The sequence below is a fragment of the Candidatus Dormiibacterota bacterium genome (assembly GCA_035532835.1).
Lineage (GTDB): Bacteria > Vulcanimicrobiota > Vulcanimicrobiia > Vulcanimicrobiales > Vulcanimicrobiaceae > DAHUXY01.
Genome location: DATKQG010000053.1, coordinates 1 through 57,671 on the forward strand (window position 1 = coordinate 1; position 57,671 = coordinate 57,671).

At 63.4% G+C, this 57,671-nt stretch carries 49 protein-coding genes (1 of these 49 running past the window's edge); 30 read left to right on the plus strand and 19 right to left on the minus strand.

Annotated features, from left to right (window positions below; genetic code table 11):
• Positions 1-466, plus strand: a 466-nt coding sequence (locus VMW12_06845; GenBank protein ID HUZ49441.1) for a GNAT family N-acetyltransferase, incomplete at its 5' end; no start/stop codon positions are given.
• A 2-nt stretch (positions 467-468) separates the two neighbouring features.
• On the opposite strand, the gene VMW12_06850 is transcribed toward VMW12_06845, so the two are convergent.
• On the minus strand, positions 469-2,007 hold the full coding sequence (locus VMW12_06850; GenBank protein ID HUZ49442.1) for a DHA2 family efflux MFS transporter permease subunit: 1,539 nt from the start codon (positions 2,005-2,007) through the stop codon (positions 469-471).
• A gap of 106 nt (positions 2,008-2,113) precedes the next feature.
• Between VMW12_06850 and VMW12_06855 the strand changes: the two genes are divergently transcribed.
• The 6 genes from VMW12_06855 to VMW12_06880 all read left to right on the plus strand — a co-directional run bounded on the left by VMW12_06855 (position 2,114) and on the right by VMW12_06880 (position 13,293).
• Positions 2,114-3,103: a zinc-binding dehydrogenase gene (locus VMW12_06855; GenBank protein HUZ49443.1), complete on the plus strand. Its 990-nt coding sequence runs from the start codon at positions 2,114-2,116 to the stop codon at positions 3,101-3,103.
• 69 nt (positions 3,104-3,172) lie between these two features.
• The gene (locus tag VMW12_06860; protein HUZ49444.1) at positions 3,173-3,376 is read left to right on the plus strand and encodes a hypothetical protein; all 204 of its coding nucleotides are present in this window, start codon (positions 3,173-3,175) and stop codon (positions 3,374-3,376) included.
• A 110-nt stretch (positions 3,377-3,486) separates the two neighbouring features.
• Positions 3,487-6,468 carry a hypothetical protein gene (locus VMW12_06865; GenBank protein HUZ49445.1) on the plus strand — a complete coding sequence of 994 codons (2,982 nt, stop codon included), beginning with the start codon at positions 3,487-3,489 and terminating at the stop codon, positions 6,466-6,468.
• A 288-nt stretch (positions 6,469-6,756) separates the two neighbouring features.
• A complete protein-coding gene (gene rpoB, locus VMW12_06870) occupies positions 6,757-10,515 on the plus strand; it encodes a DNA-directed RNA polymerase subunit beta (GenBank protein ID HUZ49446.1) in 3,759 nt (1,252 codons plus the stop codon).
• Between the two features lie 79 nt (positions 10,516-10,594).
• Positions 10,595-11,044, plus strand: a complete 450-nt coding sequence (locus VMW12_06875; protein ID HUZ49447.1) for a GNAT family N-acetyltransferase — start codon at positions 10,595-10,597, stop codon at positions 11,042-11,044.
• 68 nt (positions 11,045-11,112) lie between these two features.
• Positions 11,113-13,293: an EAL domain-containing protein gene (locus tag VMW12_06880; GenBank protein HUZ49448.1), complete on the plus strand. Its 2,181-nt coding sequence runs from the start codon at positions 11,113-11,115 to the stop codon at positions 13,291-13,293.
• Here the strand turns inward: VMW12_06880 and VMW12_06885 are convergent.
• The 3 genes from VMW12_06885 to VMW12_06895 all read right to left on the minus strand — a co-directional run bounded on the left by VMW12_06885 (position 13,290) and on the right by VMW12_06895 (position 16,382).
• On the minus strand, positions 13,290-13,661 hold the full coding sequence (locus VMW12_06885) for a hypothetical protein (GenBank protein HUZ49449.1): 372 nt from the start codon (positions 13,659-13,661) through the stop codon (positions 13,290-13,292). The two genes, VMW12_06880 and VMW12_06885, sit on opposite strands and share 4 nt — an antisense overlap.
• Positions 13,661-14,128 (minus strand): hypothetical protein, encoded by a 468-nt coding sequence (locus VMW12_06890; protein ID HUZ49450.1) that lies wholly within the window; start codon positions 14,126-14,128, stop codon positions 13,661-13,663. The genes VMW12_06885 and VMW12_06890 overlap by 1 nt, the downstream gene beginning before the upstream one ends.
• Positions 14,129-14,213: 85 nt before the next feature.
• The gene (locus VMW12_06895; GenBank protein ID HUZ49451.1) at positions 14,214-16,382 is read right to left on the minus strand and encodes a TonB-dependent receptor; all 2,169 of its coding nucleotides are present in this window, start codon (positions 16,380-16,382) and stop codon (positions 14,214-14,216) included.
• A 145-nt stretch (positions 16,383-16,527) separates the two neighbouring features.
• Here VMW12_06895 and VMW12_06900 point away from each other — a divergent pair, with 145 nt between their 5' ends.
• A complete protein-coding gene (locus VMW12_06900) occupies positions 16,528-17,454 on the plus strand; it encodes an NAD(P)-dependent oxidoreductase (protein HUZ49452.1) in 927 nt (308 codons plus the stop codon).
• Positions 17,451-18,242 (plus strand): alpha/beta hydrolase, encoded by a 792-nt coding sequence (locus VMW12_06905; GenBank protein ID HUZ49453.1) that lies wholly within the window; start codon positions 17,451-17,453, stop codon positions 18,240-18,242. Before VMW12_06900 ends, VMW12_06905 begins: the two co-directional genes overlap by 4 nt.
• 3 nt (positions 18,243-18,245) lie before the next feature.
• On the opposite strand, the gene VMW12_06910 is transcribed toward VMW12_06905, so the two are convergent.
• A complete protein-coding gene (locus VMW12_06910; protein ID HUZ49454.1) occupies positions 18,246-18,764 on the minus strand; it encodes an NAD(P)-binding domain-containing protein in 519 nt (172 codons plus the stop codon).
• Between the two features lie 272 nt (positions 18,765-19,036).
• Between VMW12_06910 and rpoC the strand changes: the two genes are divergently transcribed.
• Together rpoC and VMW12_06920 are read left to right on the plus strand one after the other, a co-directional pair.
• Complete coding sequence (rpoC, locus tag VMW12_06915; protein ID HUZ49455.1) at positions 19,037-22,831, plus strand: DNA-directed RNA polymerase subunit beta'; 3,795 nt, start codon at positions 19,037-19,039, stop codon at positions 22,829-22,831.
• Between the two features lie 136 nt (positions 22,832-22,967).
• Positions 22,968-23,489 (plus strand): hypothetical protein, encoded by a 522-nt coding sequence (locus VMW12_06920; GenBank protein HUZ49456.1) that lies wholly within the window; start codon positions 22,968-22,970, stop codon positions 23,487-23,489.
• Between the two features lie 4 nt (positions 23,490-23,493).
• Here the strand turns inward: VMW12_06920 and VMW12_06925 are convergent, their stop codons facing one another.
• The gene (locus VMW12_06925; protein HUZ49457.1) at positions 23,494-23,910 is read right to left on the minus strand and encodes a response regulator transcription factor; all 417 of its coding nucleotides are present in this window, start codon (positions 23,908-23,910) and stop codon (positions 23,494-23,496) included.
• A gap of 132 nt (positions 23,911-24,042) precedes the next feature.
• On the opposite strand from VMW12_06925, the gene VMW12_06930 reads away from it, so the two are divergent.
• The 9 genes from VMW12_06930 to VMW12_06970 all read left to right on the plus strand — a co-directional run bounded on the left by VMW12_06930 (position 24,043) and on the right by VMW12_06970 (position 37,891).
• Positions 24,043-26,895 carry a BTAD domain-containing putative transcriptional regulator gene (locus VMW12_06930; protein ID HUZ49458.1) on the plus strand — a complete coding sequence of 951 codons (2,853 nt, stop codon included), beginning with the start codon at positions 24,043-24,045 and terminating at the stop codon, positions 26,893-26,895.
• 6 nt (positions 26,896-26,901) lie between these two features.
• Positions 26,902-27,510, plus strand: a complete 609-nt coding sequence (locus VMW12_06935; protein HUZ49459.1) for a hypothetical protein — start codon at positions 26,902-26,904, stop codon at positions 27,508-27,510.
• Positions 27,511-27,549: 39 nt separating this feature from the next.
• Positions 27,550-27,882 carry an antibiotic biosynthesis monooxygenase gene (locus VMW12_06940; GenBank protein ID HUZ49460.1) on the plus strand — a complete coding sequence of 111 codons (333 nt, stop codon included), beginning with the start codon at positions 27,550-27,552 and terminating at the stop codon, positions 27,880-27,882.
• A gap of 109 nt (positions 27,883-27,991) precedes the next feature.
• Entirely contained in the window at positions 27,992-30,523 is a 2,532-nt protein-coding gene (locus VMW12_06945; protein HUZ49461.1) for a LuxR C-terminal-related transcriptional regulator, read from the plus strand.
• 226 nt (positions 30,524-30,749) lie between these two features.
• On the plus strand, positions 30,750-31,739 hold the full coding sequence (locus tag VMW12_06950; GenBank protein HUZ49462.1) for an HD-GYP domain-containing protein: 990 nt from the start codon (positions 30,750-30,752) through the stop codon (positions 31,737-31,739).
• A 124-nt stretch (positions 31,740-31,863) separates the two neighbouring features.
• Entirely contained in the window at positions 31,864-32,319 is a 456-nt protein-coding gene (locus VMW12_06955; protein ID HUZ49463.1) for a hypothetical protein, read from the plus strand.
• 48 nt (positions 32,320-32,367) lie between these two features.
• The gene (locus VMW12_06960) at positions 32,368-33,060 is read left to right on the plus strand and encodes a response regulator transcription factor (protein HUZ49464.1); all 693 of its coding nucleotides are present in this window, start codon (positions 32,368-32,370) and stop codon (positions 33,058-33,060) included.
• Positions 33,057-34,460: a HAMP domain-containing sensor histidine kinase gene (locus VMW12_06965; GenBank protein HUZ49465.1), complete on the plus strand. Its 1,404-nt coding sequence runs from the start codon at positions 33,057-33,059 to the stop codon at positions 34,458-34,460. Before VMW12_06960 ends, VMW12_06965 begins: the two co-directional genes overlap by 4 nt.
• A gap of 26 nt (positions 34,461-34,486) precedes the next feature.
• The gene (locus VMW12_06970) at positions 34,487-37,891 is read left to right on the plus strand and encodes a TonB-dependent receptor (GenBank protein HUZ49466.1); all 3,405 of its coding nucleotides are present in this window, start codon (positions 34,487-34,489) and stop codon (positions 37,889-37,891) included.
• Here the strand turns inward: VMW12_06970 and VMW12_06975 are convergent.
• Positions 37,803-38,414: a DNA-3-methyladenine glycosylase I gene (locus VMW12_06975; protein ID HUZ49467.1), complete on the minus strand. Its 612-nt coding sequence runs from the start codon at positions 38,412-38,414 to the stop codon at positions 37,803-37,805. The genes VMW12_06970 and VMW12_06975 overlap by 89 nt on opposite strands.
• Positions 38,392-39,570, minus strand: a complete 1,179-nt coding sequence (locus tag VMW12_06980; protein ID HUZ49468.1) for a M20 family metallopeptidase — start codon at positions 39,568-39,570, stop codon at positions 38,392-38,394. Before VMW12_06980 ends, VMW12_06975 begins: the two co-directional genes overlap by 23 nt.
• A 103-nt stretch (positions 39,571-39,673) precedes the next feature.
• Here VMW12_06980 and VMW12_06985 point away from each other — a divergent pair, with 103 nt between their 5' ends.
• Positions 39,674-40,108 carry an Mpo1-like protein gene (locus tag VMW12_06985; GenBank protein HUZ49469.1) on the plus strand — a complete coding sequence of 145 codons (435 nt, stop codon included), beginning with the start codon at positions 39,674-39,676 and terminating at the stop codon, positions 40,106-40,108.
• 13 nt (positions 40,109-40,121) lie between these two features.
• Positions 40,122-40,403 carry a zinc-ribbon domain containing protein gene (locus VMW12_06990; GenBank protein ID HUZ49470.1) on the plus strand — a complete coding sequence of 94 codons (282 nt, stop codon included), beginning with the start codon at positions 40,122-40,124 and terminating at the stop codon, positions 40,401-40,403.
• Positions 40,404-40,591: 188 nt separating this feature from the next.
• Here the strand turns inward: VMW12_06990 and VMW12_06995 are convergent, their stop codons facing one another.
• Both VMW12_06995 and VMW12_07000 read right to left on the minus strand, forming a co-directional pair.
• Positions 40,592-42,028 (minus strand): sodium:solute symporter family protein, encoded by a 1,437-nt coding sequence (locus tag VMW12_06995; GenBank protein ID HUZ49471.1) that lies wholly within the window; start codon positions 42,026-42,028, stop codon positions 40,592-40,594.
• Positions 42,025-42,219 (minus strand): DUF3311 domain-containing protein, encoded by a 195-nt coding sequence (locus VMW12_07000; GenBank protein ID HUZ49472.1) that lies wholly within the window; start codon positions 42,217-42,219, stop codon positions 42,025-42,027. The genes VMW12_06995 and VMW12_07000 overlap by 4 nt, the downstream gene beginning before the upstream one ends.
• A gap of 112 nt (positions 42,220-42,331) precedes the next feature.
• Here VMW12_07000 and VMW12_07005 point away from each other — a divergent pair, with 112 nt between their 5' ends.
• From VMW12_07005 to VMW12_07015, 3 genes are read left to right on the plus strand one after another with little or no spacing between them, the layout of a single operon-like run.
• Positions 42,332-42,991: a class I SAM-dependent methyltransferase gene (locus VMW12_07005; GenBank protein HUZ49473.1), complete on the plus strand. Its 660-nt coding sequence runs from the start codon at positions 42,332-42,334 to the stop codon at positions 42,989-42,991.
• A gap of 28 nt (positions 42,992-43,019) precedes the next feature.
• Positions 43,020-45,287 (plus strand): bifunctional salicylyl-CoA 5-hydroxylase/oxidoreductase, encoded by a 2,268-nt coding sequence (locus VMW12_07010; GenBank protein ID HUZ49474.1) that lies wholly within the window; start codon positions 43,020-43,022, stop codon positions 45,285-45,287.
• A complete protein-coding gene (locus VMW12_07015) occupies positions 45,277-46,017 on the plus strand; it encodes an SDR family oxidoreductase (protein HUZ49475.1) in 741 nt (246 codons plus the stop codon). Before VMW12_07010 ends, VMW12_07015 begins: the two co-directional genes overlap by 11 nt.
• A gap of 2 nt (positions 46,018-46,019) precedes the next feature.
• On the opposite strand, the gene VMW12_07020 is transcribed toward VMW12_07015, so the two are convergent.
• Entirely contained in the window at positions 46,020-47,528 is a 1,509-nt protein-coding gene (locus VMW12_07020; GenBank protein HUZ49476.1) for a glycosyltransferase family 39 protein, read from the minus strand.
• Positions 47,525-48,565 carry a hypothetical protein gene (locus VMW12_07025; protein ID HUZ49477.1) on the minus strand — a complete coding sequence of 347 codons (1,041 nt, stop codon included), beginning with the start codon at positions 48,563-48,565 and terminating at the stop codon, positions 47,525-47,527. Before VMW12_07025 ends, VMW12_07020 begins: the two co-directional genes overlap by 4 nt.
• Positions 48,566-48,620: 55 nt before the next feature.
• Here VMW12_07025 and VMW12_07030 point away from each other — a divergent pair, with 55 nt between their 5' ends.
• Genes VMW12_07030 through VMW12_07045 form a run of 4 tightly spaced genes read left to right on the plus strand, consistent with a single transcriptional unit; the run spans position 48,621 to position 52,625 of the window.
• The gene (locus VMW12_07030; GenBank protein ID HUZ49478.1) at positions 48,621-49,046 is read left to right on the plus strand and encodes a hypothetical protein; all 426 of its coding nucleotides are present in this window, start codon (positions 48,621-48,623) and stop codon (positions 49,044-49,046) included.
• Positions 49,047-49,062: 16 nt separating this feature from the next.
• Positions 49,063-49,851: an enoyl-CoA hydratase family protein gene (locus VMW12_07035; protein HUZ49479.1), complete on the plus strand. Its 789-nt coding sequence runs from the start codon at positions 49,063-49,065 to the stop codon at positions 49,849-49,851.
• The gene (locus VMW12_07040; GenBank protein HUZ49480.1) at positions 49,848-50,981 is read left to right on the plus strand and encodes an acyl-CoA dehydrogenase family protein; all 1,134 of its coding nucleotides are present in this window, start codon (positions 49,848-49,850) and stop codon (positions 50,979-50,981) included. The genes VMW12_07035 and VMW12_07040 overlap by 4 nt, the downstream gene beginning before the upstream one ends.
• The gene (locus VMW12_07045) at positions 50,982-52,625 is read left to right on the plus strand and encodes an AMP-binding protein (protein HUZ49481.1); all 1,644 of its coding nucleotides are present in this window, start codon (positions 50,982-50,984) and stop codon (positions 52,623-52,625) included.
• On the opposite strand, the gene VMW12_07050 is transcribed toward VMW12_07045, so the two are convergent.
• From VMW12_07050 to VMW12_07065, 4 genes are read right to left on the minus strand one after another with little or no spacing between them, the layout of a single operon-like run.
• A complete protein-coding gene (locus tag VMW12_07050; protein ID HUZ49482.1) occupies positions 52,617-53,009 on the minus strand; it encodes a RidA family protein in 393 nt (130 codons plus the stop codon). The genes VMW12_07045 and VMW12_07050 overlap by 9 nt on opposite strands.
• Positions 53,006-54,448, minus strand: coding sequence for a sodium:solute symporter (locus tag VMW12_07055; GenBank protein ID HUZ49483.1), 1,443 nt, complete (start codon positions 54,446-54,448; stop codon positions 53,006-53,008). Before VMW12_07055 ends, VMW12_07050 begins: the two co-directional genes overlap by 4 nt.
• A gap of 43 nt (positions 54,449-54,491) precedes the next feature.
• Positions 54,492-54,686 (minus strand): DUF3311 domain-containing protein, encoded by a 195-nt coding sequence (locus VMW12_07060; GenBank protein HUZ49484.1) that lies wholly within the window; start codon positions 54,684-54,686, stop codon positions 54,492-54,494.
• 13 nt (positions 54,687-54,699) lie between these two features.
• Positions 54,700-55,740, minus strand: a complete 1,041-nt coding sequence (locus tag VMW12_07065) for a DMT family transporter (protein HUZ49485.1) — start codon at positions 55,738-55,740, stop codon at positions 54,700-54,702.
• A 21-nt stretch (positions 55,741-55,761) separates the two neighbouring features.
• Here VMW12_07065 and VMW12_07070 point away from each other — a divergent pair, with 21 nt between their 5' ends.
• Positions 55,762-56,430, plus strand: a complete 669-nt coding sequence (locus VMW12_07070) for an alpha/beta fold hydrolase (GenBank protein HUZ49486.1) — start codon at positions 55,762-55,764, stop codon at positions 56,428-56,430.
• 6 nt (positions 56,431-56,436) lie between these two features.
• Here the strand turns inward: VMW12_07070 and VMW12_07075 are convergent, their stop codons facing one another.
• The 3 genes in view from VMW12_07075 to VMW12_07085 are tightly spaced (at most 28 nt apart) and all read right to left on the minus strand, a layout consistent with a single transcriptional unit that may run on beyond the window.
• Positions 56,437-57,135, minus strand: coding sequence for a hypothetical protein (locus tag VMW12_07075; protein HUZ49487.1), 699 nt, complete (start codon positions 57,133-57,135; stop codon positions 56,437-56,439).
• Positions 57,136-57,138: 3 nt separating this feature from the next.
• Positions 57,139-57,582, minus strand: a complete 444-nt coding sequence (locus VMW12_07080; protein ID HUZ49488.1) for a hypothetical protein — start codon at positions 57,580-57,582, stop codon at positions 57,139-57,141.
• Positions 57,583-57,610: 28 nt separating this feature from the next.
• Positions 57,611-57,671, minus strand: the end of a protein-coding gene (locus VMW12_07085; GenBank protein ID HUZ49489.1) for an acyltransferase. 1,064 nt of this gene lie beyond the right edge of the window; only the last 61 of its 1,125 coding nucleotides appear in the window; the start codon falls outside the window, past its right edge — the gene reads right to left on this strand; it ends in the stop codon at positions 57,611-57,613.

The following is a 57,671-nucleotide window of genomic DNA, read 5'->3' on the forward strand; positions in this document are numbered from 1 at the left end:
CCGTGCGAAGCCTGGGCCGATGAGCGTTCGGGTTGAGTTGTTTGACATTCGGGACGCGAACCGCATGCGCGAAGCGATGACGATTCGTTTTGCCGTCTTCGTGGACGAACAAGGCGTGCCGGAGAACGAAGAAATCGACGCACACGATCGTACCGATGCCGCCGCGTTGCACGCGTTGGCGTACGACGGCACGCTGCCGGTGGCCACCGGACGCTTCTTTCTGCGTCAGGACCGGGCCGCGCAGATCGGGCGCATGGCGGTGATGCCCGACGCTCGCGGGAGCGGCGTGGGGCGGATGGTACTGGACGCCCTCATGGCCGAGGCGCGTGGGCGCGGCATCGCGCGCGCCGTACTCTTCGCCCAAACCCACGCTCTCGCGTTCTACGAGCGCGCGGGATTCACGGCCTACGGCGAGCCGTTTCTCGATGCGGGCATCGCGCACGTCGCGATGGAGCGGGCGCTCTAACGCTATTCGGCCATCATTGCGGCTGCCGCGGCTGCGGCCGCCGCCTCGCGCTTGGGCGAACGCATGAAGAGCACGAGCGGAATCGCGATCAGGAAGACGACTGCGCAGAACTGGAACAGGTAGTTGTAGGCAATCATGGTGGCTTGTTGCGCCACGAGTTGCGTGAGCGTAGCGATCGAAACGCCGTGCGTCTGCGTCACGCCGGAGGCGAGTTCGTTCCATGCGATCGCCGTATGCCGTTCGAGAAGCGTCGTGAGAATCGCGATGCCGAAACTTCCGCCGAGTTGACGGACGAGCGAATAGATGCCGGTCGCGTTCGCCATCTCCGCCATCGGAATGACGCCGAGCGAAACCGTGGAGAGCGGTACGAACAGGAACCCGAGCCCAAGCCCTTGGACCACGCGCGGCCAGAAGATGTTCCAGTAATCGGCTTGCGTCGTTAGGCCGCCGAGCCACCACGTCGAGAGCGCGAACATCAGGAAACCGAACGCGATCAGCGCTCGCGGGTCCATGCGGTTGACGAGCCTCCCGGCAACCAGCATGCTGATCGCCGTCGCTCCAGCGCCCGGCATCAGCGCCAGCCCCGTATCGAACGCGGTGAACCCAAGCGTCTCCTGCATGAAGAGCGGCAGAATCAGCGCGGTTCCGTAGAGCCCAAATCCGCTGATGACGCCCAGAATGTTTCCGATCGTGTACGAAAGATATCGAAAGACCCGCAGGTCGACCAGCGGTTCCTTATCGCGCAGAACCTTCAACACGAAGATGGTGAGCGTGATGACCGACGTGATCGTGAGGATCGTGATGGTTGAAGAATTGAACCAGTCGTCGTGCTGGCCTCGTTCCAGCACGTATTGCAGCGATGCCAGGCCCGCAGTCATGAGCCCGAGCCCGGTCCAATCGATGCCGCTCTTGGGCTTTTCGATGTACGACGGATTCGGAATGAAAGCGAGCGTCATCACGACCGCGAGAATCCCGATCGGTACGTTGATGAAGAAGATCAGCGGCCAGCTCGCGTTGTCGACGAGGTAGCCGCCGAGCGTCGGACCGACCGCCGGCCCGACCATCGCGCCTAAGCCGAAGATCGCCATGGCGGCGCCGCGCTTCGCCGCCGGATACGTCTCGAAAAGAATCGCCTGCGCCGTCGGTTGGAGCGCACCGCCGCCGAAGCCTTGCAGCACGCGATAGAAGACGAGTTGCCAAATACTCGTGGCGGTCCCGCACAGCAACGAAGCGATCGTGAAAATCGCCAGGGATGCAGCATAGAAGCGCTTGCGCCCAAGGTACGCCGTGAGCCACCCGTTGAGCGGCATGACGATGACGTTCGCGAGGATGTAGCCGGTTGCAACCCAGGAGACTTCGTCGGTCGATGCGCCAAGATTGCCCGCGATCGTGCCGAGCGCAACGTTCACGATGGTCGTATCGATAATCGCCATGATGACGCCGAGCATCACCGTGATGGTAATGAGCATCTCGCGCGTGGAGCCGGGCGCCGCCGCATTCGTCGAACGGCGTGCCGAGGAGTCGTTTAAGGCTGCCTGCATTTTCGATTATTTAACCGGCTAACTATCTACGCGGTTGCACCCAAAATGCCTGTCGCTCCGCCGATGCGCAGAAGTTGTCCGCAGTGCAGGCTGGTGCACTCCAGGCGTGCAATCGCCGCACGAGATGCAAGCATTACGATACGACCGCATCGGCGAGCCGGCCGAGGTTCTCTCCGCAGTCGAGGTACCGAAACCCGAGCCCGGCGCGGGCGAAGTGCGCCTGCGCGTGGTGCGCTCGCCGATCCACAACCACGACCTCTCGACGATTCGTGGAACCTACGGCGTGAAACCGCCGCTCCCGGCGACCGGCGGGACCGAGGCTTTGGGTCGCGTCGACGCGGTGGGCGCCGGCGTGACGTTGCCGATCGGCGCGCGCGTCTCCGCCATGGTCCAAGGAGCGTGGGCGGAGTACCTGATCGCGCCGGCGTCGCAATGCGTGCCGATGCCCGAAGCGCTCGACGACGACGTCGCATCGCAGTTGATGGCCATGCCGCTCTCCGCGTTGATACTGCTCGACGATTTGCGCGTCGAACCGGGGGCGTGGATCGTGCAGAACGCGGCGAACGGAGCCGTCGGGCGCATCCTCATGCGGTTGGCGCAGGCGCGCGGTATCAACGTTATCAATCTCGTGCGCCGGGAGAGCTCGGCCGATGCGTTACGGGCCTTCGGTGCCAAGCACGTCGTGGTAACCGAGGGGAATGACTGGGCCGCCGAGGTTCGGGCCATCGCCGGCGACCAGCCGGTCGCGCGCGTGATCGATTCGGTGACGGGGCCGCAGTCGATCGAGCTTCAGCGGATTCTTGGGCGGCGCGGCGAGTATGTCATATTCGGTGGCCTTGCCGCTGCCGCGATGCGATTGGATCCGGGCTTGATGATCTTCAACGAAACCGTGGTGCGCGGATTCTGGATGACGGCCTGGATGTCGCGCGCCTCGCAGCAAGAGCGCGCCGCGGCCGTACAGCAGATCTTTAGCCTCGCCCTTACGAACAATTTACCGTTGCCGGTGAGCGCGGTCTTTTCGCTCTCGGACGGCAAGGCCGCAGTGCTTGCAGCCGAGCAGCCGGGGCGTCCCGGGAAGGTTTTATTCGCGCCATAAGGCGGCGACGCCGCCGGCTACCTATGGTATGATCCGGGCACATTTTTCAACGATACCCCTGAGGACACCATGGGCGGCCTAGGCAATCATCCATCCCACCCTTACGCGATTCAGACCTTCGCATTCTTTGCGTCCCTGTTGATCCCGGGGAGCGCCTTTGCGTTGCTGTTCGGCGCTTGGTGGGAAGCGCGCCGGCGCAAGCGGCCGCGCAAGGCCGGTACGGCCGTCCCCGCGAGCGCCATCGGGTCTCGCTTCCTCACCCAGGGCGACTAACACCCGCGGCGCAACGCGCGCGGCTTTCCCATCGGCGCGAGGTATTTCCGATATCTCCGCCGATATCGATGCAACAGTTCGCTTGCTATTGTTATGTGGAAAGAGACGATGTGAACGGTTGCCGTCGAGTTTTTGCGGTCGCACTGCTGCTTTTGGCCTTTGGCGTTACGAAAGCGGGTGGTTCCGCGCAGACGCTTTCGGATGCGACGTTCTCGTCTCTGCATTTTCGCAACATCGGTCCGCTCTCCGGACGCATCGATACCGTTAGCGGCGTCGTCGGCGATCCTACGGTGTACTATGCCGGCGGTTTAGGGGGCCTCTTTAAATCCGCCGACGGAGGCGTCACGTGGAACTCCGTCTTCAACGGCAAACCGGTCAGTTCGATCGGCGCGGTCGCCGTCGCCCCATCGGACGCGAACGTCGTGTACGTCGGCACCGGCGAATCGAATCTTCGCAACGATGTGGCGTTTGGTGACGGCGTCTGGCGCAGCGGCGACGCGGGCAAGACGTGGTCGCATGCCGGGCTAGCGAATACCGGTCACATCGGCGCGATTGCGGTGGACCCGCATAATCCCAACCGCGCGTTCGTCGCCGCGCTCGGTAACGTGTACAAGCCGAGCGAAGATCGCGGTGTCTATCGCACGCTCGACGGCGGTAAGACCTGGACGAAGGTGCTCTACACCGACGATCGCACCGGCGCGTCGAGTATCGCGATCGATCCCACCGATCCGAACGTCATCTTCGCGGGTATGTGGGAAGGCTGGCGCAATCCGTATCATCTGAATAGCGGCGGCCCGAGCGACGGCATCTACGAATCGACCGACGGCGGCGATCATTGGACGCGCCTGCAAGGGCACGGACTGCCGGCTTCGGTGATGGGGCGAATCGCAATTGCCTTTGCACCCAGCGATCCGCAACGCGTCTACGCATTGATCGAATCGTCGCAAGGAACGCTCTGGCGCAGCGACGACCGCGGCCTGACGTGGAAGATGGTCAACGCTTCGCACGGGATCGATCAGCGCCCGTTCTACTTCACGTCGCTCGCCGTCGACCCGAAGAATAAAGAACGCGTCTATTTTATGTCGGTGCAGATGTGGCGCAGCACCGACGGCGGCATCAAGGCGAGCAAGCTCAAGCGCACCCGCGGCGGTGATTACCACCAACTGTGGATCGATCCCACGAATGCCTCTCGCATGATTGCGGCCAATGACGGGGGCGCCGAAGTGAGCTACGACGCGGGTACGACGTGGCTCAACGCTTCGATGGCGGTAGCGCAGTCGTACCACGTCGACACCGACGATCGCATCCCGTACACGATCTGTTCCGAAGATCAGGATTCGGGCAGCGCATGCGGCCCGAGTAATAGTCTCACAAGCGGCGGAATATCGCCCGATGCGTTTTTCGGTGCGGGTGGCGGCGAGAGCGGATGGATCGTCATCGATCGAGCCGACCCAAATCTGATTTACGGCGATGGATACCAGGGGTCGGTAACCCAATACGACCGTCGTACCACGCAATCGCGCGCGATCGACGTGTGGCCCGAAGATGCCATGGGCTGGCCTGCTGCGCCGCTCAAATATCGCTTCCAGTGGACCTCGCCGCTGGCGATGTCGCCACAGCATCCGCATCGGCTCTATATGGGCGCCGACCGGATCTTCCAAACCGACGACGGCGGCGCTACGTGGCACGCCATCAGCCCGGATCTGACGCGCAACGACCGCGCGCGCCAGGGCATCTCCGGCACGCCGATCACGCCGGATAACACCAGCGTCGAATACTACGATGTCGTGTTCTCGATCGCGCCGTCGCCGCTGCGCGACGGAACGATTTGGGCGGGAACCGACGACGGCCGGGTCTGGCTCACGCGCGACGGCGGCGGGAACTGGAAAAACGTTACCCCGGCCGCCCTCAACGACGCTCCGGGTGCGCGGTGGTTGCGAGTCGACTATGTCGCGCCTTCGCCGTTCGCAGCGGGCACCGCTTATCTCGTGGCGGACGGTCACAAGTGGGGGGATCGCGCGCCGCACCTGTTCGTGACGCGCGACGACGGCCGCACGTGGAGCAGCATCGTGTCCAATCTTCCGACCGATGCATACGCGCGCATGATCCGTCCCGATCCGATTCGTCGCGGCCTCCTCTACGTCGGTACCGAAACGGGCCTCTACTACTCGCTCGACGACGGCGCGCATTGGAGCGCGTTCGCCAATCATCTCCCGGTCGTGCCCGTTTACGACTTCACGGTTCAGAAGCGGTTCGACGACTTGGTCGTCGGCACGCACGGGCGCGGGATCTGGATTCTCGACGATCTTCACCCGTTGCAGGAGCTCGACGCAAAGGTACTCGCGCAGCCGTTGCACCTCTTCACGCTGCGAACCGCCTACCGATATCACCTCCACGGCGCTTACTCCGTCTCGCAATTTACCGGAAGCAATCCGCCGTACGGTGCCGATATCAACTTTTCGTTGAAGACGATGCCGGCTAAAGGTACTTCGGTGCGAGTCCAGGTTCTCGACGGCGCGCGCGTCATTCGCACGATCGCGGTCAAGAAGCCGCGCGCCGGCGTCAATCGCGTGTGGTGGAATCTGCGTTACGACGCCATCAAGCCGGTGAAAGGCTTCGTGCCGTGGGCGAAGGGCGGCTTCGACGGCCCCCGCGTCCTCCCCGGTACCTACACGGTGCGCGTTACCAGCGGGGCGGCCTCGGCGAGTGGCCCGCTTCGCGTTGCGATGGACCCGCGCGTCCACGTAAGCATGCAAGCGCTACGCGAACAGCAGGCATTCTTGCTGCGCGTACGCGCCGACTTGAGCCGGATGACGGTTTCCATCGACCGCTTGGGTGCCGTTAAGGCCAAAGGCGGGCCGAAGGCAGCCAAAGCAGACGCCTTGTTGCATCGCCTGTACAACCCGGAAGTCACCCAGGCGGAGGACGCCCTTCGATACCCCGAGCAGGTCTACGGGCAGCTCAGCTTCCTGGCTTCCTCGGTAGCGTCCGCGGATGCCGCGCCAACCCAAGCGGAGACCCAGGTTCTCCACGTCCTGGAAGGACAGGCCAACGCCCTCATGGTGGAAGCCGATGCGCTGATGCATCCTTGACGCTCGGCGGCGGGTGGTGTTAGACTACTCTCCTATGCCCTGCGGCGAATAGCCACACTATAAGAAGAAGGGCGAGTCGTGACCGGCCAGCCGGGTCGCGCTCGTTCTCTTTTCGTGCGTTTACGGCTCATGGGCAAAGCGCGCTTCCCCTCCACCAAGGTTTGAGAGATATAAAGAATGGCGAAAACGACGGCTCCGAAGTCCCCTGCGAAGAGCTCCGCAGGTGCGAAGGGCAAGTCGAAACGCGCGGCCGCTCCGAGTGCATCGAACGGTTCGTCGGCAATGAACATGTTCCCGATGCCGACCGGCGCGTTTACGATCGAGCAACCGCCGGATCCGGGCCCCAAGCGAAGTCGGTATACGTTCGCGAAGATTTCCGACGTGCTCGAGGTCCCCAACCTCATCGAGTTGCAAAAAGCCAGTTTCGATTGGTTTAAGAACGACGGCCTGGGCGATGCCTTTGCGTCGATCTCACCCATCAAGGATTTTACCGGCAACCTGATCCTCGAGTTCGGCGAGCACTCGCTCGGCGAACCCAAGTATTCGATTGAAGAGTGCCGCGAGCGCGACATGACGTACAGCGCGCCGCTGCGCGTGCGCGTCCGCCTCATCACCGCCGAATCCGGCGAGATCAAAGGCATTCCGGACCAGGAAATCTTCATGGGCGATTTCCCGCTGATGACGGACAAAGGGACGTTCATGATCAACGGCGCGGAGCGCGTGATCGTGAGCCAGCTGGTCCGCTCGCCGGGCGTCTATTACAGCCAGGATTCCGACACCAACTCGCGCCCGACGTACAACGCGACGATCATTCCGAACCGCGGCGCGTGGATCGAGTTCGAGACCGACAACGGCACCAAGAACGACGAAACCGAAGGCACGATCGGCGTACGCATCGACAAAAATCGCAAGATTTACGTCTCGACGTTCATCCGCGCCCTTTCGCGCCCGGATCTCGGCTACGATTGGGAGAGCGACGAAGCGATCCTGGCGCTCTTCGACGGGTCGCCCTTGGTCCAGAACTCCATCGATAAAGACAAGGACATCAAAACCCGCGAGGACGCGCTCAAGGAGATCTACAAAAAGCTGCGTCCGGGAGAGCCCGAGAACGCCGAAAACGCAGAGAAGCTGCTCGAATCGCTCTTCTTCGACGAGAAGCGGTACGATTTGGCCGGCGTCGGGCGTTATAAGCTCAATGGCAAGTTCCACTACCGGATGGAGAATCCGGATGTGGACGAGCGCTTAAACCAGCCCACGATTGCCATCAACGAATACCACGGGCTCGAAGAGCCGACGATCGCCACGCGTTGCCTGATGCGCAGCGACATGATCGCGGTGATTCGCCGGCTGATCAAAGTCGCCACCGGCGTCATCGCTAAGGACGACATCGATCACCTCGGCAACCGTCGCGTGCGGTCGGTCGGCGAACTGCTCCAGAATCAGTTCCGCGTCGGCCTGTTGCGCTTGGAGCGCGTCGTTCGCGAGCGCATGACGGTGCAAGACATCGAAACGGTCACGCCGCAGGCGCTGATCAACATCCGCCCGGTCGTCGCCGCGATCAAAGAGTTCTTTGGCTCCTCGCAACTCTCGCAGTTCATGGACCAAACCAACTCTCTGGCCGAGCTCACCCACAAACGCCGGCTCTCGGCGCTTGGACCGGGTGGTCTTTCGCGCGAACGCGCCGGCTTCGAAGTCCGCGACGTGCATCACTCGCACTACGGACGCATCTGCCCGATCGAGACGCCGGAAGGCCCGAACATCGGGCTGATCGGCTCGCTCGCGACCTTCGGGCGCGTCAATCGCTTCGGCTTCATCGAGACGCCGTACCGCGTGGTAGAGAACGGCATCGTCACCGACGAGATCGTGTATCTCACGGCGGATCGGGAAGACGAATACATCATCGCTCAGGCGAACACGCCGCTCGATCCCAAGGGAAAGATCGAGTCGGATTCGGTCGTCTGTCGTTACGCCGAAGAGTACATCGAGGAACCTGCAGCGCGCGTTCAGTTAATGGACGTGTCGCCCAAGCAGATCGTCTCGATCGCGACGGCGCTCATTCCGTTCCTCGAGCATGACGACGCAAACCGTGCCCTCATGGGTGCGAACATGCAGCGTCAGGCCGTGCCGCTGCTTCGGCCCGATGCGCCGATCGTCGGTACCGGGATGGAGTATCGTGCGGCAAAGGACTCAGGTTCGCTCATCGTCTCCGACGTCGCGGGCGTGGTCACCAACGTGGATGCAAAGGGCATCACGCTCAAGATCGAAGACGGTACCGAAAGGCACTTCGATCTGCTCAAGTTCGTGCGCAGCAACGCCGGCACGTGCATCAACCAGCGCCCGATCGTCGCCTTGGGCGAAAAGATCGCCGCCGGCCAGGTGCTCGCCGACGGACCGTCGTCGCAAGACGGCGAGCTGGCCCTCGGCCAGAACGTGCTCGTCGCGTTCATGCCGTGGGAAGGGTACAATTACGAAGACGCGATCTTGATCAGCGAACGCATGGTCAAAGAAGATCGCTTCACCTCGATTCACATCGAGGAGTACGAGTGCGAAGCGCGCGATACGAAGCTCGGGCCCGAAGAGATCACGCGCGATATCCCCAACGTCGGCGAAGATGCGCTCAAGGATCTCGACGAGCGCGGCATCATTCGCATCGGTGCGGAAGTGCGTCCGGAAGACATCCTGGTCGGTAAGGTAACGCCGAAAGGCGAGACCGAGCTTACCGCCGAGGAACGTCTCCTGCGCGCCATCTTCGGCGAGAAGTCGCGTGAAGTTCGCGACACCTCGCTCAAAGTACCGCACGGCGAAAAAGGCAAGATCATCGACGTCAAGGTGTTCTCGCGCGAAAACGGCGACGAACTCTCGCCGGGCGTGAACCATCTGGTACGCGTCTACGTCGCGCAGAAACGCAAGATTCTGCAGGGCGATAAGATGGCCGGGCGCCACGGTAACAAGGGCGTAATCGCCAAGGTCCTGCCCGAAGAAGATATGCCGTACATGGAAGACGGCTCGCCCGTGGATATCGTGCTCAATCCGCTCGGCGTCCCCTCGCGTATGAACCTCGGTCAGATCATGGAAACGCATCTCGGTTGGGCCGCTCGCATGCTTGGGCTGCAAGTCGCAACCCCGGTCTTCGACGGCGCGCACTCCGAAGATATCGCCGAGTGGCTGCAAGACGCCGGATTACCGTCCGACGGCAAAACGTGGCTGCGCGACGGTCGCACGGGCGATCGTTTCAGCCGCCCGATCACGGTCGGCATGATCTACATGCTCAAGCTCGCGCATTTGGTCGACGACAAGATCCACGCGCGTTCTACGGGCCCGTACTCGATGATCACGCAGCAACCGCTCGGTGGTAAGGCCCAATTCGGCGGCCAGCGCTTCGGCGAAATGGAAGTCTGGGCGCTCGAAGCCTACGGTGCGGCGTACACGCTACAGGAACTCTTGACCGTGAAATCCGACGATGTCGTCGGACGCGTCAAGACGTACGAAGCCATCGTGAAGGGCGAGAACGTCATGGAACCCGGCGTTCCGGAATCGTTCAAGGTCCTCATCAAGGAGCTGCAGTCGCTAGCGCTCGACGTCAAGGTGCTCACCGAGAATCGCGAAGAGGTCGACATCAAGATCTCCGACGACGATATGGGCGAGCGCGAGCGCCAGGAGATCGGTCTGCTCATGGGTGACGACCAGCCGGTCGTCTCGCAAACGGCGGTCGCCGCCAGCGAGGCAGTTGCCGAAGCCGTCGCCGAGGGCGCGTTGGAAGGCGCCATCGCGGAGCCCGAAGAGGAAGAGGAAGAGGAAGAGATCGACGACAGCAAGCCGCTGGACGCGATCGCTCCGCTCCCCACGGCCCCTCCGGTGCGCGAACTCGAAACCGACGAAGTGTTCGAAGTAGAAAAAGACGCTGCCGAGGACGACGTTCCTGAAGGCGTCCAAGGCTACGAACTCGAGGAAGAAGAGGACGAGGTCTACGAAGCCGACCGCGACACGTTCGAGGAAGACGAAGAGACGCCGTTCAACGAAGGCAACACGACCGAAGAAGACTTCTAGTCTTCCCAGAGCGGATGCAAATGCAAAAAGGTCCGGCGATTTCGCCGGACCTTTTGCGTTGCTGCAAGAAGTCGCGCGCATGGAGATTCGTCTTGCGCATGCCCAAGATCGATCGGCGATCCTGGCCCTCACCGGTCGCTTTGCCGAGTTCGAGTTGCCTTCGTGGCGAACGCCAGACGAGGTCAATGCGGGGACGCGACGCCAAGTCGAGCGGGCACTCGCTCAAGTCTCGGATAGGTCGCAAGTTTTGGTCGCTACCGAAGCCGGGCGAGTCGTCGGCTTTGCATGGATGCTCGTGATTCAGGATTTCTATCGCGGTACCGATATGGCGAAGCTCTCGGAGATCGCGGTCGCCGAAGATGGACGCGGGATCGGCTCGGCGCTCATCGCTGCGGCGGAGGAGTGGGCGCGCGAGCGTGGCCTGGGCATGCTCGTGCTCAACGTGATGAATGGGAATCTCCGCGCTCGCCGTCTATACGAACGCTCCGGTTTTGCGGCGGAGTATAGCATGATGGCAAAGCCGCTATAGGCCAAAGAGCGTCATAAAGGCTCATACGCCTCGGCAGGCGCGCAGCCTACGGTAGTGAAGAAGAAAGGGTGCTCGGATTGCGGGAACCCGGTGCGATTCATCCGCGAAAGACGGCCATCTATGTGGCGGTTTTTCTGTTATTGTGGCCGCTGGCCAACTACCTGGCCTGGCATACGGCCCTCGTTCCGGGCATCGGATCCTGGTCGATCGACGCCGCGCTCGACGTATTGCTTTTTCTCATGCTTGGCTGGCGATGGTCGCCGCTGATTGCGGTTGCGATAGCTCTGCGAATCGCGATAGGGAACGCGCCGGGTATCTCGCTAGCCGGTCAGATCGTAGAGCCGGCGATCGCCGGAGCCGGTTACGGTATAGCCACGTGTTGGTTGCTCCAGCGCATGCGCGTTCGGTTTCCGCTCGCAAGCCTGCGCGAAGTGGCCCTGTTCAGCGGGTTGCTCGTCCTAGCGGCACCCATCGTGATCAATCTCGTCGAAATGCTCGTCGCGGTCGCTTTTCACGACCTCACGTGGGAACGTGCGTTGATTCATTACGTGCGGTTCTTCTCAGGCGACGCCGTCGCGATCATCGTCATCGTGCCCGCCGTTACCGCCTTCGCGGACTGGAATGCCATGCGGACGTCGCTGTTGACGCGGCGCCCCCACGCGGGGCGCGAGCTCGTGCTCGCATCGATTACGACGGCGATCGTGGTGTGCGCCGCCTTTGTGATTCGTCCCGTTGTGGGAACCCCCGCACTAGAACTCGCCTTCGTGCCGCTGGCGGTCTTAGCGATCCGGTTCGGCATGGGCGGAGCGATCGTGGGCATCGTCGTCACCGATATATCCTCGACGGTGCTGCACTTTGCGTTTAATACGACGAACCTGGATAACACCGAATATCAGATGTTCTTGCTCGCGTCCGCGCTGATGTCGCTCTTATTGGGGGCGGTATCTGCGGAGCGCGACGCGTTGACGGTACGTTTAGAGCGGCGCGCGTTCGTGGACGAACTCACGGGCCTCCCGAATCGCGAGCCGCTGATCGAATGGATCGAGCGGCATTCGGACGCTTCGCTCATCCTGGTCATTCTCGATATCGACGATATGCGGCTGCTGAACGAGGGAGTGGGCCGCGTCAACGCCGACCGCGTGCTTGCAGACCTTGCCGTCCGGTTGCGCACGGGACTGCCGACGTCGTACTACGTAGCGCGATTGAGCGCCGACGAGTTCGCGGTCGCACTGGTGGACGATCGTAGCCCCCACGCGCTGCTGGCCGAGCTACGCGGATTCTTCGAGGCGCCGTTCGATGTCGAGGGATCGCGCATCTTCGTCTCGGCCTCGATCGGAGCGGTTCGCATGGTGCGATTTAGCTCTGCCGACGACGTGCTACGCAAGGCCGATCTGGCACTGCACCATGCGAAACGCACGCCTACTCGCGGCGTCGTTTACTCTCCGGAATTACAGGCCGGCGCCGCACCTTCACTCGTCGGCGAACTGCATCGCGCGGTCGAGCGCGACGAGTTCGTGCTGTTTTTCCAACCGATTTTTGCCTACGACAAAGAAGCGCAGTTTTGGCGCGTGGCCGGAGCCGAGGCGCTCCTGCGGTGGGCTCATCCCGAACGTGGCATCGTCACGCCGGACAGTTTCATCGACATGCTCGAGCGGTTGGCGATTAGCGAACGTGTGGGCTGGAACGTCGTGGATCGGAGCCTCGCTCAGGCGGCGATATGGCGCGCGACTGTCCCGGACTTCAAAGTGTGGGTCAATCTTTTTGGAAGACAAGCCGTCGACCGGGATTGTTCCCGGCGCATCGGCGAGGCCATTTTGCGCGCCGGCCTTCCGAGCGACGTGCTCGTCGTCGAAATCTCGGAGCGACTCGTTGCCAGTGACGAACGCGAGGTTGCGGCGCTCGTGCAATCCTTGCGGCGCATCGGGGTGATGACCGCGATCGACGACTTCGGTACCGGCGGATCGACGTTTGGGCGCGTCAGCGACGTCCCGGCCGAAATTCTGAAAATCGATCGGACCTTCGTCAACCGCAGCGAGGTCGACGCCAAGGCAAAAGCGGTGGCTACCACGATCGTTCGATTGGCCTCGGAACTCGGTATGACCGTCCTTGCCGAAGGCGTCGAGAACGCCATGCAAGTCGAGGCGATGCTCGACATCGGCTGCTACTTGGCCCAGGGCTATGCCCTGGGCCATCCGCTTCCGGCCGATCTGTTTACTCGGACGGTACTCGACGTGAGCATCGCGATCTAGCTGCCCGCGAAGACGCGGTACGCTCCAAGCTTTCCATCACTATCGACCCGGACCACGACGTTTAGGCTACCCTTATCGAAGTTCGCGCGGTAGGTGTATTCGTTCTTCGCCGGATCGCCGGCGACGTACGTGAGCCCTTTGTAGGCGCCGAGCGCGTGCATTTTATCCGAGAGCATCCCGACTTCGCCGCGCGAGACCTGGGATTGGAGCGGCCCATCGAGTTGGGCGGCCACGCTCTGCGCGTCGTTATTGTAGACGTCCTTCGTCACGCTATCCGCCGCGCGTGCGGCGGTGCCGGAAGCCGCCATCGCGCCGCACGCCGGGAGCGCCGCCAATAAGGCGACCGAGAGCCAGCGGCGCAGCGACATTAGATCGTTCCCCATCCGTACGACGTCATGGCGACTTGCCGGACGCCGCGACCCTTGGGATTGGGTACCTGCGAGACGCGCGTGTCCGCGAAGGAGCGATGGACGTTGAGTGCGGCGAGTTGATGGCGTTGTTGGCCGATCACCTCGTGCTGGTAGGCGATCTCTTTCTTGAGTTCGCCGTTAACCGCGACTTCTTGGTCGTATGCGTGCTGCTCCTGACTGTATGCCGCATAGGCGTTGTTACGCTGTTGCGAAAGAGCCGCTTGCTGACGGTCGTACTGCGCGTACTTTTCGTGGACTTTCCGATTATGTTGAATGATGAGGTAGGTTGCGGCCGCGCCCCCTAGCAAAAGGATGTTTCTCGTACTGGCCGCTCCGTTAGCGCTTGCCGGCTGGACCGGAGCCACGACCGCGAGAACGGCGAACAGTAGCGCTCCGGCCATCGAGCGTCGAACGATCTTGAGCATAGAAAACTTCCTCCTAGGTTGAATCATCTCTCGGGGCTTTCCCGATCCAGGCTGCAACGAAACGTGCGCTTGCGAAATGCGTGCGTTAGCGGCAACGATCGGAACGACGTGCCGGTTGCTTGGCCGAGAGCGGAATTTCAAGGCCGATCGATGCGATCGCCGGCATCGCGTAACGGTCGATGCTCGAGAGGTAGTGGGCGCCGGTGATGTTTTGAATGCCGGCGACCAAGCGCATGCCCCGGGCCAGCGGAACGATGGCGTGCGCGCCGGCGACGATAGCCGTGCCCAATGGTTGCGCGTTGAGGTCGTCGGCAAATGTCTGGCCGATGTACGCGATGGAAAGGCCCGCGCGGACGGCTCCGATCGTGTCTTCGGCGCCGAGCGTGGCGTCGATCGCGGGGACGTATTGTAGACGCTTCCCCACGATCGCCGCATCGCCGCCGGTCACCCGCGCGAATTGATCGGTCACCGAACCGGTCAAACGGGCGCACGCTCCGGCGTTCTGCTCGTATGCGAGGGTCAAGCCGTCGGTTTGGGTGCGAGCGACGTTGCTGCGAAGCTGATGGGTCGGGTCGATCGTTCGAAACATGATCGCATCGCCGACTAGCGTCTGGGTGTAATCCAGGGAGACGTGTCGCGCCGTCTCGAGGTAATCCAGGCCGATCGAGCGCGATGCGCTACGTTCGGGAACCAACGACGGATTCGGTTCGTAGGCGACGCTACCGATCTGATATCCGCGCACGAGTTCGTTGAGGAACGGCGCGCGAAAACCGGTACCGATCGATGCCCGTAGGGCAAGATGCGATCCGAGGTCGTAGCGCGCCGCCAAACGGGGTGATATCGCGCGATCGATGCGCGGTGGAGCTGCGATACTGCCGCCGCCTCCGGCCGTGCTTCCGTTGGAGAAACCAACCTCGTCGGCGCGCGCGCCGGCGACGAACTCGGTGCGCGAGAATCGCAGCGTTTGTTGCAGCGCGATTCCGGCGAGTTGTTGATTTCCGCTGCCGCCGCTCTGGAACGCGCCGTTGGCTCCAAATTGGAGGCTGTCGCCGTACACGCTCCGCAGATCGGCGCGCGCCTCGAATGTCGATGCGGCACGATCGACCGTCCAGGCAATCGACGCCCCGCGCTCGGATGTCGGCACGTCTTGCGTGTATCGCAGCGTGCCGGGCTTTTGTGGAAAGACGTCCGCGCGATTCGTAATGCCGGTGTTGCGGACGTAACCGTTGACGTCGACGAGTGAATGGGGCCGTGGTATCCGCAGGCGCAGATGCTCTTGCGAGAGATGCCGCTCAAAATCGTAATTCGGGCGCCCTTCTTGCTGATAATCGTATGCGCCGCGGTAATCGGCATCGACGATCTCTCCACCGCTGGGACGGTAGCGAAGCCGTACCGATTCCATAGCGGCGCGCGCTTGGGCCGGGCTATCGATGGGGCTCGCGTACGCCGGTGGAAGGTCGGCATAGGAGAGTCGATCGCTCTCCAGCGCGACCGATGCGGCCAGGCGAGAGCCGACGTGCGTGCCCGCGCGGACGTAGGCGTGCGCGAAGGCATGCGATCCGCCCGCAAGGCCGATCAGCGCCTCGTTCGGCGATTGCGGGTTTGGGGGAGCGTAGGTTTCGATCTGCATCACGCCGCCGATCGCTCCCGCGCCGTAGAGCGCCGACCCTGCGCCGCGAAGCAACTCGACGCGCGTGATGTCGCTCACCGGATAGGCGGCCCAGTCGATTTGTCCGCCGAAACCGTCTTGAGCCGGAATGCCGTCGGCTAGTACGAGCCCACGATCCGAGCCTGCGCCGCCGAACGAAACGCGGAGTTGGCCGTAATTGGTAAATGCGCTGTTGCTGCGATCGCGGTCGAAGCCCGGCAACGCGCGCAGCAACTCATCGGAGAAGAGGGCCGGCGAATTGACGATCGCCGTGCGATCGAGCACCGAAGCGGCGACCGGCAGCCGGTGGAGCGATTCGCTCGAGCCGGTCGCAACGGAGACTTTTCCGATTACCGGGGGCGTACACGAGAGCGTGACATGCACTGCGGCCCCGATCGCTCGATCGAGGCTCAACGGGCGGCAATCAGGGGCCGAAACGACCACACGCGCGATCGCGCCGGGAACGACGACGATGCCGTTGCGATCGCTCCGGCGTTCCAGCGTTGTACCGGAAACGGTGGTCGCCACAACCCGCGCATCGTCGATCGGCGATCCGTCGATGCTGCTGGTGACGTACAGCGTGGATGAGAGCACGAGCGGGAGCATGAAGGCTACTGTACGGCAGAGCGTGCCTCAATGCATCGTCGAATCCCGTTCGGGACGGGTTATGGACGGGGACGCCCGAAAACGCTCCGTCGCTCGACGCGGCGCGCGGCCGCGTCAATGTAAACGCCAGCCAGGAGACGCAGATATGACCACGTTGCCCCGAATCGGTATCGTTGGGACCGGACGCATGGGCGCCGGCATCGCCAAACGGCTCCACGATGTCGGCTACCCGATCGCAGCCCTCTACGACATCCACGCGGACACCGCTTGCGAAACGGCGCGGGAGACCGGCGGCGAAGTGACCGCCTCGCTCGCCCGCGTCACGGAACTCAGCGATGTCGTCATCACGGTCGTGACCGACGATGCGGCTATGCGCGCTATTTTCGCGACCGCGGGAGATTCGCTGTTGCAAGGCGCGGCCGGGCGGATCTTCATCAACACCGCTACCGTGACGCCGGCCGTCCATGTCGAAGTCGAACGATTGGCCGAAGAGCGGGGCGGCCGTTCGCTCGAAGCCTGTATGGCGAGTTCGATTCCCCAAGCGCGCGAGGGCTCGCTGTATTTGATGGTTGGAGGCCACAAGGACGTGTTCGAGTCGGCTCGGCCGGTGCTGGAGAAGATGAGTGCCTCGCTGCGCTATGTTGGCGAGGCCGGGAAAGCCGCGCAACTCAAAGCGCTGGTGAATATGGTGATGAACGTCAATACGGCGGGACTCGCCGAGGGGCTAGGCCTAGCCGACGCTCTCGGTCTAGACTTAGATGTCGTGCGCGAAGTGTTCTCGCAGACCGGCGCAAACTCACGCGTGCTGGAGACCGATGGCCTGGATATGCAGAACCGGGATCACGAAGTGTTTTTCTCGGCCGACCACGCGGCGAAAGATTCCGGCATCGCGCTCGCGTTGGCACGCGACGTCGATCTGCGATTGCCGGTCGCCGCCGCCGCGCTGGGACAGTTCGAACTCATGAAGCAGTTGGGACTTGGCGGCCTCGATAAATCCGGCGTGTCGGAACTGACGTTTGCCAAGCGTCACGGGCAGGATGCCCGCGACGCGGCGAAAGGTTCGAGAACGTGAGCGAACTACCCGTACGCTTCGAAGACGGAGCGGAGACCATCCTCGAACGTTGGGGCACGTCCGGCCCGGTGATGCTGCTCGTGCACGGCATGACCAGTTCGCGCAAGGGCTGGGAGCGCTTGGCGCAGGCGTTCTCGGATCGTTACCGCGTCTTCGCATACGATCAACGCGGCCATGGGGACGCCGCATCGGTCCACCGCCCCATGGCGCTCTCGCGCGGCGTGCGCGACCTGGCGGAGATCGCAGGCGGTCTCGCCGAGCCGATCGACGTCGTGGTAGGGCACTCGTGGGGAGGTGCGGTCGCAATTCTCGGTGCTCCGCCGATCGGCGCACGGTGTGTCGTGGCGATCGACCCGATGCTCAATCAAGCGCCGGACGTGTGGTACGCCGAATACCTCGCCGAGCTCGACGATGTTTTTGCGTTGCAGGGCGACGAGCGGGAGCAGCGCGTACGCTCGGAGTATCCGGGCCATCCGCTCGACGTCGAAGGCAAGGTCCATGCGATGCGCTCGATGAGCGCGGCGCCCATCGCGGGGTTGCAGCGTGAGAATCCGATCGGCGATTGGCCCTTACCGGCGGCGCTTGCCGCTTACGACCGCCCGCTACTGTTAGCGATGGCCGATCCCGGCAAATCGATCGTCGACGCCGCTACGCTGGCGCGCGTGCGGGCGATGGTTCCGCCGGCGGTTGAGATCGTCACCTTCACCGGAGCCGGACACAGCCTCCACCGTACCGATTTCGAAGCCTTCGAGCGTGAGATGCGCCGGTTTCTGCGAGCCGGCGCATAGGGGCTACGACGCGAGGGCCCGAGCGCGCCGCTCGTTGGTTCCCGCGCTGGCGAGCGGGCCGCCGTTGCGCGCTTCGATTCCGCATTCGCGCAGCAGCTTCGTAACGCGGGCCCGCGCATCCGGGTCGTCGGCGCAGAGGTTCACGACACCGTTCCATGGGAGCGGCTCGACAAAGGCCTCGACCACATGCGGGCTATCGAGTTTGTGGGCGAGCGTCCGCGCGCCGTTCTGCGTTATCGTGGCTTCCGGGAGCATCGCGTCGATGACGATTCGATTCGGAAGCGGGCCCAGCTGCGTGAGGGCAGCATCGAGGTCCAGCCAATCCATGGCAAAAATCAGGATATCGCTCGTCATCGCCTGCCGATAGGGGGTGACGGCCACGGCCCCGGCTCCCAACTCGGCCGCCAAGCGTTCGGCGCGATCCGCATGGCCTGGATCGCTGACGGTCACCGATCCAGCCCGGGTGAAGATTTTTGCGAGTGTGCTTGCCTTGCTCGTGGTTCCAAGAATGCCGATCATCATACGTATCCCCTCCCCCAAAGGATAGGCCTTTACACACGGATACGAACTATGTCGAAGGTAGCAATCTCGGGGTTTGAAGCATGTCCGGCATTGTGATATAATGACCGTCTGTGCCCCGGCCCCCGGGACCCGCGATGACGATCGCGATACGCCTGGAGGCTCGTGGATCCGGTAGGAAGCAACGGTGGGAACCCTTACGTGACAACGTGAGTCGCGCTCCCTGCGTCAGCGGCCATCGGCGGGCGCCGGTATGACGGAGTGCCTTCGTGAACCTGATTGACGTCAATAACTTCGATGCGATGCGCATCGGCTTGGCTTCGCCCGAGCAGATTCGCGCCTGGTCGTTCGGTGAAGTAAAGAAGCCCGAAACGATCAACTACCGCACCCTCAAACCCGAGCGTGACGGTCTCTTCTGCGAGAAGATTTTCGGCCCGACCAAAGACTGGGAATGCCACTGCGGTAAGTACAAGCGGATCCGCTTCAAGGGCATGATCTGCGATCGCTGCGGCGTCGAGATCACGCGCGCCAAAGTGCGACGCGAGCGCATGGGGCACATCGAGCTTGCGACACCCGTAAGCCACATTTGGTATCTCAAGGGCGTCCCGAGCCGTATCGGTATCTTGCTCGATATGTCGCCGCGCCAGCTGGAGAAGGTGATCTACTTCGCGGCGTACGTCGTGATCGATCCCGGCGATACGAACTTGGTCAAACGCGAAGTGCTTTCGGAGCAGAAATACCGCGAAGCCCGCGACAAGTTCGGCAACCGCTTCAAGGCCGGCATGGGCGCCGAAGCGATCCGCGAATTGCTCCGCGACCTCAACCTCAAGAAATCGCAAGAAGAGCTCCGCAAAGAGTTTAAGGAAACGACGGGTCAGAAGCGCCTCAAGGCGATCAAGCGCCTCGAAGTCGTCGAAGCGTTTCTCGCCAGCGGCAACAAGCCGGAGTGGATGGTACTCTCGGCAGTTCCGGTCATCGCGCCCGAACTGCGCCCGATGGTGCAGCTCGACGGCGGCCGTTTCGCAACCTCGGATCTAAACGATCTCTACCGTCGCGTGATCAATCGCAACAACCGTCTCAAGCGGTTGCTCGAACTCAACGCTCCCGAGATCATCATCAAAAACGAGAAGCGCATGCTGCAAGAAGCGGTCGATGCGTTGATCGATAACGGGCGGCGCGGCCGGCCGGTTACCGGCCCCAACAATCGCCCGCTTAAATCGCTTTCAGACATTCTCAAGGGCAAGCAAGGGCGTTTCCGTCAGAACTTGCTCGGAAAGCGCGTCGACTACTCCGGCCGTTCGGTCATCGTGGTCGGCCCGTCGCTCAAGCTGCACCAATGCGGTTTGCCCAAAGAGATGGCGCTCGAGCTCTTCAAACCGTTCGTGATGAAAAAGCTCGTCGATCGCGCGCTCGCGCACAACATCAAGAGTGCGAAGCGCATGGTCGAACGCGTCCGTCCGGAAGTCTGGGACGTGCTCGAAGAAGTCATCAAGGAGCATCCGGTGCTGCTCAACCGCGCACCCACGCTCCATCGTCTGGGCATCCAGGCGTTCGAACCGGTGCTGGTTGAAGGCAAAGCCATCCACTTGCATCCGCTCGTCTGCACGCCGTACAACGCGGACTTCGACGGCGATCAGATGGCCGTCCATCTCCCGCTCAGCGCCGGCGCGCAGGCTGAAGCGCGCATCCTGATGCTCAGCTCCAACAACATCTTGCTTCCGGCGTACGGCAACCCCGTATCGATTCCGACCCAAGATATGGTGCTCGGCCTCTACTACCTCACGTTCCAGCGCAACGAGTACGTTGGGCCGGCTAAGGGGGCAATCTCCGCCGAGGACTTGGAGCCCCCGGCCCGCGCGAAGAAGAAGCACGCTCCTTCCGACGACGCACCGGGTGCGCTGCCGACGTTCTACGACGCGAAAGAAGCCGTCATCGCGTTCGATACCAACACCGTAGGCCTGCAAGAGTGGATCTACGTTCGTTGGAAAGGCGAACTGATCCGGACCACCATCGGTCGCGTCATCTTCAACATGGCGTTCCCGGATCGTTGGAACCACGCGTTCGTCAACCGCATCGTCGATAAGGGTGCGCTCAAGAAGACGATCACCGACTGTTACCGCACGTACGGCAACGCGGAGACCGCGCGCTTCTTGGATGCCATCAAGGAACTCGGCTTCCACTTCGCAACGCTTTCGGGGACGACCGTCTCCATCAGCGATATCGTCGTGCCGCAAGCCAAGCACGATATTCTCGATAAGGCCCAAAGCGCCGTTGACGAACTCCATCGGCTCTTCGACCAAGGCTTTATCTCCGACGACGAACGTTACACGAAGACGATCGAGATTTGGTCGAAGTCCGGCGACGCGGTCACGGCTGCCATGCAGGCGGCCCAGAACCCGCTCAACCCGGTCTTCATGATGGCCACCTCGGGTGCTCGTGGATCGATCGCTCAGGTCAAGCAGCTCGGCGGTATGCGCGGACTCATGTCCGATCCGTCGGGGCGCATCCTCGAGATCCCGGTCAAGGCTTCGCTCAAAGAAGGCTTGACGGTTCTGGAGTACTTCATCTCGACGCACGGCGCGCGTAAAGGCTTGGCCGATACCGCGCTGCGAACCGCCGACTCGGGTTACCTGACGCGCCGTCTCGTCGACGTGGCCCAGGACGTGATCATCCGCGAGGAAGATTGCGGCACCAACCACGGCATCACGGTCGGCGATATTCGCGTCGGCAAGGAAATCATCGAGCCGCTCAGCGACCGCATCGTCGGCCGCCGCGCTGCCGAAGAGGTCCGCGTCGATCCGAAGCGCCCGACCACCACGATCGTCGCGCGCGATCAAGAGATCGACGAAGAGAAGGCGAAGGCCTTGGTCGATGCGGGTATCTCGCAGGTCAAGATTCGTTCGGTACTCACGTGCCAATCGAAGTACGGCGTCTGCTCGCTCTGTTACGGCCGCGATCTCGCGACCGGTAAGAAGGCGGATATCGGCACGGCCGTCGGCATCATCGCGGCGCAATCGATCGGCGAGCCGGGTACGCAACTCACCCTGCGCACCTTCCACACCGGCGGCGTCGCAACCGAAGACATCATCACCGGCCTTCCGCGCGTCGAAGAAATCTTCGAGGCGCGCAAACCCAAAGGCCAAGCGGTCATCACCGAAGTCGCCGGCACGATTAAGTTCGGCGACGAAAAGAACAAACGCATCATCTTCGTCATCGACGAAGCGGGCGAGAACCACGAATACGACGTACCGCTCGGCACGCATCTCGCGGTGCAGGACGGCGGCACGGTCAAACCCGGCGACCAACTCAACGAAGGCTCGCTCAACCCCCACGACATCTTGCGCCTCAAAGGCGAGACCGCTTTGCAGAACTACATGGTTCGCGAAGTGCAGAAGGTCTATCGTTCGCAAGGCGTGGACATCAACGATAAGCACGTCGAAGTGATCGTGCGTTCGATGATGCGCAAGGTCAAGATCGTCGAAGGCGGCGATACGCAAATGCTGCCCGGCCAACTGGTCGAAGCGGCGACGTTCCACGAGAACAACGAGAAAGTCAAGGCCGAGAAACTGGCCATCGCCACCGCGAACCCGGTGTTGCTTGGTGTGACCAAGGCCTCGCTCGCGACCGAATCGTTCCTCTCTGCGGCGAGCTTCCAGGAAACGACCCGCGTTCTCACCGACGCGGCGATCAAGGGCAAATACGATCCGCTCTTGGGGCTCAAAGAGAACGTCATCATCGGCAAGCTGATCCCGGCCGGTACCGGTATGTCGCGTTATCGCAACATCGATATCGTTCCCGAGGGCCAGGATGTCGACGACGACGGGCGTCCGCGCCAGCCGCTCGAAGCCGCAACGGCCTACAGCATGACGGCCGACGACGCGGCGTTAATCGAAGCGACGATGGGCGCGAACGGCGACAACGTGAGCAGATTGGTAAGCGCATACGAAAAGAATCGCGAACCGCTCACGGTGCAATACGAAGGTGAGTACGAGGATCACGTTGCGGTGCACGCTGCGCCCAAAAAGACGCAGTACGATCGCATCAAGGGCATCAATCCCGAAGACCTCTAACGCTCGCTAGCGTTGGTAACAAGTGAAACGCCCCGGTTGTAGATATTGCAGCCGGGACGTTTTACATTCCGAGTTCGAATCGAGGGGGTATCTATGCCATACACTTGGCATGAGACCCCGCTACGCTGAATGGGCTATGGATTCGCTACTCGCCGCCGACCGATTCCCCGTATTCGCCGAACGGGCGGCTCGCCGCGCGATTGCCGGGGCCCTGGCAGCCGGGCGAGTGACGCCGCGTTCGCTCGTTAATGAAGCCTTGCTAAGGTTCGAGCGGGCGGTTTCAAGCGCGGCGCCCAACGGCGTGCGTCCGACGTTACTCTTCGCCGAGCGCGATCGGATCGTCACCGAACTCGGCCTTTTTCTGCGCTCGCGCTTGGCAGCGAGGATCTTCGCCATCCGACGGCGCGACCTCGTAGCCGTCGGGCGGAGCGCCGCCCCGTTCGATGCGGTCGTACGCGGCCATCGCGGAGAGCTCTACGCCGTCGCCATGCGCCGCTTGCCGCTCGACGCCCGGCGCTTGGATGTCTTTCGCCGCATACGCGAAGCGGCGCGTTTGTGGCAAACGCACCGCTTACGGGGAGTGTTGGTGTACGATCTGGGCTCGGGGCGCCTGACGCGCTTGGCGATCGTTCGCGGCGGTCGCGACCTTGCCGCGTAGCCTCCTAGGCAAAGCCCCCGCGAATGGCCAGCACGGCAACCTGCGTCCGTGCGGTGAGATTGAGCTTCGCAAGGATGTGCGATATGTGATTTTTAACGGTTTTATCCGAGAGGCCCAGGCGGTGACTGATGTCCTTATTCGAGAGCCCTTCGGAGACGAGGCGAACCACTTCAAGCTCGCGCTCGGATAGCAGATGGCCGATATCTTGGAGAGCAACGGCAGCGCTCGGAACGGGCGTGAGCAACCGGTCCGGCGCAGAGCGCGTGCCGGCGCTACGGGGCCGCGCAGCGAACTCGGCGAGCGTGATGCTCGCGAGTTCCGGTTCGCTTGCAATCAGTTGGGCAATCGCATCCGCGAGAATGGGAGAGCGATCGCCGTGTAAGCGCGGGACCTGGACGATTGGGGTGGGGACAGCGGTCATTCGATGTCCTGTGCCTTTCCGTGGCTCGGCTGGCCGTCTTAGCCTAACAGCCCCCCCTTTCATGGGTCTTACGGCCCGGGTTAGCGCTATTACAGAATGCTTACGGCTGCTTGGGGTGTAACCTAAGAGGCGATGCGGCAGGCACGGTCCGGCCCCGAGCTTGAGATTCGGCGTCAGGCGCTCTTAGAGCGTCTCGAACGCGCACGCCCCAAGATCGTCGCCGTGCTCGCCCCGGCAGGCTTCGGGAAAACGACGTTGGTGCGACAGTATCTAGAGAGCGCGGGCGCATGGGCCATCTGCGACTGCAGCGGCGTGCGCGACGATGTCGATCTGGCGCGCCGGCTGATCCCCTCGCTTGCGATCGAAAACCCCGAGCGCGAGCACGGCCTGACGCAAACCGAATTGAAGTTGGGCGACGGCGGAACGACCATCGTCGAACGCTTGAATATTACGCTCGATGCATGGCGCCAACCCTCGGACGGGACCATCGTTTTTGAGAACTGCGAGCACCTCGCGCGCTCGGGTTCGGCCCGCGATTTTTTCGCTCGGCTTCTTGCCACGCGTCCCGAGGGACGGGCGATCGTCATTTGCTCGCGAGAAGATCTGCGCATGCATTTGACGCGATTTGCCGCGCCGCACGAGATCGTCGTCCTTCACGCGCACGATTTGGCGTTTAACGACGAACAAGTGCGCGAGATATTTGCGACGATGGTCGAGGACGCGGATTCGGTCGAACGGATCGTCACCGTCTCCCAAGGATGGCCGATCGCGGTGCTGCTGCTGCGGCGCTTCGCGGCCGAGGGAAGGATCGCGACGCTCCTCGATCGCCTCGACGACCTTGCATTCGACGAATTGCACGATTATCTCGCCGACGAAGTGTTGGCTTCGCTCGAACCGCAACTCGTGCAGGCCATCGTTGCGTGCGCTTGCATTCCTCGCGCCACCGATCTCGATTTGCGCGGCATATCGAACGATGCGACTTTCGTGCGTCAACTCTGGGAGTTCGCAAAGGAGTCGCCGTTCGTCGCGCGTGGATCCAAGGGTATATATGCGGTGCATCCGTTACTCGCAACGCTGCTGCTCGAACACCACCAAGAGCGTCGGGACGCATTGCTTCAATCGGTGGCCTCCTATCACGAATCCAACGGCCGCTTTCCAAGGGCGGCGGAACTCCATTTGGCACGCGGGGATAAAGAGGCTGCGGCGCGCGCTCTCGGACAACACGAGGTCGTGCGCGACCCGGCGCCGTCGATGTCCTATGCGCTCGTGCTCTCGCAACTCGATCAGAGTCTGATCCAACGGTATCCGCGTTTGTGGGGCGTCACCGCGCTGTTGCGAATGTTTTGCGTCGACGCCGAGCCGTTACTCGACGAGGCGACGGCGATCTGGCGCCTGCTCTCTCCCGACGTATCCCTCATCGAGCGCTACTATATCGTCCTCTTTCGGGTCGTCTTCATGATCCATCTCGGGCTGATGGAAGAAGCGTTCGCGCTGGTCGAAGCCTTTGCGGAGCAGGCTCGCAACGTCGAAGCTCCGCGTGCCTTCCTCGATGGGTTTATTCCGTATCTGCGGGCGCTGCCGAGCGCGCGAATGGGACGTCTGAATGAGGCCGAACGCGATCTCACGCGCGCGCTTCCCTTCGTCTCGCATTTGGACGTGATGGCTGCCGGTACGTTCGCCACGCTTGGTGCGGACATCGCTCGCGTGCGGGGCGAACGCGCCGTCGAACGGCGCTTTTTGGAACAAGCGATCGAACGCGCACGGTCGTCCGGCCTCTCGAATATCGTGGCGTTCGATATCGCCGAGGCGTTGGTGGGCGCTTGGCTTGCGGGCGAGGACGCGTTGGCCGTTCGCTACGCAGAGGAACTCGACTCGAAGGTCGCGCGTTTCGGCATTCGCGGTTTCGCGTATCTAGCGGCGGCTGCGTGCGGCCGCGAGGCTGAGCCGAGCGACGCCGACAGCCCCAAGTTCGTGATGTATGCGCGCTTGATCGCCGCCACGCGATCGCCGGACGCACGAGAAGCCAGGCGGCTTGCCGCTTCGGCGTTGGCGCTTGCCGAACGCGCCCATTCGCCGTTTCTGCAGGCGCTCGCGGCAATCGCGGTCGCGTTGAGCGACGAATTGAAGCGTGCCGAATACTTGGACGTAGCGCGTGAGGCCGCCGCGCGCTGCGAATCCGCGCAACTCGTGGAATCGATTGCGGTGCTGGCTGCGGGCGGCTCTCCCACCGGCATGCTCGCCGAATACATCCGTCGCTTCGAGCGCGAGCGTTCGCCCGCAGTCGCACCGATCGAAATCGAGGTGGTCCGCGGGGCCGTTTGCGTGAATGGCGCCGCCGTGACGCTCTCGAATCGCGAGCTGGAACTCTTGGTCGCGCTAGGCATACGCCGCGAGACGCTCCATCGCGCGCGGCTGGCGTCGATCCTCTGGCCGGAGCAGGACGAGTATGCGGCTCGCAACGCGCTGAGCGTGGCGCTACATCGGTTGCGCGGCCACCTGGGAAGGGACGATATCGTCGTGCGAGACGGCGAGGGATATCGCTTGCATGGGGACGCGCGCGTCGATCTTTGGGAGATAGAGCGCAGTGCCAACATCTTGCTGAGCCGCAGCACGCATACGAAAGACGACCGCAACGCATTGGAGCGGCTCGCCGGACAGCTGGGGACGAAGCGTCCCGAACGCATGCTGCGATGGGATTGGTTCGGACCAACCGAACGCCGCTTACGCGAACTTCACGTTCGGGCGACGCATCGTCTGGCAAGCGATGCGCTCGCAAGCAACGATGCGAGCAGCGCGTTGCGCTTTTGCGAGGAGACGCTGGCGCACGACCCGTGCGACGAGCCCGCTTGCGAAATCGCGATCCGTGCGCACTTGGAACTCGGCGATCGCGCCGCGGCGGTTCGCCAGTATCGCCGATATCGTCGCGCGCTGCTGGACGAACTCGGATGCGAACCCTCGGCGTCGCTCACGGCGTTGGTTTCGTAGCGTGCGATGATCGCCGTTGTCGGTACGATGGCGTTGGCCATGCAACTCTACCGCGCGGACGTTTTGGTGAGCGCCGGCCATGAGGGGCGCCCGGCGAGCTGTCGTCAGTTCCCGCAGCATCCATGCAATCTGGGCGCGGCCGGAGAGCGCGCCTGGACGCCGATCGTCGCCGACGAAGTGGCGCGCGATCTTCGAGCCCGAGGCATCGGCGTCATCCGCCGGCCCGCGGATTTCACCGGGCGTTACCTCGTCCACGCTGCAGTGTTCATCCACTTCGACGGTGCGGCGAAGGCCTGCACGAGTGCGGCATCTGTCGGCTACCCACGGGCGAGCGACGCCTTGGGTGCCGCCCGCTGGCGCGCCCTCTACGAGCGTTATTGGCCGTTTGGGTTCATGCCCGATAATTTTACGCGGGGGCTGCGGCATTACTACGCCTATCCCCAGGTCTCGGCAAGCAATGGGAGCTTCGTGATCGAGCTCGGCGAATTGACGTGCCCGGCTCAGCACGCATGGCTGGCGGCGCATTTACGGCTCGAAGGCGATCTGCTGGCCGCATTCCTCGCGGAGCTCATCGGCAAGGGCCATCTGCGCCTCTCCGCCAACTCGCCGTTATGATCCCGAGCCGCGTTCTGAGGCTTGCGATCCTGAACGCTCATGATTGAAGTCTTGTACCGATACCACGTCCATCCGGCTCAACAAACCGCTTTTCAACAAGCCTATGGGCCAAAAGGCCCATGGGCTCGCCTCTTCGGCGAAGCGCCGGGCTTCGTTCGTACGCGCCTATTCGCCCACAAGGTCGAACCGAACGTCTTCGTGACGATCGACGTGTGGCAGAGTAAGGAGGCGTACGATCGTTTCCGGAGCGAGCGCGCGCAGGAATACGGCCGCCTCGATCGCGAGTTGCACCTCCTCTACCTAGAGGAACTACTTCTGGGGTACTATGAGGGTGCCGACGAGTATCGAGCACCCCTCGATACCATGGCGTAGCAGGACCTGCATGATAAGACCGGTGCGGCAGGACGGAACGATCGAAACCGGTGGTGCCTTCGTCCCGATCCTCCGACCACGCGTACTCGAACGAATGGGCTCCGCTGCTATGCAGCGGGTGGTCTTGCTTGTCGCGCCCGCGGGCTACGGCAAGAGCGTCGCGCTTCGGCAGTATCTCGAATCGACCAGTGAGCCGCACGTTCGATACGACGTCCGGGCCGAAAACGCGGGGCTGCTCGGGTTTTTACGCGGATTCGCGGACGCGCTGAGCGAGCTCGCTCCGCAGGCACGCACGACGCTCGCCGGGGCCTACGAGCGCAATGCGGCGACGGCATCTCCGGGCGCCGATCTGGCGCTCTGGATGGACTCGCATCTCCAATCCTTTCGCGGCGTCATTGCGATCGACGATCTCCATTTCGCGCAGGAAGAACGCGAGGTGACGCGCTGCCTTGCCGCGCTCATCGAGCGGACCAAAGGCCGCGTGCAGTGGATCGTAGCGTCGCGCTCGACCCTGGGTTTGCCGATCGGTACGTGGCTGGCCTACGGTGAGAGCGATCTCGCCGTCGACGAGCACGACCTGCGTTTTTCCGTCGAAGAAGCTCGGGAAGCAGCTCGTTCGTTTCGGCTGAGCGTTCGCGACGAGGAGCTTCACGAATTGCTTTCGTTGACCGGCGGATGGGCCACGGCGATGAGTTTTGCGTTGCGGAGTTCTACGCGTTCGGTCGATCTGCGCAGCGTCGCGGCGTCGACGCGAGAGATGACCTATCGGTATCTCGCCGAGCAGGTCTACCGCGGGTTAGGAGAGCTGACGCGCGCGCTGCTCGAGAGCGCGGCGCTGCTCGATCACATCGATCTCGACGTTTTGGTTGCGGCGGGCTTCGATACGGCTCTCTCGCTGATCGAGAGCCTCTTGCAACGCGTCGCGTTTATCTACGACGAAGGTAACGGCCGTTACACCTGTCACGATCTCTTTAGAGAGTTCGTCACGCACCAGTTCGCATTACGCGGCGCCGACGCCGTTTCTGCAGAGCGGCGGCGACTGGGCGTCGTCCTTCAAACGATGTCGCGATTGCCTTCGGCATTGAGGCTGTTCGCCGATGCCGGGGCGAAGGACGAAATCGAAGCCCTCTTGCAAGAGCACGGATTCGATCTGCTCGCGAAGGGACACGCGGATGTCGTCGGCGCCGCGCTGGACGTCGTCGAACGGACGGCGATCTCTCCGCTCGCGCTTGCGCTACGCGGCTTGGTCGACGTCAACGCCGGCCGTTACGAAGACGGCGAACGCCGCGTTATTCGCGCGATCGAGTCGATCGGCGATCCGAACATCGAAGCCCTGCTACGCCTGCGGTTGTCGATTCTCTATATCAATCGCCAGCAAGATATCGGATCGCTGCTGGACGCCATCATCGCCGATCCGCAAGCCCCGCGCTCCGCGCAATTGGAAGCGCACGCGCTGTTGGCCGTCGACTGCGTGCGAAAGGGGGCGCTGCACCAGGCGCAGCGGCACATGGACGAGGTGGAGACGTCCCTGGCGCGGATCGAAAGCGGAGAGCTGTTGGCGAAGCTGCTCCAGCGCATCGGCCTTGCGCGGTTCGAATTGAACCAGCCGGATGCCGCCAAAGCGCTGTTCACGCGTTCGGCCGAAGTCGCAAGCGAGAACGCGCTTTGGAGCCTCCTCGCGCGTTCGAACAGCGCGCTCTCCAACCTCGCACTGATGTCGGAGAACGACATTCCCGCCTCGGAGCTGTTCGCACAGCGCGCCGCCTTTGCCGCATCGAAAGCGGGCGATCATTTCGATTTGCAGACGTCGCTACTTCAACTGCTCACCATCGAAACCAAACGGGGGAATGCAGATCGAGTCAGCGCGATCGAACGGGAACTCGGGCAGTTGCCCTCGGGCGATCGTACGCAAGGAGTATTTTTGGCCGCGAGCCAAGGCCACCGCGCGGCGTGGGCGGGGCGTCTGAGCGAGGCGCGACGATTGTTCGGCAGCGTCGTTCAGCGCCAACCACATCCATTCGATCGCGCGGTGACGCAATCGATTTATGCGCTGTGCTTGGCGCTGGACGACTTGCGAGTCGACGCGCGAACCGCCGCGGCGCAAGTGCTCGCGATGGTCGATGAGGGCGACGTGCGTCCCGACGGCGTCGGAGCGCTCTACTTCGAGGCGGCGGTACTCTTCTGCGCGCTGGTCGAAGTGGTGAGCGAGCGCCACACCGCCGCCGTCAAAATTCTCAAACGCCCCGCAGTTTCGTCGCATGCCGCGATGGCTCAAATGCGCTCGTGCGTGGAAGAAGTGCTGCGCATCTCGCGCAGCCCGCAATACAGCGCGCCCGGATTCGAAGGCCAGCTCGAAGCGATTCGAGACTTTGGCTTGGGCGGCTACGCGCGCTTTATCGTCATGGCTGCGGCAGCCGTCGAGGCTCGCCATTCTAGCGGTACCGCAGACGTGCGCCTCACCCCGTCCGAGGCGCGGATTCTGCGCGATCTCGCGCAGGGGCTCACGCCCAAGGACATCGCTTCGGAGATGGGACGGAGCGTATTCACCGTCCAGACCCACATCCAGAACGTCATCGACAAACTCGGCTGCCACGGGCGGGTCGAGGCGATCGCCGTCGCGCGCCGGATGGGCTTTCTGTAAACCCGGCTCCAAAACGATTCTACTGAAAGTTCATTAGAGACAGCCCATCCTCGAGACGCTATCGTGAACGAAGGTTCCAACGCGCTTGCTAAGGATGACTGTGATGCTTTCTATACTCCACGCCTGCCTGGCTGATTTCAGCCTCGTGGTGTCGATCACTCACCACCTCATCCATATCATCCCCTTGGATTCTCCCATCACTCCGGTCGGTTAGGCGGATTTTCTCGTGCCTGTAATTCGTACGTTGGCCGCCTTAGGCGCTGCCTTGGGACGCGAGGTCCCCGCCCTGGCGGAGCGCGCTACGGCGCATCTCACGCCCAAAGCCGTCTACTCGGAGCCCTCGATCGAGGTCTCGGTGGAGACGCTGCTCGACCGCCTCTGCCTTTCGCTGACGCTGGCCAAGCCTGTCGGGCTTCTTGGGTGGGCCGAGCGTGAGACGGAGCGGCTCGGACGCGGAACGGTCATGGAGATGCTTTCGGCGGCCACCTTCGTGCTCGTCGAGGCGGGTTCGCAAACCGACGTCGATCGCCGGCGCTTCTTGGCGTTCCTCGATGTCCTGGCTCAGGAAGTCGAACGCGCGACCCTAGGATCCGGCGAGGACGAAGAGGCCGCATCGCCAGCCGAAGCGCAGGCCATGGCGGCGCTGCTCGCGATGTTGGCCGAACGCGACTACGTGACGTGTTGCCACTCCAAGGCGACCGCCGAGTGGGCGAAACGGCTCTCGACGGCGATGGGCCTTGCGAAGGAGTCGGTGGATTTCATCGCGCTCTGCGGGCTCTTGCACGACATCGGAAAGGTTGCGACGCCCGACGAAATCCTCTGTAAAACCGGGCCGCTCACGAGCGAAGAGTGGGAGATCATGCGCGAGCATTCCGCTGCGGGCCAGCGGATCCTGAGCCAAATCCCCTCGCTGCAACGCTGCTCCGTGGTGGTTCGCGCGCATCACGAGCGATACGACGGGGCTGGATACCCCGACGGTCTCTCGGGTATGAGCATTCCGCTCGAATCCCGGGTGGTCGCGGTTGCCGATGCATTTCACGCGATGATCAGCGAGCGCCCGTATCGCCAGCCGATCTCGCCTCGGCAAGCACTACAGGTGCTCTCCGAAGGACGCGGCTCGCAATGGGACCCCGAAGTTGTCGATGCGATGCTTGCAATGTTCAATCGCCGTGCGGCCGTCGTGCCGCATACGGACTCGCAGATTTCCTCCGCATAGCAAACGTCCTTATGCGGAGGGAAGGCCCTCGTATCGGGTGGTGGGCAAGGGGCGCCGAAATTGCGGCGCCCCTCTAATTTTATCGTGCCACACAGTTGGCATCCGGCCGTCCTACGCTGGTTTCATGAATGGATATGTCATCGGGGCGGGAGCGCTGCTCCGCACCGAACCCAGGTCCGGCATCGCGGCGGCCGCGCTCCACGCGCAAACCGATCCGGGCATTGCCGCGGGCGTCAAGGCCGCCATCGTCGATTTCGAAGCGTCTTCGAGTGAGGAGCTCTCGCAGGTGCTCATCGTGGCCGCGGGATGGAGCGCCCGCCGGTTCGAATCCGAGGTGACGCTCCCGCTGCTGAACTATGGCGAGTGCTCGCTCCTCGACGTCCTGGCCCTCCTGGCCAAAGCCACGGGATCCAGCGACGTCCACATCTTCGCCCGATGGCTGCCCGACGAGGAGCTGGTGGCCGCGCTCGCTCGCTGCGGAGTCGAAGTCGTGGCGCATCCGCTGGAGGCGATTGCCCAGGCGGCGCTGATTTCCGGCGCCTCTTACACCCGGTGGCCGCAAGTAGTTCGGGCCGCTTAGGCCGGAATTCAGGCATCTCCAAGGGGCAAAGGGCACGATCAGCCGTACATGATCACTATGACGAACGCCCGAATCGCGGTTATCGATGACGACCGCATGGTCCGCGAAATGCTCGAGCTAGGCCTCTCACGCGAAGGTTACGAAGTGCGAACCGCCGCCGACGGACAGGCGGCGCTTGAGCTGGTCCGACGATTTGACCCGGAATTGATCGTTCTGGACATCATGATGCCCAAGATCGACGGCCTCACGCTTATTCCGATGCTGCGCGAACTGACGCAAGCGCCGATTCTCATGCTCACGGCAAAGGGCGGAACCGAGGACAAGGTCGTTAGTTTGAGTTCGGGCGCCGACGATTACCTCGTCAAGCCGTTCGTCTTCGAAGAACTGATCGCACGATTGCAAGCGAAGCTGCGCCGGCCGCAATTGATTGAGGAGAGCATTCTTCGCTGGCGAGACATCTCGATTAACTGCGACACGCGCGAAGCGTGGCGCGGCCGCGACGCATTGGATTTTACGCAGCGCGAATTCGATCTGTTAACGGTGTTCATGCGCGAACCGCGACGCGTCTTTAGCAAGGATCATTTGCTGGAATTAGTTTGGGGACACGATTTCGAGGGCGGTCCGAACATCGTCGAAACGTACATCTCGTATCTTCGCGCCAAGATCGATCGGCCTGGAGAACCCGGCTCGTTTATTCGGACGGTCCGCGGGGTCGGATACGGCTTGTCGCAATCCGCATGAAGTCGTCGCTGGCGGCGCGCCTCTCGGCGCTCTATGCGACGTTGCTTGGGATCACGGTGGTGATCGTGATCGTCGCATCCTCGATTGCGTTGGTCGTCGAGCTCACCGGATTCACGGGCGACGTCGTCATCGCTAAACACGAGGAAGCGCGACTGATCACCGAGCAGTATCACGAGCAAGGGATGACGCTGGCGCAAGCCGCTCCCGAAATCGTGCACGCGCTCAGCGGGATCGGCTTGCGCGTGACGGTGTACGACGACCAGGGGCACTACCTCGCCGGCGATCAGACGCTGCGCCCGAAGATTCTCGATCGCGTGATATCCGGGCAATTACAGTTCGGCATTCCGCCTCCGGATCCGGAGAATGTCGGGCAGCCGTTGGAACTCGCGCGTCCGGGCATGCCGTCGCGTCCCGAGCCGTTCGCACTTACCGCGGTCGACGGTGGTTACGTTGCGTTTTCGCCTTCGCTGCTCTTACTGCTCGTCTCGCTCGTGCCATATTGGCGCGTGGTTCTCACGATCGCGATCGTGGCTATCCTCCTCTCCTGGTTCGTGGGGCGCGTCTTCGCGGCTCAGGCATTGCGGCCGATCAACGACGTCACCGATTCGCTGCAGGCCCTAGCCGATGGAGACTTTACGCAGCGGCGTTTCGTGAGCGTCGGTGGCGATGAAATCGGAACGTTGACCGCCGCATACAACGATGCTGCCGCCAGCGTTGCGAGCGCAATGGACGACCGCCGGCAGACCGAGGCGCGCATGCGACAGTTCGTCGCCGACGCCGGCCACGAGTTACGAACGCCCCTCACCGTGATCGGTGGCTACATCGACGTCTTGCGCCGCGGTGCGATCGAAGAACCCACCATCGCGCGCCAAATTCTCGGCACGATGGGCCTCGAAAAAGAACACATGCGCGGCTTGATCGACCGGTTGATGCGCCTGGCCCGCCTCGATTCGGAGACACCGCCGGGTAAGGAAACGATCGATATCGCGGAGCTGCTGCGCAGCCAATGCGAAGCCGCTCGACGTCTGGACGAAGCGCGACAGGTCGACTACAGCGTGGAAGGCGTTAGCACGCTGGAGGGCGACCGCGGAGAAATCGGGGAGGCGCTCTGGAACGTCGTTGAAAACGCGCTCAAATACGCTCCGGAAGCGCCGGTGCACCTGCGCGCCGTCGGCGCAGACGGTCACGTCGAGTTAACGATTCGGGATGAAGGCCCGGGCATGGCGGAGTCCGAGCGACTACACGCCTTCGAACGCTTTTATCGCGGCGATCAACGCGGCGAAATCGCCGGTAGCGGGCTGGGCTTGGCCATCGCGAAGCGGGCCGTAGAGCGGGCCGGCGGAAGCATCAGCCTCGACAGCGCGCCGGGACAGGGCACGACGGTGAAGATCCTTCTGTGAGGACGCGAGCCGCTCGGTAATTCCTCATGCTGGGCTCAGGCCGGCACGGCACAATCGGTGCGACGATGATCGACCGCATGACTGCCGCCGTTCTTGCACTCATACTGCTCGCGTGCTCCCTCTGCGCTCCGGCCTCTGCCCAGAGCGACTCGGGCCAGATTCGCATCGTCGTGGACGACGGCGCAACGAAGCAGCCCCTCGAGCTGGCTCGCGTGTTGCTCGACGGCCCGGTCATTACCAGCGAAGTCACCGGCAAGAACGGCCAAGTCCGGTTCACGGAGGTGCCGGACGGCATCTACCGCGCGCGCATCTTCAAAAGCGGATATCAACCGGTCACCTCCGAGAACTTCGAGGTGGTCAACGGCCGCTCGGTGATGGTCACGGTACTGCTGGCCGGGCAGACGCAGCTACACGTGATCGGGACGGTGACCGCTCGCTCGAGCGCTTCGGTCTCAACCGATGCAATCACCGGCGATTCCGCGCAGCGCAAGCTCTCGAGCGATCTCGCCGACGCGCTCAATAAACTCTCCGGCGTGAGCGTGAGTACGTCGAGCGACGACAGCGATGCGACGCAGACGATATCGCTGGAGGGGCAAGACCCCAGCCAAACGCAACTCACGCTCGACGGCATCCCGCTCAACGCCCCCGGAAGCGCGGGCAATCTGGGCGCCTTCGCAACCGACCTCTTCGGCGCGGCGTCGGTGCGGAGCGGCCCGCAACTCGGCGGCCTTGCGGGCGGCGTGAATTTTTCGACGTTGCAGCCGACGCTGAGCTGGCTCTCGCAAGGCTCGCTTTCGACCGGCAGTAATGGACGGTACAACTATTCCGTTGCGGAGAGCGGCTCGCTCGGAAATTTGGGGATCGCGCTGCAGAGCGTGAGCCGGCTGAATACCGGTCTGGTGGACGGCCAGCTCTATCAGGATGCCAGCGGTTTGGACTACGTTCATAACGGCGATAGCACCATCGCGGGCAACCTGGTCCGGCTACGCTATCAGGCGGGTGAGGCGCAAACCATTACGGGGACGTTCTTGAATTCGACCCGTGCGACCGATCTAGTCTGCTTGCGCGTCTCCGGGTCGCTGCCGTGCGGATACGGGCCCGGTAATACCGCCGGCGCGAGCACCCAGCTCTACTCGGTGAACGACGATGCGCTGATCGGCGCGACGAGCGTCTCGGCCTCGCTCTTTTCGAACGACTTCAAGACCGATCGCGATCTGCTTGCGCGATACGTCAACGGCGTTGCGTCGCCGACGGGATTCTCCATCGACGCGAGATCGACGGGGTACGCGCTCAACGCTACGCTTCCGGCAAAGGCGCGTCACACGATCTCGATCCAAGCTTACGGCACGTCGAGCACGAATCAAACCACGCCGCTCGTTCCACAGGCCGCGGCGTACTACAACGGCTCGCAACGCAGCAATTTCTCCGCCGTGCAAATGAGCGATAGCATACACTCAAGCGATAAGCTCTCGCTTTCGGATTCGGTCGGCTTCAATTCCGCCGGCGGGTCGTCGGGAGTGCTCTCGAGCCTCGGGGCCGTTTGGCGCCCGAGCGGCAAGGACACGCTAGCGGCGTCCTATGCGGTCGGAGGCGTGGCGGCCTCGGGCGGGCGCGCCACCATTCTGAGCGACCCAGCCTCGTTGCGCTTCGATTGCAATGGAAACGTGGCATACGGAAACGCTCCCGGCGATCAGCCCGGCGCAAGCTCGTCGGTATCGACGCGCCTTTCGTATACGCGGGCTTTGCATGCGGGCTCGCTGTCGTTCTCGCTCTATCGTCAGATACAGCGCAATGTGGTGCTGCCGACCCAAGTGAACGGCTCCGCGCTGGAGGCGTTGGGGGTGATCTCTCCCGCGTATCTCGCCGCAGCGCAGCAACTCTACGACTCGCCGGCCGGCTGTAACGCAACCGTGCCGCTGGCGGCATCGCAGCTCTACTTCAGCACGCCGATCGGCGGCGTGGAACGCGTCTATGAAGGAGCGGCCATCAACGGTTACGTCACGTTGGGACATTTGGTCGCGCAACCGTTCTACAACGTAACGGTGGCCAAGGCGATATCGAACGACCCACGCATCGACAATCCGTACTCGATTACGATTTCCGGAGCGCAACTGCCGAACGTTCCAATGCAACGCGCCGGCCTCGTGCTCGACTACAAAGCGCCGGGATCGATCTTGGAGTGGCTCGCCGACGCGCAATACACGGGCAAAAATAACCCCAACAATCTGCCGGCCTACACCACGTTCGACGCGGGCGTCAGCGCGCAATTGCGGTACGGAACGCTAACGGTCGTGGCCAACAATATCGGCAACGTCTACAGCGGCATTTTTGCAAGCCCGCAGAATGCGGTTCCCTACGTGACGCTCGGCGGCGAAGCCATCGCGACGACCGCGCGGCCGCTGACGCCGCGTTCCTACACGTTCACCTATGCGGTCAAGTTTGGACCGGGCGCCCGCGGCTCGACGCAGACCGGAGCGGCCTTCCAACCGCGCGAGCGTGGAGGCTTCGGCGGGCCCGGTGGCTCGGGGCCCGGCGGCCCGGGACCCCGCGGCGGGTTCCGGCGGCTCTTTACGCCGCTTCCGAGCTCTCCGCCGAGCGATCCGTTTGCGGTGAGCACGGTGGCCTCTCCACTCTGTACCGCGGATGGCGCTAAAGCCGCGCAACATGCTTCGCAAGAATTGCGCGCCGTGGTTGCGAGTATCGAGGCCGCGAAGACGGCGCGGGGGTATCCGGCAACCTTTGCGGTTCCGGCGTTCGCCGACTTGACGCTGACGTATCACGGGCTCGGGACGACCTACGCGTTGACGATCACGCCGAAGATTGCGCCGGGGTCCGCCGGGCGTGGCCCCGGTGGAATGCGAGCCTTTGCGGGCTGTATGGCGCTCCATCTCGCGCGCGCGCAGGACGTGCAGTCGCATGGTTTGTACGCGCCCGCAAATGCGATCCCGTTCTTCGTACCGCAGCTACAGTTTATGCCGGCGGTCGGCATGTACATCGCGGTGCATCCGCCGCAGCCCGGCCAAGAGACCTTCCGCGTCTATCAGCTTCCGAACAAGCCGCCAACCGATCCGTTCGCGCTCCTGACGGCCTCCGCTACGTGTAACGGGGACGCGCGCAACACGGCGACGCAAGCGCTCTTGGAACTGCAGCGGTATTTCGCCCACGGGACGGCCGCGCCGAGTTGGACGATTGCGGCCCATTCGGACCGCGGCGGAACCTGGTACGATCTCGCCCCCGGCGATCCGAGCATCGTTGGGTCGTTGTTAGTGTGCGGCCGTGTTGCAACGGGCACCGCCGATCAGTTGCGAGGGCGCGGTTTTGGTGGAGAGACCCTGCCGGAACTCAACTACGCGGCTTCTTTGGGACTCTATCTCGTGCGGCCCGCGCGGCCCCCGCGGCCGGCGGGAGCACCGAGCCCAGCCCCTCCCTAGCCCGTTCGACCATCTCGCGCATGCGCGGGTGTTCGCCGGGAATCGTCTGCACCCAAGACTCGAACGGCGGTACGGCGTTACCGGTGCGAAAGAGGACGTACCACACGCTCATGTCGCCGACGAATGAAAAGCGCCGCTTCATGTCGGCCGCAAGCTCGATATAGCCGGCGAAGCTTGCGACATAGCGGTCGAACGATCCGTACTCGCGTTCGACGCTCAGCAGCGCGCGAGCGTTCGCAATCGTCGCGACCACCTTCCGGCGCATGCGCAGCACGCCCGGTGTCGCGAGAACGCGCTCGATCGCGTCGTCGTCGTATGCTGCAACCGTGACGACGTCGAAATCGGCGAACGCGGAACGATAGGCGTTCCAGTGCTTCGCGATCTGCGCCCAACTCACGCCGGCCTGAAAGACCGCTCGAGCGATCACGCCGAGATAATCGGCCATGCTCGGCGCCCGGATCACCGAGGGGATCGTGGGCGTATCGAACGATGGGTCGTCGCTAGGGGGCGTTACGCGCGGCATCGAGCGCCAGTGACGTCATCATCGCGACGCCGGTCTCCAACGCAGCTTCGTCGATGTCGAACAGGCTTGAGTGGTGCGGATGGCTGCTCGTTGCGCCGCCGGAGCATCCCAAGGTGTAGAACGTCGCCGGAACGCGCTGCGCGTAGAATGAAAAATCCTCGGCACCCATCAGCGCGCTTGCCTCGATCGTGCGATCCGCGCCGAACGTCCGTTCCGCTAACGCGCGCGCGTATTGCGTTTGCGCGGCATCGTTCGCGGTGACCGGGTAGCGCCAGAGATAGTCGAAATCGTAGGTTGCACCCGATGCATCGCAGCACGAGCGCAACACGCGCTCGATCCGTTGCGGCATCGCATTGCGAACGTCGTCGGAGAAGGCCCGAACCGTACCGAGCATGCGGCACGTACGTGGGATGACGTTGTGGATGGTGCCGCCGTGAATGGCGCCGATGCTCACGACCGCGGGCTCCAGCGGATCGATCTGCCTGGAAACCACTTGCTGCAACGACGTGATAAACGCCGCCGCCGTGTAAATCGGATCGACCGCGTCGTGCGGTGCCGACCCGTGGCCGCCCACGCCGATCACGTCGATCTCGATCGAATCGCTCGACGCATACATCGGCCCCTCGCGAAAGCCCAGGATGCCGGTCGGGTATTTGGAGGAGAGGTGCAGCCCGTAGGCGCGTTCGATGCCGAAACGCTCGAAGAGTTCGTCGGCGATCATCTCTCTGGCGCCGCCCAGGCCTTCCTCGGCCGGCTGGAAGACCAAGCAGAGTGTTCCCGCCAATTCATCCTTGCGATCGGCGATGAGTGCCGCCGCGCCCAATAGGATCGCGACGTGGCCGTCGTGCCCGCATGCATGCATGCAGCCCTCGAGACGCGAGCGAAAATTGTGCTCGGTCTCCTCGAGAATCGGCAACGCATCCATATCGGCCCTAAGCATGACCGTCTTGCCGGGTTTGCCCGAGCGCAGAACTCCCACCACTCCGGTCCGGCCGATGCCTTCGTGCACCTCGTACCCGAGGAGGCGCAGGCGATCGGCAACGATCCCCGCCGTGCGGTGTTCTTCGAAGCCGAGTTCGGGATGCATGTGAAGGTCGCGCCGGATCAAGATAACATCGTCGACGACGCGTTCTGGGACCACGATCGTGCTAGGCATACAGGGGCGCTTCTGCATTCGAGTGCCGTCGCCCCCGCATGGCAGGTACCCAACTCGAGGGGAGCGCAGAACCACGTACCGATCGGCTCGCTTGGGGGTGCCCGTGACTAAAAACGAATTGTTTACCGAGTATGGCTCCTATCACGCGGACCGGCGCAATCGCATCTGCCATGCCTTCGGAATCCCGCTGATCGTGCTTGGCCTCATGGGGCTGGGCGCGCTGGTTCGTTTTGGACCGGTCGATCTTGCGATCGTCGCCGGAATCGCCGTGGTCGCCTATTATGCCACCCTGGACGTGCCAGGATCGCTCCTCGCGCTTGGAATCTTCGCCTTACTGTACTTCGTCGGGCTCCATCTTACATGGCCGGCGAGCCTAGCTGCGTTTGTCATCGGGTGGGTCTTTCAACTCGTCGGGCATCGCTTCGAGGGCACCAAGCCCAAGTTTCTGGAGAACCTCGTGTACTTGCTCGTCGGCCCGCTCTATATTTTTGAAGAAGGAGCGCATGCGATGATGCGCCGCAAACCCGTTGCCCGATAAAACGCTCGAGTGCGTGGACTGCCGTCAGAGCTTCGCGTTCACTGCCGGAGAACAGCGCTTCTACGAGGCAAAGGGCTTTGCCAACGTGCCAACGCGTTGCGTGGCGTGTCGGAACCTGCACAAAGCAGCGCGCGCGAAGCACGTGCAGAGCGGCGCCCGAGGAGCGCCGAGCGCGCCACCGATGGTTGCGGCCGAATGCGCGAATTGCGGCGCTCCAACGCAGGTGCCGGCATCCGCTAAAGATCGACCCGCGTTCTGCAGCGATTGTTTCGTCGCGCGACCGACGTATCGGTAGGGCCGCCTCTCCCGCAACGTAACGCGAGCCTGGAAGGCCTATGGTGCTTTGGGGAACCGTTCGTCGAAGCGCATCCTGCGCTTCTCCTACTTCTACGTTTTTGTGCAACGGAAAAAGGAAGTCGGCATCCTGCCTTTTGCACAAAAATCGCAGATTCCCCAAAGCACCATAGGCCTTCCAAGCTCGCGTTACGTTGATGCCTCGACCGGTGGGCGCGTCACGAGCGAGACGCCGACTAGCAGTACGACGTTGAGCGCGAGCGCGAGAAAGCCCGGGTTCGCTCCGCCGATTTGCAAGTTGTTGAACGCGAGGTAGGCTGCGAGCGCGAGCCCCCCGGCGATGCCCGCCGTGACGCCCCACACGCTCGTGCGTTTCCACAAGAAGCCGAAGACGAAGGCCGGCATGAACTGGGTGACGCCGTTGTAGTAGACCAGCAGCAAGCTGACCAAGGATTTGTCCTCGGTGAGCCAGAGGCCGAGCGAGAGCAGTCCGACGAGGACGACGAGGATGCGCGTGGTCAGCAGGCGACTGCGATCGCTGGTGGCTATTCCGAGCGCGTCGCCGAGAACGTTTTTCGAGATCAAGCTTGCGGCACTCAGGAGTAACGCGCTAGCGGGGACGAGCGCGCAGAGCGCTCCCGCGCCGACGACGAAGCCGAGCACCCACGGCGGGTAGAAGTGTTGAACGACGAGCATAAACGATTGATCGGCGGCGGGCCCCTTGAGGCCCGGGACGATTAACAGCGCCGCGAATCCCGCAAAGAAGACGAGCAGCAGCACGAGTTGATAGAGCGGTAGAAAAACGGCGTTGCGTCGCAGCGTGTCGTCGTCGCGCGCGCTGTAGGTTGCCGCGATGGAGTGCGGGCCCATGAAGAACCCGATGCCGGTGAGCAGCACCGTCGAGACGTACCAGATCTCGCCGTGATCGGCCGCGCCGGCTGCCAAGAGTAGATGGTGCGGATGCGCGCGTAGGAGCTGGTCGAACATCGCCGCGGGCGAGCCGAAGAATTGGATCGGGATCGCGATGCCCACGAAGATGAGCGCTCCGATGACCAGCGCGTCTTTGACGATGCTGGCCCAGGCCGTGCCGCGCAGCCCGGTTGCGAACACGAAGAGCGTGATCACGATGAAGCTGATGACCGCGGCGGTGCGGCCATCGATCGTGCCGTAGCCGGCGATCTTCAAGAGTATCTGGAGCCCGGAGAGTTGCAGGGTGACGTAGGGCACGACCAAGACGAATTGCACGATCGCTACCGCGGTTCCGAGCGCTCGGCTACCGTAGCGAGCAACGAAGAAATCCGGGGAGGTCAATAAGTTGCGCTCTTTACCGATGCGCCAGATCGCCGGCAGGAGGAAGTACCCGATGATGTAGCCGCACGTGCCGTAGGCCAAGATGTAGTACGCGGGGGCTCCCAGCCCGTATGCCCAGCCGGCTGCGCCTAGAAAGGTGAAGCTGGTGTAGATCTCTCCCGCCAGAAGCACCCACAGGAAGAGCGCGCCGAAGCTGCGATTTCCGACGATGTACTCGTGGGGTGACATCTTGACGCGACGAATGCTGAAAAAGGCGAACGAGACCGTGGCGATCACGATCGCGGCGATGATGCCGAGCGAGAGCGATGCGTTCACCAGCGGCCCTCGGTACGTCCAACGCCCCAGAGGAATCCCGGCGTCGCGAAGACCCAGAAGAGAATCCAGAGCAGAATGAAAGGCATCCCGAAGAGGCGTGGTTCGATCCGATTGACCAGCGGGACGCAAATCGTCAGCGCTACGATCGGGAGCACCACCAAAAGGATGCGTAAGATCCGGACCCTACTCATCGGCCGCCTCTCTATTTTGTCGCGAAGCGCAAGAAACGTTGAACGGCAGTTCGTACTCCTCGCCTATGAACACCTTTGAGGCCTCGGGAATGGACCGAGCGATGGGGCTCGCATGACGGCCAAGAGTGCCGTGCTGCCCGCCGCGATCCAAGCCTACATGCTCGAGTCGACGCTGCGCGAGGGGAGCGAGCTCGCGGAGCTGCGCGAGCGCACGGCGGTCTTGCCGGGCGCGATCATGCAAATAGGTCCGGAGCAGGGGCAGTTTATGGCGCTGCTCGCGCGACTGATCGGTGCTCGGCGCTACTTGGAGATCGGCGTTTACACCGGATACAGTGCGCTTGCGGTTGCGCTCGCGTTGCCGTCCGACGGCGTCGTCGTCGCCTGCGACATCGACGCAGTGCACCCGGCGATCGGGCGACCCTACTGGGAACGCGCCGGGGTTGCCGGCCGTATCGACCTTCGCGTAGGCCCGGCAATGGAGACGCTCGATCGATTGATAGCGAGCGGCGCGGAACCGTTCGATATGGCCTTTATCGACGCCGATAAAGCGAATGTCGATGGATATTACGAGCGCGCGCTCCGATTGGTGCGGCCGAACGGCGTGGTCCTCGTGGATAACGTTCTGTGGGATGGCGCGGTGATCGATCCGAACATCCAAGACGCCGATACCGTGGCGTTGCGCGCGTTGAATGCCAAAGTGGGCCGCGACGAGCGCGTCGACGTAACGATGCTGGCACTCTGCGATGGATTGCTGGTAGCGCGCAAACGATGAACGAACGAACCTCCGAGCGGATCTCCTGATGCGCGTGACGTGCGTCGGCGGCGGCCCGGCCGGGCTCTACTTTGCGATGCTTGCCAAGAAGCGCTTCCCGCAATCGAGCGTCGACGTCTTCGAACGCAATCGCGCCGACGATACCTTCGGCTGGGGCGTGGTGTTTTCGGATGCGACGCTGGAAGGGCTGCGCGCGGCGGACGAGCCGACGCATGCGGCCATTACGCAAGCGTTCGCGCATTGGGACGATATCGAGATTCGTTTCAAAGGCGAGCGCATCGTCTCGGGCGGCCACGGGTTCTGCGGCATCGCTCGCAAGGAGCTGCTGCGGATCCTTCAGGAGCGCGCGCGCGAGGTGGGTGTCGGCCTGCATTTCGAACGCGACATCGAAGATATCGAGCCGTTTATGGCCAGCGACGTGCTGGTGGCGTGCGACGGCGTCAACAGCCGCATACGTTCGCGTTTCGCGGATGCGTTCGTTCCGAATCTCGAGCAGCGGGAGTGCCGTTTCGTATGGCTCGGCACGACCCTGCCCTTGGATGCTTTTACGTTTCTGTTCGAGCGCACCGAACACGGGTGGTTCGCCGTGCACGCCTACCGTTTCGACGAGCGTACGAGTACGTTCATCGTCGAATGCCGCGAAGAGACGTGGCAAGCTCACGGTCTCGACCGCGCGGGGACGGACGAAACCGTGGCGTTTTGCGAGCGCCTCTTTGCGCCATACCTCCTGGGACACAAACTCATGGCGAACACGCGTCATCTCCAGGGGCGCGATTGGGTGAAGTTCGTGCGCGTGAGCAACGAGCGCTGGTATCACCGAAACGTGGTGCTGATGGGCGACGCGGCGCACACGGCACATTTTTCGGTCGGGTCGGGCACGAAGCTGGCGCTGGAGGACGCCATCGGGCTCGCGGATGCGCTGGTTCAAAACGACACGATTCCGGGCGCGTTCGCCGCGTACGAGGCGGTGCGCCGCGTGGAGGTTCTAAAGCTCCAGAATGCGGCCCGCAACTCGACCGAATGGTTCGAGCACGTCGAACGCTATGCAACCCTCCCGGCGGAGCAGTTCGCCTACTCCCTGCTCACCCGCAGCCAGCGCATCGGTCACGAAAATCTGCGGCTGCGCGATAGACCCTATGTCGAACGCGTGGAGAGCCGGTTCGCGGGAAGCAACGGCATTCCGCCGATCTTCAGCCCCATGCGTCTGCGCGATCTATCGTTGCGCAACCGCGTTGTCGTATCGCCCATGGATATGTACAGCGCGGTCGACGGCGTACCGAACGACTTCCACCTCGTGCACTTGGGGGCTCGAGCGCTCGGCGGCGCCGGGCTCGTCGTTACCGAAATGACCTGCGTGAGCGCCGCCGGCCGCATCACGCCGGGCTGCACCGGCATGTATGCGCCCGAGCACGTTACGGCTTGGAAACGCATCGTCGCATTCGTACACGAGCACACGGGTGCCAAGATCTGCTTGCAACTCGGGCATTCCGGCCCCAAAGGTTCCACCCAGCTCATGTGGGAGGGGATGGACGAGCCGCTCGCCTCGGGCAACTGGCCGGTGGTCGGTCCCTCCGAGATCCCCTACGGGCCGCGCAACGCGGTGCCGCGCGCGCTCGGGCGCGAGGAGATGGACGAAATCCGCGACGCCTTCGTGCGGGCGACGCGCATGGCGATCGATTCCGGGTTCGACATGCTCGAACTCCACTGCGCGCACGGTTATCTGCTCTCGAGTTTCATCACGCCGCTGCTGAATCGGCGCACCGACGACTACGGCGGGTCGCCGGCGAATCGTTTGCGCTACCCGCTCGAAGTGTTCGCGGCGATGCGAGCGGTTTGGCCGGCGGAACGCCCGATGTCGGTGCGGATCTCGGCGACCGATTGGGTGGAGGGCGGCATCGCCGCGGAGGACGCCATTGAGATCGCGCGCGCGTTTAAAGCCGCGGGTGCGGATCTAATCGACGTTTCCACCGGCCAGACGTCGACGCTGGCGCGGCCCGTTTACGGCCGGATGTTCCAGACGCCGTACGCCGATGCGGTCCGCAACGAGGCCGGCATAGCGACGATCGCTGTCGGAAATATCACCACCGCCGACCAAGCCAATGCGATTCTCGCCGCCGGACGCGCCGATTTGGTGGCGCTAGGCCGTCCGCACCTGGCCGACCCGGCATGGACGCTCCACGCCGCTGCGGAGTTAGGGTTTACGCAAGCGCCGTGGCCGGTTCAATATCTTCCCGGAAAACAACAACTCGAGCGCGCGATCGCTCGCGAACAGGAGCAGTCATCGCATGGTATCTGATCTTTCGATCCAGGGAAAACATGCCGTCGTTACCGGCGGAGCGCGCGGCATCGGTGCCGGAATAGCCGCGGCGCTGGCGGCGCGCGGAGCCAACGTGAGCATCGTGAGCCGCTCTCCGGGAACCGGTCCGTTCTTCAGCGCCGTCGCCGATGTGACGGACGAAACGCAGATCGCTCAGGCATTCGATGCGGCACGCGCGAAGCACGGACCGATCGCGATTTTGGTCAACAACTCCGGCATCTCCGAATCGGCGCCGTTGTCGCGAACGAGCACGCAGCTTTGGGATCGCATCATCGCGACGAATCTTACCGGAACGTTTCTCTGCACGCGCGCCGCGATCGACGACATGACCGCGTCGCGCTGGGGACGCGTGCTCAACGTCTCGTCGATTGCCGGATTGGGCGGCGCCGCGTATATTTCGGCCTATTGCGCGAGCAAACACGGTGTCATCGGTTTGACGAGGGCGATCGCGGCGGAGTTCGCCGGTACCGACATCACCGCCAACGCGATCTGTCCGGGCTACACCGACACGGCGATGATGCAGCAGGCGATGGAAACCATCGCGAAATTCACCGGCGCGACCGAAGACGCCGCGCGTTCGACGCTTGCTTCGATGAACCCGGGCGGGCGCATCGCGACGGTTGACGAGGTCGCGGAAGCCGCGCTCGGACTCATACTCTCGCGGCGCACCGGCGTGAGCGCGATCGTTCCGGGCGGCGCGGAGGCGTAGCATCAGGCGCCGTACCAGCGCAGATGCGGCCAGATTGCCGGAAGCGGCGCGATCGGATCGGTGCAGAGATAGATTGGGTCCGGCCCTTCGACGACCCATTTCAGCGGTTCGTCGGAGGTTGCGACCAGACGGACGGAGCGATAATAGCGCCGCAAACGGTCGATGCGCGTCGCGCCGACCGCGATCAGGGAGCGTCCGTCGTAACCGCGCGTCCCCCAGAGGTAGTAACTGTTTTGGCTGCCGATCGCGCGCGGAAGCCCATAGCTCGCCCCGAACATATCGATGGCGCCGGCATCGGCATAGGTATCGGCATAGACCGCCGTACGGACGCGTTGGGCGGGCGGCAAGCCGTTGTATATGCGCGCCACGTCGCGCGCGAGACGGCGCCAACCGAACTCTTCCGCGTATACCGGCTGCACGAGTTTTGGCGGCGATCCGGTGAGGCCGAGTAGCTGCGAATACCGAAGAAACGCCGGCAGCGAGAGCACCGGAATCGAGAGCGGCATCGACGCAATCCCCACGGCGGCGATGCCGGCCAAGAGGGCCACGCGAATCCATACCGCCGCCGCGTCGAGCGCGACCGCGCCGACGGCGATCAACGGCCCATACATGCCGATGATGTAGTAGCCTTTAGCTCCGAGCGCGGCCGCCGCCAGATAGAGCGCGATAGAGGCGACGCTCACGAATCGCAGGTCTCGCAAACGTGTCGTGACGAACGGCGCGATGAGGCCGGCGATCCAAAGCGCGGCGATGAGCGGATTCGTATAGACGAACTGTTCGATGGTGAAGGCGACGGCGTTGCGCCACAGATTGCCGTATTCGAGTGCGACGCCGGAATTGAGGGCGTGACGATGGGCTGCGTCGCCGAAGAGGACCTCGATCATCGGGAAACCGTGCGAGGCTTGCCACCACAGATTGGGCGCGATCAGCAGTAGCGCGACGACGACGGCGATGCCGAGCCACGCGGTTCTCAATACGCGGCGCTCGCGCGTCGTCACGAGTCCGACGAAGAGCGCTGCCACGAGCAGCGCCATCGAATACTTTCCGTAGAGTCCGAAGGCCACGCTGGCCGCTAGGGCGAGCCACCACAGAGCCGTGCCGCCGCGTACGATGCGTATCGTGCACCATACGACCAGCATCCAAGAGAGCGCCTCGAACGACGTCGTCGTAAGGGTATTTCCCAACAACAGATACGCCGGTAGCAACGCGACGGCGATACCGGCGCACCAGCGCCCGTAACGCCCGGCGCCAAGTTCCCCGGCGATCCGTACCGCGAGCCCCGCGGCGGTGGCCGCAGCAAGCATCGGCAGCGCGCGCAGCGCGAGAAGATCGTGATGGAACGGCGTCGCCAACCATGCAGCGAGCGCGACGAGCGGAGGCTGATCGACGTAGCCCCACGCGAGGTGACGACCGCACGCGATAAAATAGAGCTCGTCGCGAAAGTATCCGTACCGGTGCGCCGTCGCCGCGTGGAGCGCGAGCGTTATCAGCCAAACGATCGGCGCGATCATGATGCGGAGCGGCGCGCGGTACCCACCAGGCTCAACGCGAATCCGACGACCCCGGTCCAAATCCAGGCCCCCAGGCTGACGTTCCAATCCCACCACAAGCGGTCGGTAGCGAGGGTCGCCAGCAGATAGGCGCCGCTGTACGCGAGCGGTACGAGAACCGCAAACCAGCGGTAGTACCGTGCGCGCTCGGGTTGCGGATCGAACCGCGCCACCAGAATGTCGGCGACGATGCCGGCCACCAGCGATTGCACGATCGTTACCAGGAGCAAGGGCGTGTCATTCGTGAAAGCGGCAGCCGCCGGGGCGTTCCCCAAAACGTATAGCAGCGTGAAGAATCCCGGCCGCACGCGAAGGCGCGAGACGCACCACAGCGCAAATCCGGCCACGATCGCCGATTGAAAGATCAGCGTGAGCACGCTCAGCGAGCTCTTGTAGTACCCGATCGCAACCGCCGTGAGGTAATCCGGCGTGAAGACGGCAATCGAGGGCGGCGCGTTCGTTCGCCCTGCGCCCGGGTCGAAAGCATAGGCGGTCCCGAAGTGGACGAGCAGCAACCACGCGATCAGTCCCAGCAGCAACGGCGCCTGCGAGACGAAGCCGGCGGCGCGGCTGCGGTCTGCCAAAACCGAACGGATCGGCCCCATGGAAACGAAGAAGATGCCGAGCCCGAGTGCTTGGTGCGTCGGGCTGAGCAACGCGTCGACGCCCTCCTCGATGCCCAGGAGCAAGTGCCAACAAAGATCGCCGACGCCGGCCACCAAAAAAATCGGGATGCCGAGGATCGCGAGATGGTAGCCCGGCGGCAGGCATGCTCGCCAGCCCATGCCTCGGGCACGCCGGCGAAGCACGAACGTTGCGATCACGGCCCCCATGGCGAGCATCCCGGTGTAGAAGACCGCGTGGTACGGGGTGAAAAAGCTCTCGATGGGAACGTGGCCGTGCGCCCATGCATCCAGAAAGAATCCCGACGCGATCCACACCGAGCAGATGCCGACGGCGTAATCGAACGCAAGATTGCGCGGCGTGCTTTGGTTCACGCGTACACCTACGAGTTGCAGGAATCGGGGGCCTTTAATGCCGACCCTAGCGACAATGACCCTTCGCCGGCTCGTCGCATCGCTCGCGTGCTCTATCGTCGTTTCCGGATGCGCCACGCATCCGGTGCGTATTCCGGCCAACGTGAGCGTCGGAACCTCGTCGCGCGAATCGCCGGCGGCGCCGATCGGTCGCGCAAACGATCCGCCGCGCATCGTCGCGATGCGGTTCTCGTCGCTCGACGTTGCGCGGGGCGGCGTCTGGAGCGGGCACTTTGTGACCGGCACCAACGTCGCGAGCCTCGAGGTGCGTTCGAACCTGTTCTCCATCGACGTGCCGCGAACGTCGTTTGGACACTTCGCCTTTCGGCTCAACGTCTTCGATACGCCGCCCATCTTCATTCGTTCGTATCGCTTGCGAGTAATCGCTCGTAACGCTTCCGGTACGCAAAACGAGGAAGATCTCCCATTTCGCATTCGCTAGAAATGATGAGCCACGCATGACCACCGCTCGCTACGATGTCGCCGACGGCGTCGCAACGCTCACGCTCGATCGGCCCGAGCGTAAGAATCCGCTCACCTTCGCACTGTACGCAGAGTTGCGCGATTGGTTCGTATCGCTGCGGAACGAGCCGTCGGTGCGAGCCGTCGTCCTGCATGGTGCGGGCGGCAATTTCTGCTCCGGAGGCGACGTTCACGAGATTATCGGTCCGTTAACCGAACGCTCGCCGAACGAGTTGCTCGCGTTCACCGAAATGACGGGCGACCTCGTGAAAGCGATGCGCGCGTGCCCGCAACCGATCGTCGCCGCGATCGACGGGGTGTGCGCCGGCGCCGGAGCGATTCTCGCCATGGCCAGCGATCTACGCTTGGGCACGGAGCGTTCGAAGGTTGCCTTTCTTTTCGTGCGGGTCGGATTGGCCGGCTGCGATATGGGCGCGTGCGCCATGCTTCCGCGGATCGTCGGCCACGGACGCGCGAGCGAACTGCTCTACACGGGGCGTTCTTTGAGCGGCCCGGAAGCGCTTGCGTGGGGCTTCTATAACGCTCTGCACGAACCCGACGACGTTCTCGAACGAGCGCGAGATCTCGCGCGCGGCATCGCCGGCGGCCCTACTCTCGCACATGCGATGACCAAACGCATGCTTCACGAGGAGTGGGCGTTACCGCTCGATGCGGCGATCGACGCCGAGGCGCGCGCGCAGGCGATCTGCATGGAGAGCAACGATTTCACCCGCGCCTACCGAGCCTTCGTTGAAAAACGCTCGCCGATTTTTGAGGGAAATTGATGCTCGCTAACGACCTTGCGTGGCCGTTCTTCGCAGAGCATCACCGTCGGTACGCGCGCGACCTCTCATCGTGGCTCGGCCTGCGCGCCGTGCGCGACGATGAAACCGATGTCGACGCGTCCTGTCGTGCTTGGGTGCGCGCGCTCGGCGAGGCCGGCTGGCTGCAGGCGTGTATCGCGCCGTTAGACGTTCTGACGTTATGTCTCTCTCGCGACGTGCTCGCGGAATACGGGGCGTTGGCCGATTTCGCATTTGCGATGCAGGGGCTGGGAAGCGGCGCGATCTCGCTGTTCGGCACGCGGGATCAGCGCGACGCCTATCTCCCCGCGGTCGCGCGCGGCGAGTGCATCGCGGGCTTCGCGCTCTCTGAAGATACCGCCGGGTCCGACGTCGCCGCTCTCGCAACGACGGCTCGCCGCGAAGGCGACGACTATGTGATCGACGGTGAGAAGACCTGGATCTCCAATGCGGGCATCGCCGACGTCTATACGATGTTTGCGAGGACGGGTGCGGCCGGTGCAAAGGGTCTGAGTGCGTTTATCGTCGACGCGAACGCACCGGGCTTGCAGGTGGTGGAACGCATCGAAACGATCTCGCCCCATCCCTTAGGGACGTTGCGCTTCGAGCGCGTTCGCATTCCCGCATCGCAGCGCATCGGCGAAGAAGGCAAGGGCTTCGCGATCGCGATGGCTACGCTGGACGTGTTTCGCAGCACCGTCGGCGCGGCCGCCGTCGGCTTTGCGCGCCGGGCATTGGCTGCATGTATCGATCGTGCCGCAACGCGCGAACTCTTTGGCGCTCCGCTCGGAGCGTTACAGTTGACGCAGTCCGCGATCGCCGAGATGGCTACCGACGTTGACGCAAGCGCGCTGCTGGTCTATCGCGCCGCCTGGACGAAGGACCAGGGCGCCGCCCGCGTAACGCGGGAAGCGGCAATGGCGAAGTGGTTTGCGACCGAGGCGGCGGGACGCGTGTGCGACCGTGCGGTCCAAATGTTCGGCGGCCGCGGCGTGAAGCGCGGGGAGATCGTCGAACGGCTCTACCGCGACGTGCGGGCTCTGCGCATCTACGAAGGGGCCAGCGAAGTTCAGCGTATCGTTATCGCTCGCGCCACGATGGAGGGACGCTAGGTGTCGCAGAGCCCTCATACCGATACGTTTGCGAACGACCGGCTCCCGCACCCCGACCGAATGCCCGACCTGCTGTTGGAGCGCGAAGAGCTGCGTTATCCCGCCCACGTCAACGCCGTTTCGGTGTTGCTCGATGCGCACGTCGAGCGCGGCGACGGGGAGCGGCGCTGCATCGTGGCGCCGGGAGCGATCGATCTCACCTATCGAGACCTGCAGAACGCGGCGAATCGCATTGCAAACGTCTTGGTCCGCGATCTCGGGGTGGTGCCGGGCAACCGTGTTTTGTTGCGTGCCTACAACTCGCCGATGTTCGCGGCGTGTTGGCTTGCCGTGTTGAAAGCCGGAGCGATCGCCGTGAGCACGATGCCGCTCTATCGCGCCACGGAGTTACGGAACATCGTCGAAAAGGCGCGCGTGAACGTGGCCCTCTGCGATAGCAGGCTGGCGCCCGAGTTGCAAGCGGCCACCGAAGCCTCGCCGATTCCGACGATCTACTTTGGAGGCGACGAGCCGGGCGGGTTGGAGGCGCGGATGGACGCGCAATCGGATCGTTTTCGGAACGTCGAGACGAGCGCCGCGGACGTCGCGATGATCGCCTTTACCTCCGGTACGACCGGCGCGCCGAAAGCCGCGATGCACTTCCATCGCGATCTGCTCGCGAGTTGCGATACCTACGCACGCTACGTCTTACAGCCGCGGCGCGACGACCTTTTTGCGGGAAGCCCTCCGCTCGCGTTTACCTTCGGGCTGGGCGGGTTGCTGCTGTTTCCCTTGTATGCCGGGGCGGCAACGCTCTTGCTTGAGAAGGCGGGGCCGGCGGAGTTGCTGCAGGCGATCGAGAGCTTCGGTGTTACGACGCTCTTCACCGCGCCGATCGCTTATCGCACGATGACGACGATGCTGGAGGGTTACGACATAAGCACGCTGCGCACGTGCGTTTCCGCGGGCGAGACCTTGCCGAAGCCGGTCTGGGACGCATGGTACGCCAAGACCGGAATCGCCATTCTCGACGGCATCGGCAGCACGGAGATGCTGCACATCTTCATCGGCAGCCCCGTTGACGAGGTGCGCTCGGGGTCGACGGGACGCGTCGTTCCCGGATACGTGGCTGAGATTCACGATGAGGAAGGGGCGCGGCTTCCGGCAGGTGCCGTCGGGCGGCTTGCGGTGCGGGGCCCGACCGGCTGCAAATATCTGGACGATCCGCGCCAGGCGAGTTACGTGCAGAACGGCTGGAACTATCCCGGCGATGCGTACCGCATGGATGAGGATGGGTACTGCTGGTACGTCGCGAGAACCGACGACATGATCGTCTCGGCCGGTTTCAACGTCTCGGGGCCCGAGGTCGAACAGGCACTGCTGGAGCATCCCGAAATTCACGAGTGCGCCGTGGTTGCGAAACCGGACCCCGCGCACGACACGCACATCGTGAAAGCGTTCGTCGTGCTGCGTACGCCCTCCGAAGATCCGCAGCGCACGTCGGCCGAACTCATCGCGTTCTGCAAAACGCAGATCGCGGCGTTCAAGGCTCCTCGAGAGATCGAATTCGTCACCGAGTTACCGCGTACGCAAACCGGGAAGGTCCAGCGTTTCAAGCTGCGCGATCGTGCCTCGGGCGAGGGCGACGCGGAGCCGCTAAGGTAGAACGGCGGTAGCCTCGATCTCTACGAGCGCGCGGTCTTCGAGAAGGCCGCGCACTTCCACCAGCGTCATCGCCGGAAAGTGGACGCCGAAAACCGCTCGATATGCCTTGCCGAGCGCGCGCTCGCTCGCGCGATAACGCTCCTTGTCGGTAACGTACCAGGTCAGCCGTACGACGTGCTGCGGAGTACCGCCGGCGGCGGCAACCACCGCGACGACGTTGCGGAGTGCCCGCTCCGCCTGCTCCACAAAATCGTCCGAAACGAGCTCGCCACGCTCGTTCCAGCCGACCTGCCCCGCAACGGCCAGGAAGCGTCCCTGCGCGATCGTGCCGTTGCTGTATCCGCGCGGCTGCGGCCAGCCTGCCGGCTGAATGGATTCGGTCATGCGAGTTCTCCGATCGACGTGCCGCGGCTCATGCTTCCCACCGCGCGCAGCAGCAGCGTCACCACGACGGTGACGGCGAGGTTGATGGCTAGGGCGTAGAGGGCCAGAAAGCCGGTGAGGCTTTGCCCGAGGATGTGAAGCGTATAATTGGGTTTGAACCCGGTCGCGTACGCCATGGCGCCGGCGGCCGCCATACCGCAACACCACCCCAGCAGCAGCGCTTTGGGATGGAACCAGCGCGTGTACAATCCCAGCACGAACGCCGGAAAAATTTGGAGCATCCACGCGCCGCCCAGTAGTTGAAAGTAGATGGCATACTGCACCGGCACGGCAAAGACGAGGCCTAGGGCGAGCGCGCAGATCGCTACCGTGAGCCGCTTTGCAACGGTTGCATCGCGGTGCGCGCGATCCGCGTGAAAGTGCGCGAGCACGTTGTTCGCAAAGAGGTTGGCGGCTCCGATGGCCATGATCGCTGCCGGGACGAGCGCTCCGATCACGATCGCGGCTTGAGCGACGCCGACGAACCAGCTCGGAAAGTAACGAGCGATCAGTAACGGCACGACCGAGCTGGAGTTGCTGGTGACGATGCCGGCCGCAATACCGCAAAAACCGAGCAGCGCGAGAAACCCTAGCAAGATCGAGTAGATCGGGAGCAGCGCGGCGTTCCGGCGAATCACGTCGCGGCTCTTCGCCGCCAATACGCTGGTGATCGCGTGCGGATAGAAGAAGAGCGAGAGCGAAGACCCCAGCGCCATCGATGCGTAAGCGAAATACTGCGAGGGCGCGAGATAAAGGCCACCGGAACCGGGATGCGCCGCAAAGTGCGCTTGCGCGAGCGCGAAGATGCGGGCCCAACCGCCGAGCCGCGCGGGGATCACGACGATCGCTGCGATGACGGTCACGTAGATGAGCGTATCTTTTACGAAAGCGATCATAGCGGGCGCGCGCAAGCCGCTCGTATACGTGTAAGCCGCGAGGAGCACGAACGCGACCGCCAGCGCGACGAAGCTTCCGCCGCCGTTCGATGCGCCGCCGACTTGCACGAAGACGGCCTGCATGCCGTCGAGCTGTAGGGCGATGTAGGGCATAGCGGCCAGCACTCCGGTGAGCGCGACCGCTACCTCCAGCGAACGGTCGGCGAAGCGATCGCGAACGAAATCGGCCGACGTGACGTATCCGCGAGCGCGCGCGACACTCCAAAAGCGCGACAGCACCACCAGGGCGATCGGGTATGCGATGGTTGCATACGGCACCGCGAAAAAGCCGAGCGCGCCGACGCCGTAGACCAGCGCGGGCACGGCGATGAACGTATACGCCGTGTAGAGGTCGCCGCCCAGCAGAAACCACGAAACCACGGTGCCGAACCGCCGGCCGCCGAGCGCCCACTCTTCGAGCGAGTTCAAATCGGCTCGCCGCCAGCGCGACGCGAGAAATCCCATCGCGGTCACGCCCAGCACCAAGAGGGCGAGAACGAGCGTGCCGCTAGAGATCACGACGCTCCCGCGTCATCACCACGACGATGCCGAGCAGCAGCGTCGTGATGACGATCCATAGCAGTTGGTACCAATAAAAAAACGGAATTCCGCCGAGTGACGGATCGGGGCGATCGTACAGCGCGGGGACCAGCGTTCCGGCGAACGGCAAGAGCAACAGCGCGTACCACCAGCGTCTCCTCATCCTGGCCGCGATTTCAACGTTCGAACGGAAGGGTCCGCTGCGCCCACCAATCCGTAAAGGAGACTCGGCCGAGGATATTTGCGAGCGCCATTCCGCCCAAACAGACGATCGCCCCGAGCACTTGATACGGCGTAAACTTCGTGTGGAGGATAGGAATGCTCAGCGCTCCCGCAAGGACGGGCGTGAGAAAGCTGAAGAGCGAGACGCGGCCCGCTCCAATCCGCGCGATCCCCCAACTCCAGACCGGATACGTGAGGAGGATGGGAAAGAGCGTTGCGAAGATGAAGCGACTCCACACGTACCATCCGAGCCGATCGACGTGGGTATGGGAGAGTGCGACGATGCCGCCGGGTGCGATCATGACCGCGCCGATGGCCATCGTGATTGCGAGTAGAGTCAACGGCGAATACCGTTTGAGAAGCCGAGCGCTCACGACGTTATAGCCGGCAAAGACCAATGCTCCCATCAGCGTGAGCGTGTCGCCGAGCTGAAAGCGCGCCGCGCCCGCAAAGACGCCTTCGTAGATCGCAATCCCGGCCAGGGCGATGACCGTCCCGAGCCAACGTCCGCTGCGGACGCGCTCGAGCCCGGCCAATGCCACGATGGAGAGCGTGAAAACCGGAGCAAACGCGCCGAGCAATGCCGAGGCAAACGCCGTCGTATGCGCGAGCCCGATGATCCAAAAATACTGATAAGCACCGTAGCCGCACGCGCCGCACAGGAGCAGCATCGGCCAATCACGACGCTCGACGTGCAGACGCTCGCCGCTGGCATAGACGAGCCCGAAAGCTAGCGGCGTCATAATGAGGAAGCGCATGAACGTGAAGGCGAGCGGATCGATCAGCTCGACGACCTGCTTGACGAGCACGGTATTGAGGGCCCAACAGAAGACGACGTAGAGTAGGGCGAGATAGATAAGGAGGCGCGAGCGCACGATTCGCCGCAGTTTCGACACGATATGGCGGAATCCGCGTGTAGATTCATCGATAATGACGGCGTGCAGCTCTGCTGCGAGCGCCGTGGAAGCGGCGAGCGCCGATTGCTGTTCGTTCATGGCTGGATCAGTTCGCGTCGCATGTGGTACGACGTCGCCGATCGTTTGGCGCCGGATCGGTTTACGATGGACCTGATGGACGTGCGCGGTTGCGGACGCTCGGACCGGCCTTCGCGCGGGCACGATTTGGAGGGCTATGCCTCAGACGTGCGCAGCGTTCTCGCCGAGATCGGCGGCCCGGTAACGGTCGTCGCGCACTCGATGGGTGCAAAGATCGTCCAGTTTCTGGCCTGCGATGCATCGAATGCGATCGAACGGCTCATCCTCGTCGCCCCCGGGGTGGCCGCCGCCGTACGACCGTCGCCGCGGCATCGCGCCCAGGCGCTCGAAGCCTTTGGATCGCGGCGAGCGATCGAACGATTCACGCGCGCTGCGATGTTTCGCGCGCCTTCGGAGCGGAGTTTCGAGCGGATCGTCGACGACGCGCTGCTCGCGCAATACGAACACTGGATCGGCTGGTACGACCGCGGTCGAGCTGCCGACTTTGCCGATCGATTGGACGAGATCCGCGTCCCCACGCTCGCAATCGCCGGCGAGAAAGACCCGCTGGTGAGCGCCGCCCGCGTGAAGCGCGATCTTACCAACAAGATCGAGGGCGCGCTGCTGGTGACGTTGCGCGGCGCGGGGCACAACCTGCCGGTTGAGACGCCGGCCGAAATTGCGGCAGCGATCGAACGCTTCACCGCATAACGCGCGCTATGGATCCCACGGGAGGGCGGCCGGCGCGACGTCGTACGATTGCGCGCGCCAAACGTTCGCCGGTATGCGCGCGTTGGTTCGTGCATTCTGATAGACGACATCGATGAGCGTACCGCCGTTTGCGGTGCCGATGCTTCCCGCATCGTCGCCGGCGCCGTTGGCCGCGAGCCCGTCGCTGCGCAGATCGAGCGAACCGGCGAGGACCGCGTATGGCGGCACCGCGATCGTGCGAAAGCGGACTTCAGCGTTACGACGGGCCAGTATCGCCCCGGTGGGACCGGTGACGATCGTTGAGATCGTCGCGTCGCCGCGTCCCTCCGCTACGCGATCGTTCTCTTGCCAATACGACGCGCATCCCTGGTTCGGGCACGCCGATCCGGCGGGGCTTGGTGCCGCGCCCGGGGTTACGAACGTCACGACGCCGATCGCGCGAAACGCGCAAACGCTCGTGCCTAAAGGTGCGCACGTCGCGATCGGTATCGGCGAAAGGCTGGGAAAGGTGGACGCGCCCGGATTCGCCGCCACCGCCGCGGCGAGTGCCGTCTGCGCGCGCGTGGTTGCCGCAAGCGTCTCGCCGTTCGCGAGATCGGCGGCGCGGTGGGCGATCGTGGCGTGCGCGAGCGATGCGGTTGCGAGCATGATGGCTTGCACGAGCGCGGTGACGAACGCGAGCAGCAGCAGGACGCGGAGCAGCATGGGCTATGGCGCCCCGGTCGGTGCGGCAACCGTCGCCGGCGCGAAAACGTTCGCTCCCGGCGGAGGTGCGCGATGCGCGAGCAGCAGGTTCGCGCTTGCCGAACGAACCGGAACGCTGCTCGTCGCGCGCACCGTAATGGCGGTGCTTCCATCGGATTGCGAGCGCACGTCAAGCACCATCTGTATCGGGAAGGGCGAGGCCGACGGGAGGGGAACGGTGGTCGCCAGCGATGCCGGTGCGAGGGTCGTGTCGCTGTATTTTAGGAGATCCGCGGCGACGCGAGCCTCCCGGGCCGCAGCGCGATCGATCGCTTCCTGATATGGATCCGGGCCGAAATGCCGTATCGCGATCATCGCGAGGTTCAGCAGGACGCCGAGGACGCATGCCAGGATGCCCATGGCAATCACCGCTTCAAGGAGCGATGCTCCCGATTCGCCCGATCTCACACTATCCGAGTGTGCCCGAATGCATCGGCTAGGGGACGCGGCGACTCGCCCATCGCATCAACGGCCGCTCGAAGAGATAGGTGATGAGT

Bases quoted from the DNA above. Each gene is read 5' to 3' on its own strand.
- VMW12_07005 (HUZ49473.1), top strand. From the start codon at position 42,332: ATGACGGCCAAGAGTGCCGTGCTGCCCGCCGCGATCCAAGCCTACATG.
- VMW12_07055 (HUZ49483.1), bottom strand. From the start codon at position 54,448: ATGGGATTTCTCGCGTCGCGCTGGCGGCGAGCCGATTTGAACTCGCTC.
- VMW12_06920 (HUZ49456.1), top strand. From the start codon at position 22,968: ATGGATTCGCTACTCGCCGCCGACCGATTCCCCGTATTCGCCGAACGG.
- VMW12_06910 (HUZ49454.1), bottom strand. From the start codon at position 18,764: ATGATGATCGGCATTCTTGGAACCACGAGCAAGGCAAGCACACTCGCA.
- VMW12_06965 (HUZ49465.1), top strand. From the start codon at position 33,057: ATGAAGTCGTCGCTGGCGGCGCGCCTCTCGGCGCTCTATGCGACGTTG.
- VMW12_07065 (HUZ49485.1), bottom strand. From the start codon at position 55,740: ATGAACGAACAGCAATCGGCGCTCGCCGCTTCCACGGCGCTCGCAGCA.
- VMW12_07020 (HUZ49476.1), bottom strand. From the start codon at position 47,528: ATGATCGCGCCGATCGTTTGGCTGATAACGCTCGCGCTCCACGCGGCG.
- VMW12_06860 (HUZ49444.1), top strand. From the start codon at position 3,173: ATGGGCGGCCTAGGCAATCATCCATCCCACCCTTACGCGATTCAGACC.
- VMW12_07060 (HUZ49484.1), bottom strand. From the start codon at position 54,686: ATGAGGAGACGCTGGTGGTACGCGCTGTTGCTCTTGCCGTTCGCCGGA.
- VMW12_06980 (HUZ49468.1), bottom strand. From the start codon at position 39,570: ATGCCTAGCACGATCGTGGTCCCAGAACGCGTCGTCGACGATGTTATC.
- VMW12_07015 (HUZ49475.1), top strand. From the start codon at position 45,277: ATGGTATCTGATCTTTCGATCCAGGGAAAACATGCCGTCGTTACCGGC.
- VMW12_06930 (HUZ49458.1), top strand. From the start codon at position 24,043: ATGCGGCAGGCACGGTCCGGCCCCGAGCTTGAGATTCGGCGTCAGGCG.
- VMW12_06960 (HUZ49464.1), top strand. From the start codon at position 32,368: ATGATCACTATGACGAACGCCCGAATCGCGGTTATCGATGACGACCGC.
- VMW12_06850 (HUZ49442.1), bottom strand. From the start codon at position 2,007: ATGCAGGCAGCCTTAAACGACTCCTCGGCACGCCGTTCGACGAATGCG.
- VMW12_07050 (HUZ49482.1), bottom strand. From the start codon at position 53,009: ATGACCGAATCCATTCAGCCGGCAGGCTGGCCGCAGCCGCGCGGATAC.
- VMW12_06955 (HUZ49463.1), top strand. From the start codon at position 31,864: ATGAATGGATATGTCATCGGGGCGGGAGCGCTGCTCCGCACCGAACCC.
- VMW12_06895 (HUZ49451.1), bottom strand. From the start codon at position 16,382: ATGCTCCCGCTCGTGCTCTCATCCACGCTGTACGTCACCAGCAGCATC.
- VMW12_07000 (HUZ49472.1), bottom strand. From the start codon at position 42,219: ATGAGTAGGGTCCGGATCTTACGCATCCTTTTGGTGGTGCTCCCGATC.
- VMW12_06940 (HUZ49460.1), top strand. From the start codon at position 27,550: ATGATTGAAGTCTTGTACCGATACCACGTCCATCCGGCTCAACAAACC.
- VMW12_06925 (HUZ49457.1), bottom strand. From the start codon at position 23,910: ATGACCGCTGTCCCCACCCCAATCGTCCAGGTCCCGCGCTTACACGGC.
- VMW12_06945 (HUZ49461.1), top strand. From the start codon at position 27,992: ATGCAGCGGGTGGTCTTGCTTGTCGCGCCCGCGGGCTACGGCAAGAGC.
- VMW12_06900 (HUZ49452.1), top strand. From the start codon at position 16,528: ATGACCACGTTGCCCCGAATCGGTATCGTTGGGACCGGACGCATGGGC.
- VMW12_07070 (HUZ49486.1), top strand. From the start codon at position 55,762: ATGTGGTACGACGTCGCCGATCGTTTGGCGCCGGATCGGTTTACGATG.
- VMW12_07030 (HUZ49478.1), top strand. From the start codon at position 48,621: ATGACCCTTCGCCGGCTCGTCGCATCGCTCGCGTGCTCTATCGTCGTT.
- VMW12_06975 (HUZ49467.1), bottom strand. From the start codon at position 38,414: ATGCCGCGCGTAACGCCCCCTAGCGACGACCCATCGTTCGATACGCCC.
- VMW12_06970 (HUZ49466.1), top strand. From the start codon at position 34,487: ATGCTGGGCTCAGGCCGGCACGGCACAATCGGTGCGACGATGATCGAC.
- VMW12_06890 (HUZ49450.1), bottom strand. From the start codon at position 14,128: ATGCTCAAGATCGTTCGACGCTCGATGGCCGGAGCGCTACTGTTCGCC.
- rpoB (HUZ49446.1), top strand. From the start codon at position 6,757: ATGTTCCCGATGCCGACCGGCGCGTTTACGATCGAGCAACCGCCGGAT.
- VMW12_07075 (HUZ49487.1), bottom strand. From the start codon at position 57,135: ATGCTGCTCCGCGTCCTGCTGCTGCTCGCGTTCGTCACCGCGCTCGTG.
- VMW12_07010 (HUZ49474.1), top strand. From the start codon at position 43,020: ATGCGCGTGACGTGCGTCGGCGGCGGCCCGGCCGGGCTCTACTTTGCG.
- VMW12_06875 (HUZ49447.1), top strand. From the start codon at position 10,595: ATGGAGATTCGTCTTGCGCATGCCCAAGATCGATCGGCGATCCTGGCC.
- VMW12_06885 (HUZ49449.1), bottom strand. From the start codon at position 13,661: ATGTCGCTGCGCCGCTGGCTCTCGGTCGCCTTATTGGCGGCGCTCCCG.
- VMW12_06935 (HUZ49459.1), top strand. From the start codon at position 26,902: ATGATCGCCGTTGTCGGTACGATGGCGTTGGCCATGCAACTCTACCGC.
- VMW12_07035 (HUZ49479.1), top strand. From the start codon at position 49,063: ATGACCACCGCTCGCTACGATGTCGCCGACGGCGTCGCAACGCTCACG.